The sequence below is a fragment of the Eggerthella lenta DSM 2243 genome (assembly GCF_000024265.1).
Classification (GTDB): Bacteria; Actinomycetota; Coriobacteriia; order Coriobacteriales; family Eggerthellaceae; genus Eggerthella; species Eggerthella lenta.
Window position 1 is genome coordinate 3224535 of record NC_013204.1, and the last position, 45466, is coordinate 3270000.

The 45466-nt window shown below is 63.7% G+C and carries 41 protein-coding genes, 2 tRNA genes, 2 rRNA genes and 1 pseudogene (2 of these 46 only partly in view); 12 read left to right on the plus strand and 34 right to left on the minus strand.

From position 1 onward, the window contains the following. Positions 1-712, plus strand: the final stretch of a protein-coding gene (locus tag ELEN_RS13920; RefSeq protein ID WP_009609331.1) for a helix-turn-helix transcriptional regulator. Its footprint begins 770 nt before the window's first position; 712 of the gene's 1482 nt are visible here — the last part of the coding sequence; its start codon lies off the left edge, out of view; the stop codon is at positions 710-712. 198 nt (positions 713-910) lie between these two features. On the opposite strand, the gene ELEN_RS13925 is transcribed toward ELEN_RS13920, so the two are convergent. The 3 genes from ELEN_RS13925 to ELEN_RS13935 form a co-directional block, all read right to left on the minus strand. Beyond that, entirely contained in the window at positions 911-2224 is a 1314-nt protein-coding gene (locus ELEN_RS13925; RefSeq protein ID WP_015761406.1) for a bifunctional folylpolyglutamate synthase/dihydrofolate synthase, read from the minus strand. 338 nt (positions 2225-2562) lie between these two features. After that, positions 2563-4056, minus strand: coding sequence for an NADPH-dependent glutamate synthase (gene gltA, locus ELEN_RS13930; RefSeq protein ID WP_015761407.1), 1494 nt, complete (start codon positions 4054-4056; stop codon positions 2563-2565). A 1-nt stretch (position 4057) separates the two neighbouring features. Then, positions 4058-4939: a sulfide/dihydroorotate dehydrogenase-like FAD/NAD-binding protein gene (locus tag ELEN_RS13935; protein WP_015761408.1), complete on the minus strand. Its 882-nt coding sequence runs from the start codon at positions 4937-4939 to the stop codon at positions 4058-4060. A 285-nt stretch (positions 4940-5224) separates the two neighbouring features. On the opposite strand from ELEN_RS13935, the gene ELEN_RS13940 reads away from it, so the two are divergent. Then, positions 5225-6148, plus strand: coding sequence for a magnesium transporter CorA family protein (locus ELEN_RS13940; protein WP_009306895.1), 924 nt, complete (start codon positions 5225-5227; stop codon positions 6146-6148). A 404-nt stretch (positions 6149-6552) separates the two neighbouring features. On the opposite strand, the gene ELEN_RS13945 is transcribed toward ELEN_RS13940, so the two are convergent. From ELEN_RS13945 to ELEN_RS13955, 3 genes are all read right to left on the minus strand, one after another. Continuing rightward, positions 6553-7188, minus strand: a complete 636-nt coding sequence (locus ELEN_RS13945) for a uracil-DNA glycosylase (RefSeq protein ID WP_009306896.1) — start codon at positions 7186-7188, stop codon at positions 6553-6555. Between the two features lie 14 nt (positions 7189-7202). After that, entirely contained in the window at positions 7203-8606 is a 1404-nt protein-coding gene (alr, locus tag ELEN_RS13950) for an alanine racemase (RefSeq protein ID WP_009609368.1), read from the minus strand. A 63-nt stretch (positions 8607-8669) separates the two neighbouring features. Continuing rightward, on the minus strand, positions 8670-10205 hold the full coding sequence (locus ELEN_RS13955; RefSeq protein WP_009306898.1) for a helix-turn-helix domain-containing protein: 1536 nt from the start codon (positions 10203-10205) through the stop codon (positions 8670-8672). A 198-nt stretch (positions 10206-10403) separates the two neighbouring features. Here ELEN_RS13955 and ELEN_RS13960 point away from each other — a divergent pair, with 198 nt between their 5' ends. From ELEN_RS13960 to ELEN_RS13975, 4 genes are all read left to right on the plus strand, one after another. Then, positions 10404-12839 carry a DMSO/selenate family reductase complex A subunit gene (locus ELEN_RS13960; RefSeq protein WP_009306899.1) on the plus strand — a complete coding sequence of 812 codons (2436 nt, stop codon included), beginning with the start codon at positions 10404-10406 and terminating at the stop codon, positions 12837-12839. A gap of 15 nt (positions 12840-12854) precedes the next feature. Further along, entirely contained in the window at positions 12855-13490 is a 636-nt protein-coding gene (locus ELEN_RS13965; protein WP_015761410.1) for a 4Fe-4S dicluster domain-containing protein, read from the plus strand. A gap of 182 nt (positions 13491-13672) precedes the next feature. Continuing rightward, complete coding sequence (locus tag ELEN_RS13970; protein WP_015761411.1) at positions 13673-14296, plus strand: DMSO/selenate family reductase complex B subunit; 624 nt, start codon at positions 13673-13675, stop codon at positions 14294-14296. Beyond that, on the plus strand, positions 14293-15147 hold the full coding sequence (locus ELEN_RS13975) for a dimethyl sulfoxide reductase anchor subunit family protein (RefSeq protein WP_015761412.1): 855 nt from the start codon (positions 14293-14295) through the stop codon (positions 15145-15147). The genes ELEN_RS13970 and ELEN_RS13975 overlap by 4 nt, the downstream gene beginning before the upstream one ends. Positions 15148-15490: 343 nt before the next feature. Here the strand turns inward: ELEN_RS13975 and ELEN_RS13980 are convergent, their stop codons facing one another. Then, a complete protein-coding gene (locus tag ELEN_RS13980; RefSeq protein WP_009306903.1) occupies positions 15491-15970 on the minus strand; it encodes a MogA/MoaB family molybdenum cofactor biosynthesis protein in 480 nt (159 codons plus the stop codon). Between the two features lies 1 nt (position 15971). Then, on the minus strand, positions 15972-17228 hold the full coding sequence (locus ELEN_RS13985) for a molybdopterin molybdotransferase MoeA (protein WP_009306904.1): 1257 nt from the start codon (positions 17226-17228) through the stop codon (positions 15972-15974). Positions 17229-17432: 204 nt separating this feature from the next. Here ELEN_RS13985 and ELEN_RS13990 point away from each other — a divergent pair, with 204 nt between their 5' ends. Then, complete coding sequence (locus ELEN_RS13990; protein WP_009306905.1) at positions 17433-17996, plus strand: gamma carbonic anhydrase family protein; 564 nt, start codon at positions 17433-17435, stop codon at positions 17994-17996. 91 nt (positions 17997-18087) lie between these two features. Here ELEN_RS13990 and eno read toward each other — a convergent pair whose 3' ends face one another. Beyond that, on the minus strand, positions 18088-19380 hold the full coding sequence (gene eno, locus ELEN_RS13995) for a phosphopyruvate hydratase (RefSeq protein WP_009609339.1): 1293 nt from the start codon (positions 19378-19380) through the stop codon (positions 18088-18090). 152 nt (positions 19381-19532) lie between these two features. Then, positions 19533-20939 carry a LuxR family transcriptional regulator gene (locus tag ELEN_RS14000; RefSeq protein ID WP_015761413.1) on the minus strand — a complete coding sequence of 469 codons (1407 nt, stop codon included), beginning with the start codon at positions 20937-20939 and terminating at the stop codon, positions 19533-19535. 331 nt (positions 20940-21270) lie between these two features. On the opposite strand from ELEN_RS14000, the gene ELEN_RS14005 reads away from it, so the two are divergent. After that, positions 21271-23007 carry an FAD-dependent oxidoreductase gene (locus ELEN_RS14005; RefSeq protein ID WP_015761414.1) on the plus strand — a complete coding sequence of 579 codons (1737 nt, stop codon included), beginning with the start codon at positions 21271-21273 and terminating at the stop codon, positions 23005-23007. Between the two features lie 243 nt (positions 23008-23250). Here the strand turns inward: ELEN_RS14005 and ELEN_RS16610 are convergent, their stop codons facing one another. The 17 genes and pseudogenes from ELEN_RS16610 to ELEN_RS14080 all read right to left on the minus strand — a co-directional run bounded on the left by ELEN_RS16610 (position 23251) and on the right by ELEN_RS14080 (position 35681). Next, positions 23251-23808 carry a Panacea domain-containing protein gene (locus tag ELEN_RS16610; RefSeq protein WP_231566130.1) on the minus strand — a complete coding sequence of 186 codons (558 nt, stop codon included), beginning with the start codon at positions 23806-23808 and terminating at the stop codon, positions 23251-23253. Positions 23809-23934: 126 nt separating this feature from the next. Further along, a pseudogene (locus ELEN_RS16615) lies at positions 23935-24261 on the minus strand (type II TA system antitoxin MqsA family protein); the annotation flags it as partial. A gap of 5 nt (positions 24262-24266) precedes the next feature. Further along, positions 24267-24644 carry a type II toxin-antitoxin system MqsR family toxin gene (locus ELEN_RS16010; protein WP_081434217.1) on the minus strand — a complete coding sequence of 126 codons (378 nt, stop codon included), beginning with the start codon at positions 24642-24644 and terminating at the stop codon, positions 24267-24269. 83 nt (positions 24645-24727) lie between these two features. Next, positions 24728-25540, minus strand: a complete 813-nt coding sequence (locus ELEN_RS14015) for an energy-coupling factor transporter transmembrane component T family protein (protein WP_231566109.1) — start codon at positions 25538-25540, stop codon at positions 24728-24730. 102 nt (positions 25541-25642) lie between these two features. Next, the gene (locus ELEN_RS14020; protein WP_015761418.1) at positions 25643-27403 is read right to left on the minus strand and encodes an MFS transporter; all 1761 of its coding nucleotides are present in this window, start codon (positions 27401-27403) and stop codon (positions 25643-25645) included. 167 nt (positions 27404-27570) lie between these two features. Continuing rightward, positions 27571-27936, minus strand: a complete 366-nt coding sequence (locus tag ELEN_RS14025) for a hypothetical protein (protein ID WP_009306911.1) — start codon at positions 27934-27936, stop codon at positions 27571-27573. Positions 27937-27971: 35 nt separating this feature from the next. Next, on the minus strand, positions 27972-28232 hold the full coding sequence (locus tag ELEN_RS14030) for a hypothetical protein (protein WP_009306912.1): 261 nt from the start codon (positions 28230-28232) through the stop codon (positions 27972-27974). Positions 28233-28471: 239 nt separating this feature from the next. After that, the gene (gene rplQ, locus ELEN_RS14035) at positions 28472-29059 is read right to left on the minus strand and encodes a 50S ribosomal protein L17 (protein ID WP_009306913.1); all 588 of its coding nucleotides are present in this window, start codon (positions 29057-29059) and stop codon (positions 28472-28474) included. 12 nt (positions 29060-29071) lie between these two features. Next, positions 29072-30022 (minus strand): DNA-directed RNA polymerase subunit alpha, encoded by a 951-nt coding sequence (locus tag ELEN_RS14040; protein ID WP_009306914.1) that lies wholly within the window; start codon positions 30020-30022, stop codon positions 29072-29074. Between the two features lie 29 nt (positions 30023-30051). Then, the gene (rpsD, locus tag ELEN_RS14045; protein ID WP_015761419.1) at positions 30052-30678 is read right to left on the minus strand and encodes a 30S ribosomal protein S4; all 627 of its coding nucleotides are present in this window, start codon (positions 30676-30678) and stop codon (positions 30052-30054) included. Between the two features lie 19 nt (positions 30679-30697). After that, positions 30698-31096: a 30S ribosomal protein S11 gene (gene rpsK, locus ELEN_RS14050; RefSeq protein WP_009306916.1), complete on the minus strand. Its 399-nt coding sequence runs from the start codon at positions 31094-31096 to the stop codon at positions 30698-30700. 11 nt (positions 31097-31107) lie between these two features. Next, positions 31108-31476 (minus strand): 30S ribosomal protein S13, encoded by a 369-nt coding sequence (rpsM, locus tag ELEN_RS14055; RefSeq protein WP_009306917.1) that lies wholly within the window; start codon positions 31474-31476, stop codon positions 31108-31110. Positions 31477-31498: 22 nt separating this feature from the next. Next, positions 31499-31612 (minus strand): 50S ribosomal protein L36, encoded by a 114-nt coding sequence (rpmJ, locus tag ELEN_RS14060; RefSeq protein ID WP_006363204.1) that lies wholly within the window; start codon positions 31610-31612, stop codon positions 31499-31501. Between the two features lie 156 nt (positions 31613-31768). After that, positions 31769-31987 carry a translation initiation factor IF-1 gene (gene infA / locus ELEN_RS14065; protein ID WP_009306918.1) on the minus strand — a complete coding sequence of 73 codons (219 nt, stop codon included), beginning with the start codon at positions 31985-31987 and terminating at the stop codon, positions 31769-31771. Between the two features lie 287 nt (positions 31988-32274). Next, positions 32275-32862: an ECF transporter S component gene (locus tag ELEN_RS14070; RefSeq protein WP_009306919.1), complete on the minus strand. Its 588-nt coding sequence runs from the start codon at positions 32860-32862 to the stop codon at positions 32275-32277. A 127-nt stretch (positions 32863-32989) separates the two neighbouring features. Continuing rightward, the gene (locus ELEN_RS14075; RefSeq protein WP_009306920.1) at positions 32990-34030 is read right to left on the minus strand and encodes a twin-arginine translocation signal domain-containing protein; all 1041 of its coding nucleotides are present in this window, start codon (positions 34028-34030) and stop codon (positions 32990-32992) included. Between the two features lie 133 nt (positions 34031-34163). Further along, positions 34164-35681, minus strand: coding sequence for a helix-turn-helix transcriptional regulator (locus ELEN_RS14080; RefSeq protein WP_114513304.1), 1518 nt, complete (start codon positions 35679-35681; stop codon positions 34164-34166). A 136-nt stretch (positions 35682-35817) separates the two neighbouring features. Between ELEN_RS14080 and ELEN_RS14085 the strand changes: the two genes are divergently transcribed. Further along, entirely contained in the window at positions 35818-36744 is a 927-nt protein-coding gene (locus tag ELEN_RS14085) for an FAD:protein FMN transferase (protein ID WP_009306922.1), read from the plus strand. 34 nt (positions 36745-36778) lie between these two features. Here ELEN_RS14085 and ELEN_RS14090 read toward each other — a convergent pair. Both ELEN_RS14090 and ELEN_RS14095 read right to left on the minus strand, forming a co-directional pair. Continuing rightward, a tRNA-Gln gene (locus tag ELEN_RS14090) sits at positions 36779-36852 on the minus strand. Between the two features lie 64 nt (positions 36853-36916). Beyond that, positions 36917-36992, minus strand: a tRNA-Lys gene (locus ELEN_RS14095). A 206-nt stretch (positions 36993-37198) separates the two neighbouring features. Between ELEN_RS14095 and ELEN_RS14100 the strand changes: the two genes are divergently transcribed. Both ELEN_RS14100 and ELEN_RS14105 read left to right on the plus strand, forming a co-directional pair. Further along, positions 37199-37645, plus strand: a complete 447-nt coding sequence (locus ELEN_RS14100) for a universal stress protein (RefSeq protein ID WP_009306923.1) — start codon at positions 37199-37201, stop codon at positions 37643-37645. Positions 37646-37703: 58 nt separating this feature from the next. Continuing rightward, entirely contained in the window at positions 37704-38912 is a 1209-nt protein-coding gene (locus ELEN_RS14105; protein ID WP_227110008.1) for an MFS transporter, read from the plus strand. Positions 38913-38977: 65 nt separating this feature from the next. Here ELEN_RS14105 and ELEN_RS14110 read toward each other — a convergent pair whose 3' ends face one another. Next, positions 38978-40393, minus strand: a complete 1416-nt coding sequence (locus ELEN_RS14110; protein WP_015761422.1) for a response regulator transcription factor — start codon at positions 40391-40393, stop codon at positions 38978-38980. Between the two features lie 218 nt (positions 40394-40611). On the opposite strand from ELEN_RS14110, the gene ELEN_RS14115 reads away from it, so the two are divergent. Continuing rightward, positions 40612-42360, plus strand: coding sequence for an FAD-binding protein (locus ELEN_RS14115; protein WP_015761423.1), 1749 nt, complete (start codon positions 40612-40614; stop codon positions 42358-42360). A gap of 112 nt (positions 42361-42472) precedes the next feature. Here ELEN_RS14115 and ELEN_RS14120 read toward each other — a convergent pair whose 3' ends face one another. From ELEN_RS14120 to ELEN_RS14135, 4 genes are all read right to left on the minus strand, one after another. Next, the gene (locus ELEN_RS14120; RefSeq protein WP_009306925.1) at positions 42473-43078 is read right to left on the minus strand and encodes an HD domain-containing protein; all 606 of its coding nucleotides are present in this window, start codon (positions 43076-43078) and stop codon (positions 42473-42475) included. A 93-nt stretch (positions 43079-43171) separates the two neighbouring features. Continuing rightward, positions 43172-44041, minus strand: a complete 870-nt coding sequence (locus ELEN_RS14125) for an arsenic efflux protein (protein WP_015761424.1) — start codon at positions 44039-44041, stop codon at positions 43172-43174. Between the two features lie 150 nt (positions 44042-44191). Next, positions 44192-44306 (minus strand): 5S ribosomal RNA (rrf, locus tag ELEN_RS14130). A 120-nt stretch (positions 44307-44426) separates the two neighbouring features. Next, a 23S ribosomal RNA gene (locus ELEN_RS14135) occupies positions 44427-45466 on the minus strand; it runs 1931 nt beyond the window's last position.

Here is a 45466-nt window from a genome sequence, read left to right on the forward strand (position 1 = left end):
CCTCTGGCGCATCGAGATCATGCTGGTGGCCGCGGGCATGCTGATCCTGTCGGTGTTCCCCGGGCACTTCACGGGGCTGGCCATCGCCACCGTCAACATCGCCGACACGCTCATGCTGGGCGTGCTGTGGATCACGCTGCAGGACGTGGCGCGCCACACCACCACCGACGTGTACGCCGTGTACGGGTTCGCCTGGGCGTCGCGCGTGCTGTCGCGCGACGCGGGCCGCGTGCTGATCATGGTGCTGGGCGCGATGGGGGCCTCGTCGTACGCGGTGACCGCCGTCATCGGCATCGTGGTGTTCGCGCTGGCCGCCAGCATGGCGCTGCTGCTGTCGGACGGCATTTTGAAGCTGCGGCCGCTGTTCACCGAAGACGTGGCGGCTCCCGCCCGGCGAAGCGCGGTGAGCGCGGCGCGCGAGGCGAGGCGAGCGGAGATGGAAGGGGCGGGAGCCTCGACGCCGGCCCCCGCGGCGATGCCGAGCGCGCAGGCCCAGCCGGACCCGCAGGAGTGGTTCCGCGACGCGTTCGACCTCTCGGAGCGCGAGACGGAAGTGGCGCTGCTCATCGCCCAGGGACGCAGCAAGTCCTACATCGCCGAGGCGCTGTGCCTGTCGGAGAACACGGTGCGCACGCACGCCAAGAACGTCTACACGAAGCTCGACGTGCATTCGAAGCAGGAATTGATCGACCTGCTGCAGAATAGGGAATAGAGGCCTATCCTCTTCCCTAGCGCGGCGGAAGCTTCGGCATGCGCGCGTCTTGCTCCGCGCCGATCGCATGCCGCTTCCTTGCCGAATCGGCGCAACGTGCGGTCGCTAGACCGCAGACGCCCTTTCGCGCCATGGGGAAGGGCTGTCCCAACGCACGCATTCCGACCCCCCCCCCCGCAGCGCCCGGGCAGAAGACGTCTACCCCTCCAGCTGCTCTTTCAGCGCGCCTACCGAGTACAGGCTGCCGAACGCGCAGATGAGGCCGTCGGCCCCCGCCAGCTCGCGCGCCTTCGCCAGCGCGTCGGCCATGTCGCGCGCGACGAGAGGCCGCATGTGCGCCGAGCACCCCAGCACGTCCTGCCCCGTCCAGCGGATGGCGCGCGCCAGCCTGTCGGCGGAAAGCGCGCGCGGGTTGTCGGGCGTCACCGCCACGAACCCCCCGACGAGCGGCATCACGGTTTCCAGCATGGCCGGGTAGTCCTTGTCCTCCAGCACCCCCATGATGAACACAGGCTTGCGACCGGGGAACACGTCGGCCAGCGAATCCACGAGCGCGCGGGCGCCCTGGGGATTGTGCCCGCCGTCCACGACGACGGTCGGCTCGCCCTCCCCCGCGCGCACGATCTCGAAGCGCCCCGGCCAGGCGGCGCCTGCGACGCCCTGACGCACCGCGTCGTCGTCGACGGCCCATCCGCGCGTGCGCAGCGCTTCGGTCACCTCGATGGCCAGCGCCGCGTTCGCCGGCTGGTACGATCCCAGCAGCTTCGTGCGCAGGTCGGCGAAGCGCCCGTACGAGAACGAGCGCGCGGGCGCGCCGGAAGCGCCCCAATCCACCGGGCCCACGTTCAAGCACGCGAAATCGGGCACGGTGAGCGTATCGCCCGCCGCCGCGACCGCCTGCTCGACCACGGCCATCGCTTCGGCGTCCTGCGGCCACGACACCACGGCGGACCCCGGCTTCACGATGCCGGCCTTCTCGCCCGCAATGGCGGCCAGCGTGGTGCCGAGCAGCTTCGTGTGGTCGAGGCCGATGCGCGCGATGACGGCCGCCTCGGGCGCGTCGATGGCGTTCGTCGAATCGAGGCGCCCGCCGAGGCCCACTTCGAGCACCACGATATCGCAGCCTCGGCGCACGAAGTGCACGAGCGCCACCGCCGTCATCAGCTCGAACTCGGTGGGATGGTCGGCCATAGCCTCGGCCTGCCCCTTCACGAGCAGCGTCGCCTCGGTCAGCTCGTCGAGCGTGATGTTGGCGCCATCCACGCGGATGCGCTCTTCGAACGTGATGAGGTACGGGCTGGTGAACAGCCCCGTGCGCAGCTCCGCTGCCTGGAGGATGGAGGCCAGGTACGCGCAGGTCGAGCCCTTCCCGTTCGTGCCCGCCACGTGGACGAACTTGAGACGATCCTGCGGCCGGCCCAGCCGGTCGAGCAGCTCGCGAATGCGGTCGAGCCCCAGCCGCGACTCCAACCAGCGCGGCTCGTTGATGTAGGCGATAGGATCGAACGACATAGGGACCTCCTGATGAGATGGGGATCGAGGCGAATGTTTCACGTGAAACATTCGTTCGCGCACAAGCGCGAAACGCGCGGGAGCGAAGCGACCCGTGCCTCGCGCGCAGCGCGAGAACAACCGCGCGGGTGGTCGGGCGGGAGCGAAGCGACCCGCCCATGCGCCCGCAGGGCGCATAATGGGCGCGCGGGTTGGCGCAGTAAGTCAGCGAGGGGCGCTGTGGTGCCCGAGATCGTGGGGAGGGCGAGGGCGAAGCGTACTTCGGTACGCGAGTCCTCGGCCTCGCCGCGAGATCGGGTGCCACAGCGCCCCGCAGCGTCGGCGGGTTCCGAAGGCCGTCAGGCCTTCGGAACCAGATACTCCGCAATGCCCGCCGCCGCGCGCTTGCCGGCGCCCATGGCGAGGATGACGGTTGCCGCGCCGATGACGGCGTCGCCGCCGGCGAACACGCCCGGCTTCGACGTGGCTCCTGTGCGCTCGTCGGCCACGATCAGGCTGCGCGGCGTCACCTCGAGCCCCGGGGTGGTCTTCGCGATCAGCGGGTTGGTCTTCGAGCCCGCCGCAACCACCAGCATGTCGATGTCGATGACGAACTCGCTGCCTTCGACCGCCGTCGGACGGCGCCGCCCGCTCGCATCGGGCTCGCCCAACTCCATGCGGACACACTCGACGCCCGACGCCCAGCCGTTCTCGTCGCCCAGGATGCGCGTCGGGTTCGTCAACAGCTGGAAGTGAATGCCCTCCTGCTCGGCATGGTGCACTTCCTCGGCACGCGCCGGCATCTCGTCGCGGCCGCGGCGGTACACCACGGTCACGTCGGCGCCCAGGCGCTTCGCCGTGCGCGCGGCGTCCATGGCCACGTTGCCGCCGCCCACCACCACGCACTTCTTGCCGGCGTACACCGGCGTCTCGTACTCGGGGAACAGATACGCCTTCATGAGGTTCACGCGGGTCAGCAGCTCGCTTGCCACCGACACGCCGTTGAGGCCCTCGCCCTCGATGCCCAGGTAGCTGGGCAGGCCCGCGCCCGTGCCCACGAACACGGCGTCGAAGCCGCGGTCCTCCATGAGCTCATCGATGTCGTAGAGCTTGCCCACCAGCGCGTTCACCTCGAACGACACGCCCTTGTCGCCCAGCTTCGACACCTCGCGCTGCACGAGGTCCTTCGGCAGGCGGAACTCGGGGATGCCGTAGGTCAGCACGCCGCCCACCTTGTGTAGCGCCTCGAACACGGTGATGTCGCACCCGCGCTTCGCCAGCTCGCCTGCGCAGGTCAGCGATGCCGGGCCCGAGCCGATGACCGCGACGCGCTTGCCGGCCAAGTCCTTCAACACGGCGCCTTCCGCGCTGCGCCAAATGCCGCAGGCAACCTCGTCGCCCGCGGCGCATTCGTCGCGAAGCCCGTCCATGGCCGCAGCCGCCTCTTCGGGATGCTCGAACGCCCAGTCGGACGTGAAGCGCTCCAAGCGCCCGATGGCCACAGGCTCGCCGTTCCTGCCGCGCGTGCACACGCCCTCGCACTGCGTCTCCTGCGGGCACACGCGGCCGCAGATGGCGGGCAGCGAGTTCGCGCTTTTCACGATGGCGTACGCGCAGGCGAAGTTGCCCTCGGCCACCTGCGCGATGAACTGCGGGATGGGAACGCCCACGGGGCATCCGCTCACGCACGGCGTGTTCGGGCACTGGATGCAGCGGCGCGCCTCGGCCATTGCCTCCTCTTCGGAGTAGCCCAGCGCCACCTCCTCGAACGTCTGCGCACGCTCGACGGGATCGAGCTCCGGCATGGGGACGCGCGTCTTCTGCTTGTTGGCTTCGTAGTTCATCCGCGCCATGCTAGGCCCCCTTCCGCTCGGTCGAATGTCCCAAATGGGGACTGTCCCCATTTGGGACACTGGTGCAATCGCGGCCTTCGCGCGCCGCGCTCTCGAAGCTGCGGTACATGACGCCGCGGCGCATGGCGTCGTCGAAATCCACCAGATGGCCGTCGAAGTCGGGCCCGTCCACGCATGCGTGCAGGTACTCGTCGCCCACCTTCACGCGGCAGCCGCCGCACATGCCCGTGCCGTCGATCATGAGCGGGTTCATGCTGACATACGTTTTGATGCCGTAGGGCTTCGTGGTGGCGGCCACGAACTTCATCATGATGACGGGCCCCACAGCCAGAACGAGGTCGTAGTCCGCGCCCTCGTCGATGCGCTGCTGCAGCGCCTGCGTCACCAGGCCCTTGTTTCCGTTCGAACCATCGTCGGTCATGATGATCTGGCGCGTGGAATGCCGGTCGATCTCGTCTTCCAGCAGCACGAGGTCCTTGTTGCGGAAGCCGGTGATAACATCCACCTCGCAGCCATGGTCGTACAGCCACTTGGCCTGAGGAAACGCGATGGCTGTTCCCAAACCGCCGCCGATGACGCACGCGCGCTTCGCGCCTTCCAGCTCGGTGGGGTTGCCCAACGGCCCGGCGAAGTCCTGCAGCGCGTCGCCCGCTTTCATCTGGGCGAGGCGTATCGTGGTGGCGCCAACCGCCTGGAAGATGATCGTAATCGTGCCCGCCTCCGGGTCGCAGTCGTTCATGGTCAACGGGATGCGCTCGCCCTGCTCGTCGATGCGCAGCATGATGAACTGACCCGGCTTGATCTTCTTCGCGATCTCGGGCGCGCGCACCACCATGCGCGTCACCTCGGGATTGAGCGCCTCTACCTGTTCGATGGGATACACGTCACTGCCCTTCTCGTCTCAGATACAAAAGCAGCACCGAAAGCGGTGCCGTCTCGTAGATGTGGCCGTCAGTATAGCAAAGGCGCTGCCGCACCTATGTTACGAGCATGTTTCCACCCGGCCAGTGGAGGAAATCGCGCCGGAAGGGTTTCTCAATGTTCTGGCGTGCGTCAACAATCCCCCAACGGAGCAACCGGAGAGCATGCAGGGAGGCTCCTGCATGGTAAGCTGGGGAATCGTCCGGTCCGCGGGCAAGACGCCCGGGGTTTCGTTTGGGAGAACGCGATGGCTCACCTCTACTTTCTGCACAACCGCCTGCAAGCCGCCCCGGCAGGCACGCCCATCGACGCCGATCAGCCGGTGGTCGAAGTGCTCAACTCGCTGGAAATTGGCGAGGCCTGCTTCCTCAGCTCCGAGACGCGGGAGTCGCTGCGCTCCATATACACGGTCGAGAACACCTACCTCGATGTGTTCCCCCACTGCCTCATCGGATCGTTCGCCGTGCCCAACAAGAACCACATCCTGTTCGACCCGCTCTGCTTCGCGTTCTACTTCGACGCCACGCATCTGGTGTTCCTCGACGACGGCACCACCTGCGCGCGCGTTCTCGAGGAAATCGCCTCGCAAGGCGTTTTGAAGCAGCCCACCGTCGGTCACTGCCTGTTCGAGTTCATGAAGATGCTCATGAAGAACGACCTCTCCTTCCTGGCCGATCTGGAGGATCGCATGGAGGACGTGGAGGAGTCCATCATCGATCGCGGCAAGAACGCCAACAGCCGCACCATGCTGACGTTCCGGCGCAAGCTGCTGCGCATCGACACGTACTACCAGCAGCTGGTGGACATGGCCAGCGGCATAGCCGAAAACGAGAACGGGCTGCTCAGCAAGGAGGAAAGCCGCCTATTCCTGGTAGCGGAACGTCAGGCCGAACGCCTGTTGAAGCGCTCGCTCACCCTCAAGGAGTACAGCTTGCAGTTGCGCGAACTGTACCAGACGCAAATCGACCTGCAGCAGAACAACACGATGCAGTTCTTCACGGTTATCACCACGTTGTTCGCGCCGCTGACGCTGCTGACCAGCTGGTTCGGCATGAATTTCACGAACATGCCCGGCCTTGACTGGCGCTGGGGCTACGAAGCCATCATCGCCGTATCGGTAATCATCGTCGTGATCGAAATCATCATCTTCAAGCGCAAGAAGTGGCTGTAGTGCCTCACCCCCTCCCGCGCATCCAACGAAGGCCCAGATGGCAAAAAAGCATCGAATTCGGAAGTTGCCGCCTGGGATCGACTGCGAGCCGACCGTGCTCCGGATAACCACCCCGCATAATGCCTGATTGCGAAGAGCACTTCTTCTGGTGCCGCGCACGGCGCTTGCTCAAGGCTTGCGATGCATTCCGAATTCGATGCTTTTTTGCCATTTCGGCCTCGATCCGCTGCACGAGCGCCAAAGGGGCAATCTCGAACCGAAGGGGGCTGCGCACTAAGCCAGCCGCTAACGAAAGAAATCAGCTGTTTTTTCGTTACGCTGCGAAAAGGCCCCGCTATCGAAAGAAACCTTTCGTTAACGGGGCTGTATGAGGCAAGGGGACGGACGGCGCTTGCGTCGAGCCGTTACAGCAGCGGCGGTTGCTCGACGTGCGGGGGTTCGGCGGCTTTGGCGGCGGCCTCCGCGGCCCGTTCGGCTTCGCTTGCGCGCAACAGCTCGCCCAGCGTGGCGAAGTCGTTCTCCAGCGCCTCGCGCTTGGAACCGTCGTACAGCGCGGCCGCCGGGTGGAAGATGGGGAACACCTTGAACTTGCCGGCGCGCTGCACGGTGCCGTGCAGGCGCGTGATGCCGATATCCGTCTTCAGGATGAACTTCGTGGAGAAGTTCCCCAGCGTCACCAGGAACTCGGGATCGATGGTGCGCGTCTGCTCGCGCAGGTACGGCGTGCACAGCTCGATCTCCTCGGGACGCGGGTCGCGGTTTCCGGGCGGGCGGCACTTCAGCACGTTCGCGATGAACACGTCCTCGCGGACGAGCCCGGCGACGGCCAGCAGCTCGTTGAGGTACTTGCCCGCCGCGCCCACGAAGGGCTCGCCTTGCAGGTCTTCGTTCTTGCCCGGCGCCTCGCCGATGATCATGACGCGTGCTTCGGGATTGCCCACGCCGAACACCGTCTGCGTGCGGCCGTCGGCCAAGGGGCACTTGCGGCACCCTTCCACCTGCGCGCGTATCTCGTCGAGCGGAATATGCGGCTTGGTCATGCGAATCCCCTTTCCTACACGTACACGCGCGGCATGCGCAAGCTGAACCCGCAGGCCAGCTCGTAGTTGATGGTGCCCAGCGTGTTCGCCATGTCGTCGAGGGTGATCACGGAATCGCCCTCGCGTCCCACCAGCAGCACCTCGTCGCCAATCATCGGATCGAGCCGGCGCCGGCTGCCGTACACCCGCAGATCCACCTCGAACATGCACTGGTCCATGCAGATGTTGCCCACCTGATGGCAGCGCTGCCCCTTGAGGATCACGTCGGTGCGCCCCGACAGGCCGCGACGCAGGCCGTCGGCGTACCCCACGGGCACGGTGCATATCTTCACGCTGCCGGGACTGCGGTAGTTCATGCCGTAGCTCACGCCCTCGCTCATGGGCACGGTGCGCACGTCGGTGATGCGCGCGTGCACGCTCATGGCGGGGTGCAGGTCGATCATCGGGCGCGTGACGCCCGACGGATGCAGGCCGTACATGGCTATGCCCAGGCGCACCATGTCGAACTGCACGTCAGGATAGCGGATGGCCGCGGCCGAGTTCGCCGCATGCACGATGCCGGGGTTGACGCCTGCCGTGCGCAGCGCCGTGACGGCCTCGATGAACCGCTTCACCTGGATCTGGAAGTCCAACGTCTCCGCGGAGTCGGCCGTGGCGAAGTGCGTGAACGTGCCCACGAGGTCGAGCGCGCGATGGAAGCTCACCTGCCCCATGAACTCGACCACTTCGTCGTGGCGCACGCCGATGCGGTTCATACCCGTGTTCACCGCCAGGTGGTACGGAGCGCGCACGCCGTACGCGTCGGCGGCCTCGGCGTACTGGATGGCGAACTCGGAGGTATAGACGCTCGGCATGACCTTGTAAGCCAGAAGCAGCGGGATGGCCGTCTCGGGCGGCTGCGAAAGAACGAGGATGGGCGCGTTTACCAGCGCCTCGCGCAGCTCGATGGCTTCGTTCACCGTGGCCACGCCCAGGTAGTCGGCGCCGGAGTTGAGCGCGGTCTTGGCACAGCGCACCGCGCCGTGACCGTATCCGTCGGCCTTCACCACGGCCATGAGGCGCACGCCGTTGTCGATGCGCTGCTTGACGGCGCTCGTGTTATGACGGATGGCGTTGAGGTCGATCTCGGTCCACGACCAGCGGCGGTCGACGTCGGGAATGAGGCGCAGCTTGTCGGGGTCGAATTGGGCCGGCTCGCCGTCGGGCCGCGCGTGGTCGCGCGCGTACTGGAACGCGCCCTCCGCTCCGCTGCTGAACGCCGCCGTGGCCGCCTCGTACGCGCCCTTGTTGGCCGCGTTGCCCGCCGGAGGCTGCTCGCCTACGTATCGCGGCGTACCCATCGCCGCGCTCGCCGACACGAAGCCGTTGGGCCTGCGTTGCGAGAAACCGGTGAACCCGTTGGGAAGATCCTGTGCCATGCTCTACGCCTTTCAGTCGATCGGGCATCAGTATAGCACTTGGGATCGTGGCGAAGCCCGCCCTCATTCATGCAGCATGTCCAACAGCTCTTGACGACGGTGGATGTCGAGCTTCGTGTAAATGTGCTTCGCGTGCGTGCGCACGGTGTTCTCGCTGATGACCAGGCGCTCGGCGATGGCGGCCATGCTGTTCCCGCGCGCGATAAGCTCCATGACCTCCGTTTCGCGCGTCGACAACCCGTGCGCCTCCTGCAGCATGAGACATTGCTTCGACGTGCGATCGCGGATGACGCCCGCGTCTTCGGATGCCGAAGGGCGATTCCGTCGGCGCTTTGCCGCAGGTTTCGCCGCCTTCTGCTGCCGCGGCTCCTCCGGCGCGCCGACCGCCAGGAACTCGATGGGATCGGCCGTCACCGTGCCCTTCGCCGCCAGCGATTTGAACAGCGTGCCCGTGGCCGCCAGCAGCGTGAGGCCCAGCACGTAGCTCGATACCATGGCCACGATGAACAACCACTCGCGACCGCCGATCCACATGAAGTCGCTCACCCAGCCCAGCAAGAAGCCGGCGCTCTGCATGATGTAGGCCACGCCGCCGAAGAACCCGTAGATGAACACCGGGTTGATGCCGCGGTCGCGCGAGATCTGCGCGCACTGCATCATCATGAGCATCTGCACTAGCGAGAACACCATGTACGTAAGCGCCGCGAACAGGTTGAGATAGGTCGCACCCAAAAACGGCAGCAGCAAGAACCCCGTGATGATGAGCGGATACACCACACGGAACACCGAGGTCAGCCCGAACCGGAAGCTCATGCGGTACCACAGCACCAACAGCACCACCGCCGACACCAACGAGCCCAGCATCGACGCGCTGTTCACCACTGCGCCGATATCCTCGTGCAGAAGCGCGATGCCGCGGATGACGCCGCTGGCGAACGCGAGCGACCCCACGCACAGCGCACTGCGCCAATAGTCGGCCACCACCTGCCGATACACGCGCGGATGCTGCTGCGGCACGTCCTCGAACATAGGCTGGTCCACGTGCATCTCGCGCACCGAAAGCGCGATGCAAAGGCCGCACAAGGGCACGAACACGAGCGGTATGAGGAAAGCCGTCAGCGCGATGGGCACGAGGTACAGCGCAAAGTAGATGAGCGGCGCGATGGCCGTGCCCACGATGAGCCGCAAGTTGCCCTCGGCCGACGGCAGCGACGCGAAGTAGCGCTGCCATAGCATGAACATGCCCGCGCACCCGATGCCCAGCAACACGCCACCGGCGAACACCAGCGGGAGCGTGGCCGCCTGCACGTACATGGCCGCGATAAGGCAGGCCGACCCGGCGAACACCAACAGCGCGCTCAGCGACACCAGCATCACACGCGCGCCGCGCGGAAAGTAGTACGATCCGAGCATGCTGGCTACGAACGCGCCGCCGAACGCGAGCGCCTGGGCTAGGAAGAACGTGAGGGTGATCTCCGCCGTCTGGAATTCGAGCGGCAGAAACGGGAAGACACCGCCCCAAATGGACGTGGCGTTCACCGTGAGAAAACATGCGTAGCCCCAACTGGACACATGCATGCGCGATGAGCTTTGCTCCACGACCCCTCCTATCCCAGCTTGCACGACGCTTCGCATGGTAGCATAGCCGTCGGCTCCGAAACGGGGGATTCAGAGAATAGTGATGACTCCTACCTGGGGTTTTGTTCTTAAATCACATGACGAGTGTGATTCCCCCGCCAGCTGTTTCCGGTACTTTGGAACAGGCGAGAGGAACAATCGAAGCAAGAGGAGGGAACCATGACCATGAACGAATCGAGCGTATCGCGCCGCACGTTCGTCAAGGGATCGCTGGCCGGCCTGGCGCTTGCCGGCGCTGCCGGATCGACCGCGCTGTACGGCTGCGCGCCGAAGGACGAGAAGGGCGCCGCAAGCGAGGGCGCGGGCGCATCGACCGACCAGATCTCGTGGAGCCAGTGCAACGTCAACTGCGGCGGCAACTGCGTCTTCCAGTGGCACTCCCAGGACGGCAAGATCGTCTACATGGAGTCCGACAACACCGGCGACGTCGATCTGCAGGCACGCGCCTGCCTGCGCGGCCGCTCCATGCGTCGCTGGATCAACAGCCCCGACCGCCTGACGAAGCCCATGAAGCGCGTCGGCAAGCGTGGCGAGGGCAAGTTCGAGGAGATCAGCTGGGACGAGGCCATCGACACCATCGCCAGCGAGCTGAAGCGCGTCATCGACACGTACGGCAACGACGCCATCTACGTGAACTACGCCACCGGCATGTACTCCACCACCGGCAAGCAGCCGGGCCTGCGCCTGCTGGGCCTGCTGGGCGGCTACATCAACCAGGCGTACGACTACTCCACCCACATGCTGCAGGTGGCGCTGCCCTTCATGTACGGCAGCAAGTGCAGCCCGTACGACAACGTGCACGCTTCCTCGTTCTCCGAGGCCGAGCGCGCCTCCGACCTTGTGGTGATGTTCGGCAACAGCCCGGCGGAAACCCGCATGGGCGGCGCGAACGCCGTGTGGGACTTCGCGAAGGTGCGCGAGTCCGTCACCGGCCGCGGCGGCAAGATCGTCAACATCGACTACCGCATGAACGAGTCGTGCTCGGGACACCCGGACGAGTGGCTGCCCATCCGTCCCGGCACCGACGCCGCGCTGGCGTCCGCCATCGCGCACGAGTGGATCGCGAACGACCAGGTGGACAAGGGCTTCCTGGACGAGTACTGCGTCGGCTACGACGAGGACACCATGCCCGAGAGCGCCAAGGGCCAGAACAAGTCCTACAAGGACTACATCATGGGCACCGGCTACGACATGGTAGAGAAGACCGCCGAGTGGGCCGCCCCCATCACCGGCATCCCGGCCGAGCGCATCAAGCAGCTGGCAGCCGACATCGCCGCCGCCGAGGCGCCGTTCATCTGCCAAGGCTGGGGCCCGCAGCGCCACACGAACGGCGAGGACACGTCGCGCGCCATCTGCATGCTGCCCGTGCTCATCGGCAAGATCGGCCTGCCCGGCACGAACACCGGCCAGCGCGAGGCCGAACCGCCCACCTATCTCGTGGGAAGCCTGCCGTTCGAGAACCCCATCAAGACGGCCATCCCGGTGTACCAGTGGATCAACGCCGTGGACCACGGCAAGGAGATGACGGCCACCAACGCCGGCATCGTGGGCGCCGACAAGCTGAACAACGACATCAAGTTCCTGTGGAACTACGCGGGCAACTGCATCACGAACCAGCACGGCGACATCAACTACACGCACGACGTTTTGGCAGACGAGAGCAAGCTGGAGTTCATCCTGGTGTGGGACACCGTGATGACCGACTCCGCCAAGTACGCCGACATTCTGCTGCCCGACGCCATGCGCTCCGAGCAGCTGAACATGCAGACGCAGGGCTACTCCGAATACTACACCGCCGTCGTCGTGGGCGGGCCCGCGCAGGAAGCGCCGGGCGAGTGCCGCTCCAGCTACGACGTATGCGCCGACATCGCCGACAAGTTCGGCAAGAAGGACGCGTTCACCGAGGGCAAGACGCAGGAAGACTGGATCAAGGAGCTCTACGAGGCCGGCGCGAAAGCCGACGGCAACATGCCCACCTGGGACGAGATCAAGGCCCAAGGCGTGTACAAGCGTCCGCTGGAGCCGGCCATCGGCCTGGTGGACTTCCGCACCGACCCGGTGAAGAACCCGCTGTCCACGCCGTCGGGCAAGATCGAGATCTACTCCGAGCAGCTGGCCGAGATCGCCGCCACGTGGGAGCTCGAAGAGGGCGACGTCATCAACCCCATCCCCGTGTTCACGCCCGGCTTCCAGGGCTACGGCTCGGTGACCGACGAGTACCCGCTGTACTGCACGGGCTTCCATCACAAGAGCCGCACCCACTCCTCCTTCGGCTTCATCCCCGAGCTGGAGCAGGTGGCGCGCCAGCAGCTGTGGATCAACCCCGCCGACGCCGAGTCGCGCGGCATCGCCAGCGGCGACACGGTGGCCGTGAAGAGCCCCGCCGGCGAGATCCGCATCGAGGCTTTGGTCACGTCGCGCATCATCCCGGGCACCATCGGCATCCCGCAGGGCGCGTGGCACAAGGCCGACATGAACGGCGACCGCGTGGACGAGGGCGCGTGCGTCAACACGCTGACCACGTACCGCCCGACGCCGCTTGCCAAGGGCAACGGCCCGGCGCACTCCATCATCGCCCAGATCACGAAAGCCTAACGGGGGGAGGACCACATGACTCAGTACGGATTTTTCTTCGACAGCACGCGCTGCACGGGTTGCCGCACCTGCGAGATGGCGTGCAAGGACTACAAGGACCTGTCCGCCACCATCGCATTCCGCAAGGTGTACGACTACGAGGGCGGCGCCTGGAGCGACGTGGGCGACGGCACCTTCACGTCCGACGCGTTCGCCTACCACGTGTCGCTGGGCTGCCAGCACTGCGCGATGCCGGCCTGCATGGCCAAGTGCCCGCAGGGTGCCATCGAGAAGGATACCAAGACGGGCCTGGTGCACATCAACCAGGAAAAATGCACGGGCGTGGGCGCCTGCGTGGAGACGTGCCCCTACAACGTGCCCATCGTGGACAAGGCCCTGGGCAAGGGCGTGAAATGCGACGGCTGCGCCGACCGCGTGGCCGAGGGCAAGAGCCCCATCTGCGTGGAGGCCTGCCCGTTGCGCGCGCTGGAGTTCGGCGACATCGAGGAGCTGAGGGCGAAGCACGAAGGAACGGTGGCAGGCATTGCGCCGATGCCGTCGCCCGACGAGACGACGCCCTCCATCGCAATCCTGCCGTGCCCGGCGGCGAAGGAGCCCGGCGACACCACTGGCGCCATCGCCAATGAGAAGGAAGTGACGGGCGTGGCCTAACCGGCATCCGCCACTCGAAGGGGCGCCGCAGGGGCGCCCCTTCGCATCTTCGAACGAAGGCCCCCTTCCCCAGGACGGGGCTTCCCCGCGCACGGCGCCGCCCGAACGGGCTCCGGGGAATCGACGGGCCTTCGTGGTAGAATCGTCTTCGTCTTCCATCGTTTCCGACCGAAAGCGGCATTATGCCACGGGGCTTCTTTTACGACAATACGCGCTGCACCGGGTGCAGAACCTGCGTCATAGCGTGCAAGGACTACCATGACCACGGACCGGACATGGCCTTCCGCATGGTCATCGACTACGAAGGCGGCTCCTGGCAACCCGATGTCGACGGGACGTTCTCGCAGGACGCGTTCGCCTACCACGTGTCCATCTCGTGCAACCACTGCAACAACCCCGTGTGCACCCGCGTATGCCCCACCGGCGCCATGCATAAAGACGAGCTCGGGCTGGTCTGGCCCGATGCCACCAAGTGCATCGGCTGCGGCTACTGCACCATGGCCTGCCCCTACCACGCACCGCATATCGACGCGCGCCTGAAACGCAGCAGCAAGTGCGACGGCTGCCGCGACCGCCTCGTCGACGGCGAGCAGCCTGTCTGCGTGGAAGCCTGCCCGCTGCGCGCGCTGGAGTTCGGGCTGACGTCCGAGCTGACCGACCGCCACCCCGACGCAGTGCGCTCCATCCTGCCGCTGCCGGACGAATCGGCCACGCGCCCCAACCTCCTCATCCTGCCGTCGCCTGCGGCCGAACGAGCCGAAAAGCAGGGAGGCAGCATCGTGAACCGAACGGAGCTTCATCTATGACCAGCGGATTCGACGCCTTCTCGCTGGGCCTGTTCACCTCGCTCGCACCGGCGGGCGTCGTTGCGTTCCTGGCACTCGCGCTCGTGCGGCTCTGGTCGCGCGACCGCACGGCCTCAGTGCGCATCGACCGTATGATCGCGCTGCCGTTCAGCGTGGTTCTGATCGGGTTCATCGCCTCGGCCACGCACCTCGGAACGCCCGCGAACGCGCTGCACGTGTTCTCGGGCGTCGGCCGCTCGCCGCTGTCCAACGAGGTTCTGAGCGCTGTCGCGTTCCTGTTCCTGGTAGGTTCGTACTGGATGATGGCGTTCAAGGAGCGCTTTCCCGATGCCGTGGCGAAGCCATGGCTGGCGTTGGCCTGTCTGGCAGGAATCGCGCTTATCGCGTGCACGTCCATGGCGTACAACGTGGACACGGTTCCTACCTGGGATACCGCATTCACGCCGGCGAACCTCGTGTTGGCAGCGTTGCTGGCAGGCCCTGTGTTGGGGCTCCTGTTCCTGGAGCTGGCGCAGGTGCGGCCGCGCGCGCTCGAGCGCGCGCTCGTCGTACTGGCGGCGCCCGCGCTCGTGGCGGGGACCGTCGTGCTCGCACTGCACCAGGAGAGCCTTCCCGCCATCGCGAACAACGAGTTCGCAGCCAGCACGCTCGCGCCTTCCTATCCTGCTGTCATCGGCGCGCATCTCATCGTAGGCGCGATCGCACTCGCAATAGCCGGCCTGTCGATGAAGCGCGTCCAATCCCGCCGCACGACACTCGCACTGAGAGCCACCGCCAGCCTGCTCGCGCTCGCAGCCGTCTTCGTCACCCGCATCGTGTTCTACCACCTGCACATGACCGTGGGATTCTGATCGAACAGTTCTCCCGTGTGGCAACACAGCGGTCGTTCGCCGACTTCCCTGATTTTGGCAAAAATTTCGAGGTAAGAAGATGTTAGCCAAGGAATACTTGCACTATAGGATGCCTTGCCCAGCTCGTTTCGACAATAATCCCAGGTCATGTTTTTCCATACAGCCTGAACCGTAGAGTTAGATGCAGATGACATCTTCCTACCTCGAAATTTTTGCCAAAATCCGACTCGCTACCGATACTATCGCTGCCCGCGCAAACAAAAACCGACTCCCCTGCGTACGAAGAAACCCTTACGATAGGAAAGTTCAGTCGCATACGTCAAACACCGCGGGGAAGCGGTTCCTAATGCCCGCCGCCGGCCATCATCTTCACGGCGTGCGGCAGGGCTTTCACCACGCCGTCCCAGTTCTCGCGGGCAGCCTTCTCGCTGCCGGGCAGGTTGATCACCAGGTGACGGCCGCGCTGCATGCACAGCGCGCGGGACAGCATGGCGTACGGCGTGATGGCCAGCGAATGCGCGCGCATGGCTTCGGCTATGCCGGGCACGTTGCGATCGCACGCGTCCATCGTGGCCTCGGGCGTCACGTCGCGCAGCGAGAGCCCGCTGCCTCCGCAGGTCAGCACCACGTCCACGTCCTGCTCGTCGCAGGCGCGCACAATGGCCGACGCGATGAACGGTCGCTCGTCGGGCACCACCACGTGGCTCTTGCACTCCCAACCGTTTTCGGCGATCAGCGTCTCCAGCGCTGCGCCGGCCGTATCCTCCTTCATGCCGCGCGTATCCGAGCACGTGATAATGGCGAAGGTGATGTTCTGTTCCATCTTACAAACTCACTTCCTCGGAAACGTCGAGCAGGACGCACTGCACAAGCGAGCCGGCAGTGCGAGAGTCGAGGCCTTCCGGCAGGATGGCCATGCAGTTGCTGCGCTGGATGACTCCGAACAGGCCCGAGCTCTGGTTCTTGGCGGGCGCCACCACGTATTCGCCCTCATCGTTCTTGTACAGCGTGCCGCGCAGGAAGATGCGGCGCGGGTCCTTCTTCTTCACGTCGCGCGATAGCTTCGCCATCACCGACGGGCGCTCGAAATGCGCATACCCTTGCATCTTGCGCAGCGCGGGGCGGATGATCATCTCGAAGCCCACGTACGCCGCCGCCGGGTTGCCGGGCAGGCCGAACACGGGCGTACCGCGCACGATGCCGAACGTCTGGGCCTTGCCGGGACGAATGTTCACCGTGGTCATCAGCAGCTCGCCCAACTCGGACACCACGGGCTTGATGAAGTCGAAGTCGCCGTTCGACGCCCCGCCGCTGGTCACGACGAAGTCGTACGCGTCCGCCGCCGCGGACACCGCCGCCGCAAGCGCCTCCTTCGTATCCTCCACGATGGGCAGGATGACGGGTACCGCACCCGCTGCTTGCGCGCAGGCGGCAAGCGCGTAGCTGTTCGAGTTGCGGATCTTGCCGGGCGTGGGCACGACTGTGGGATCCACCAGCTCGGAGCCGATGGAGATGACGGCCACGCGCGGACGCCGATGCGTCGGCACCTCCACGATGCCGCATCCCGCGAGGAACCCGACGCCGGCCGAGCCGATGACCTCGCCCTTCGACACCACCGTCTCGCCCGCCTTCGCCTCTTCCCCGGCCTCGCGCACGTTGGAGCGCACGGCGGTGGGGGCGGAGAACGCCACGCGGCTGCCGGGCTTGCCGTCGCCGGTCACCACGTCGACGATCTCGTATTTCACCACGGAGTCTGCGTCGTCGGGCATGGGCGCGCCGGTCATGATGCGCACGCACTGCCCGGCCTCGATAGAGCCTTCAAACACGTCGCCCGCCGCGATCTCGGCCACGACGTCCAGTTCGACCGGCGCTTCCTGCGACGCCTCGGCAAGCTCGGCGGCCCGAACCGCGAACCCGTCCATCGCCGAATGGGCGAACGGCGAGATGTCGATATCGCTCTTCAAATCGGCGGCGGCCACGCGGCCGACCGCTTCCAACACGGGCACGGTTTCCACCGGCAGGGGCGCCGCATGGGACAACACGAGCGCACGGGCCTCTTCAAGTGAGATCATTTCTGGCATGGTTGCACATCCTTTTCCTTCGTGCGGCTCATTATAGCGCTTGCAGTATAGTGTTGCGCAGGAAGTTTGGCAGCATCGGCAGTCGTACGCGGGCTTCAAGGGGGGGGGGCGCTCCACCCAATCGCCATGATCTGACGATAGCCCCTCGCCCCCAGGTTCGCGATAATGGAAGGACACCGAACCCTCGCACACAAGGAGACGCCCATGACCTCAGAAGAAACGCCCCTGTACCACCGCGTGAAAGCCCATCCCACCGCCCGCATCGCGCCGTCGGCTGGCATCGTGGGCGACGTGACCATCGGCCGCGACGCCAGCGTGTTCGCCGGCGTGCAGATCCGCGGCGACGACGCGCCCGTCGTCATCGGCGACGAGTCCAACTTGCAGGAGAACACGGTCGTCCACGTGGATTTCGACGTGCCCTGCATCGTGGGGCCGCATTGCACCGTAGGCCACGGCACCATCCTGCACGGGTGCGAGCTGGGCGAAAACGTGCTGGTGGGCATGGGCTCCATCGTGATGAACCGCGCGAAGATCGGCGCGAACAGCCTGATCGGGGCAGGATCGCTGGTGACAGAGGGCAAGGAGTTCCCGCCGGGCAGCCTCATCATGGGCACGCCGGCGCGCGTGAAGCGCGCGCTGACCGACGAGGAGATTGCGTCCATGTGCACCTTCCCCGCCGACGACTACGTGCGCCAAAGCGGCGAAATGCTGGAGCAGGGAGTGCTGGAGCACCCCGCCCCCGACATGGACATGCACCGGGGAGCGTAGGGCAAAGCCTTTTCCCGCTCATGAAGAAGGGCTGCCCAAAGGCAGCCCTTCTCGTTTCGCGAAGCTAAAGAGCCGTCAAGCTCTCGCACCGTTAGCGGTTGATATTGTAAAAGGCGTTCATGCCGGCGTACTGGGCGGCGGTGTCCAACTCTTCCTCGATGCGGAGCAGCTGGTTGTACTTCGCCACGCGGTCGCTGCGGCAGGGCGCGCCCGTCTTGATCTGGCCGGTGTTGCAAGCGACGGCCAGATCGGCGATGGTGGTGTCCTCGGTCTCGCCGGAGCGGTGGCTCATGACGCATGCATAGCCGGCCTGCTTCGCCATCTCAATGGCCTCCAGCGTCTCGGTCAGGCTGCCGATCTGGTTCACCTTGATGAGGATGGCGTTCGCGCAGCCCAGCTCGATACCCTTGGCCAGGCGCTTGGAGTTGGTGACGAACAGGTCGTCGCCCACCAGCTGCACGCGGTCGCCGATGCGGTCGGTCAGCTCTTTCCAGCCGTCCCAATCCTCTTCGGCCATACCGTCCTCGATGGAGACGATGGGGTACTTGTTCACGAGCGCTTCCCAATAGTCCACCATCTCGGCGCTGGTCAGCTCGCGGCCCTCGCCCGCCAGCACGTACTTCTTCTTATCGGCGTCGTAGAACTCGGTGGATGCCGGGTCCATGGCGAACATGATGTCCACGCCGGGCTTGTAACCGGCAGCTTCGCACGCCTTCGTCACGTACTCGAGCGGCTCTTCGTTCGTCTTGAAGTTGGGGGCGAAGCCACCCTCGTCACCCACGCCGCCGCCGAGGCCCGCGTCATGCAGCACCTTCTTCAGCGTGTGGTAGATCTCGGCGCACCAGCGCAGCGCCTCGGCAAACGTGCTCGCGCCCACCGGCATGATCATGAACTCCTGGAAGTCCACGTTGTTGTCAGCATGCACGCCGCCGTTGAGGATGTTCATCATGGGCGTGGGCAGCAGGTGCGCGTTCGCGCCGCCGACGTACTTGTACAGCGGCAGCTCAGCCGACTCAGCAGCAGCCTTGGCGCAGGCCAGCGACGCGCCGAGGATGGCGTTCGCGCCCAAGGCACCCTTGTTGTCGGTGCCGTCCACCTGCAGCATGATGTCGTCGATGAAGCGCTGATCGTCGGCCTCGATGCCGATGAGCGCCTCGGCGATCTCCTCGTTCACGTGGGCGACAGCATCCAGTGTGCCCTTGCCGAGATAGCGGCCCTTGTCGCAGTCGCGCAGCTCGACGGCCTCGAACGCGCCCGTCGAAGCGCCCGACGGCACCGCGGCACGGCCGAACGCGCCGTCTTCCAGCACCACTTCAACTTCCACGGTCGGGTTGCCGCGCGAGTCCAGAATCTCGCGACCGAACACATCGATGATGACGCTCATGCATGCCTCCTAGTAGGTTTTCCCGCTTTGCCGCATCGCCACGGCAAAGATGCACTTCGCGGTAATCATAGCACGTCGGAAGCGCAGCGTTCGTCCCTTTGGCCGTTTTCCCGCCATTGTCGACAAGCGGTCGAGAGGGCGAAACGCGAGCCCTACCCCAACGCTATATCGTCGCCATCGTCCACAAGATGTTCACGCTCGGCTACGATTCGATCGATGAGTTCTTGTTGAGAGTGCACATCCAACTTGCGATAGATGGCGCGTACGTGGGTTTTCACCGTATCGGGCGACACGGTGAGTTCTTCGCAGATGGCACGCCGCGTCTTCCCCTGAGCAAGCAGCAGCATCACCTCGGTCTCTCGCTGCGTCACCGCACGCTCGGTAGCCACGAACCGCACGATCCCTGCGAGATCGCCAGCTTCAAGACCGCCTTCGCCCGGCAGCACCGTGCCCCAACCGTACTTCAAATTGCGACCGCTCGACAGGAACAGCGCACAGGCGAACAGGAAGCACGCGGCGAAGCTGGCGAGGATAGCCGCTTCCCCGTAGGGACGTCCGCCCAACACCACGTAAGCCACCGCGCCGCCCACGAGAACGCCGGAAAACAGCGCCGCACCCGGACAGCTGGCAACCCACGTGGCTGGAAGCCCCATGTTCTTCATGAGGCAGGCGCCCAAGCTCCACAGCACCAAATCGAGGTAGCAGAACCCGGCGACCAACGTCACGAAACCCAGCTGCGGCAACCCTGGCGCCATCGCAGCCAGCAAGAACCCCACAGCTACGAACGAAAACGCCACCTTGTAGATGAACCGGTTGAAATCGAGCCTCAGGAACACGAGCGTGGCGAACAACAGCACCACAGCTGCGAGCTGCCCGATCGCCATATGCGAGGAGCCGGAAGCAGGGACACCGAACAGGAACAGGCTGGCGTAGAACACGCCGGCGGCGATGCCCTGCACCGCCGAGGTGGCCACGAACTTGGCAGGAAACGGCAGGGGCACGTCGCGTCCATGCTGGAAATAACGCACTCGCGGAAAGCCGTGCACGACACGGCGCAGAAGCAGAAACGCCGCGAACGGTAACGCGAGCGCGACGCCGTACAGCACAAGCGGCGCTTGAGTCGCTTCGGCCAAGCAGGAGAAGCACGCCGTCATCAGCACGAGGGCCGCCAGCGTTCCCAACATGCCCTGATACAGCGTCTGCTGCGTGCCTATCCATCCGAACACGCGATCGATCTCCACGCGGAACAGAGCAGCCCCGACGCCTGTCAGCGCGCTCATCACCGCATACAAAGCGGCATCGGCGGCACCGGGCAGCGACCGGTCGAGCGCCCACACCAAGTGAAGCGCCGCCGCAAGCGTCATGATCGAAGCGATCGCCACCAACCACGACGGACTGTCCGGCACGCTGCGCGTGCGTTTGAACCAGATGGCAATCACCGCACTTGCCATGGCCATCCCCAGCAGCGAACCCGCCCATGCCGGCATAGCCACCATCGCTCCGCCGCCCAACGGCATCGTCACCTCGGGACCCATGCAGCACGCAACCATCCAAACCATATAGCATGCGCTCGTCAGCGCAATGCGCCCTCGACCCGCCGCAGACTGAAGCACGCCCGCGACGACGCCGCGCCGTTCGCTCGGTGCGTTAAAAAGATTGCGAACATGTTCGTTCGGCATATCCCTCCCCTTTTCTCCCTAAAACCAGGATACCGCGTCGCACCTCACCCCTCGGGGTGAAAACCCGCGATGCGGCTTTTTTCCCTGCGGCGGGCGACGAAAGCGCTGTCCGGCGCATGATACGGTACGGTCATCGCCCGGTGCGGAGGGCACGGGCAGGCGGCATCGGTATTGCGCGGGCCGCCGATCGTCAAGGGAGGAAGGGATCGACATGACGCAGGAAAGCATTCCCAGCATGGATCGACGCAGTTTCTTGAAAGGAGCCTTCGCCACAAGCGCCGTGGCTACCGCCGCCGTCGCTGGCGTAGGTACGCTAGCAGGATGCGCCGCGCAACCGAAGGAGGGCACGGCGGGCGCCTCCAAAGCCAGCGCGAAGGGCACGGCAGGTACGTACGAATTCGAAACCGCACCCGAGCCTATCGCCGACAGCGATATCAAAGAGACGGTCGATGCCGACGTCGTAATCGTCGGCGCGGGCTTCTCAGGCCTATGTTGCGCGTTGTCTGCCGCGGAGAACGGCTTGAACGTCGTGATGCTCGAGCGCATGGATCATGTGGTGGGACGCGGCGGTTCCATCTACGCCATGAACTCAAAGCTGACGAAGGAGAAGGGCTACGAGTGCTCAGTGGAAGAGATCGCTCGACGCTACAAGCGCATGATGGGATACCACTCCTACCGGGTGGATGGCCGCAAGTGGATGCTGCACTTCAACCGTTCAGGAGAAGCCATGGACTGGCTCATCGACCGCATGACCACGGCAAGCTCCGTGGGCGGCAGCGACCTCACCCCTGTCATGGAGCACTGGTACGAGGACCCGGAGGAGATCAACGGCGAATTCCCCGGTACGCACGAATTTTTGGACGGCCCGAACGGCAAAGGTCCCGACGACAACCCGCAACAGGACGTATGCGACAACATGGCGGCGTACTGCGCAAAGGAAGGCGTAGACATCCGCTACCAGACCGAGGCGAAGCAGCTGGTGAAGGACGGCGACAAGGTCGTGGGCGTCGTGGCGAAAACCGGCGACGGCTACACCCGCTTCAATGCCAAGAAAGGCGTAGTCATGGCTACGGGCGACTTCGGCCAAGACAAGGACATGCTGGAAAAGTTCATCCCCTGGGCAGCGCACCAAACAGACTTCGGCGGCATCTGGGACGGCTCAGGCCACAAGATGGCGTACTGGGCCGGCGCGGCCGTGGACAAGAACGAGACGCCCACGCCCATGATCTTCTGCTTCCAATGGCGCTCCATCACCCGCCAGGTGCGCGCGTTCCAAGGCCTCATGGTGAACTCCGACGGCCGCCGCTACGATAACGAGGACAACGTTATATCGCACGGAGCCCTAGCGTTAACCCACGAGAAGGGCCACTACGCATATGCCATCTGGGACGATGATTATGCGAACGAGCCGCAGTGGCAGAACCACCGCTACGTGGACGGCCCCAAAGTGTTCGAGACGCCCGACGACGTGCGCGCCTACTGGCAGACCACCATCGACGGTCCTGGAACCATCAACATGAACGGCTCGGGCGACATCGAGGTGAAGATGATCAAAGCCGACACCATCGAGAAGCTGGTAGAGGAGTTGGGTCTGCCGAAGGAGGAGACGCTCAAAACCATTGAGGCTTACAACGGATACTGCGACAAGGGAGTCGACGAAGAGTTCGGCAAGCGCAAAGAATTGCTGCTCCCTGTCAAGAACGGCCCGTTCTACGGAATCAAATGCACGCCTTGGTTCCTCACAACTACCGGCGGCATCCGCTGCAACGACGACATGCAGGTGATGGACGAGGACAACGAGGTCATCGAGGGTCTGTACTGCCTCGGATCCACCGTCGGCGACATGTACTGCAACTGCTACTCCACGCACTTCCCCGGCCATAACCTGGGCGGCACGTGCCTCACCTTCGGCTACGTTACCGGCCGCAAGCTGGCTGGCGCCGAATAGCTTCGCCTTTTCCCGTCGCAGCCCGGACGCCCTCCCTCCGCGTCCGGGCTGCACGTTGTTTCGGCGCGTTAGGACCGGAAGACGGCGCCCCCCATCGAAGCCGCCGGACGTCTCTACGCCGTCAAGCCTCCTGAGCTCCGGGCAGGCACGCGCGGATGAGCGATGCGATCAGACAACCACGCATACCGTGAAAATTCCCCGATCTTCAACATGACGCCCTCCCTCTTCAACGCGCTAGCCCGATCACGAAGCCCAGAGAAGGTGCGCGGCGTACCCGTACGAGATGATGCCCCCCACCTCCGTCTCGCGCCAGCCTCGCTCGCCATGGGAGAACTCGGATAACGCCGACGTTGAAGCGAAGCCGTTGGCGAACGAGCATACCGCGTCGAGCAGGCTCAGGTCGGATGCAGAAAAACAGGTGGGATCCTCCGCGCGTCCCGCAACGATCACCTGGCCGTCGCCCTGTTCGCGCAATGCGAGCGCCTCGTCGTCGACGAGACCGGCAACCAGCAGCTCGAACCGGTCGGGAACCGGACCGAACGGCGCCTTCGCATAGCGCAGACCCGTGAACCCCTCCCCGCTGTCGCGGTAGGCGGCGAAATCCAGGTAGAACAGCACCTTGTTCAGCTTCGTACGATACAGATCGCGAACATGCCGGGCAAGGTAGACCACGGTCTCGCGCATGCGATCCGAATCGAACGCGCGCATGCCCGTATCCAGCGTCTTTTCCTTCGCGATCTCGTCCAGCACGTTGAGCCGAACCACCGCGTAGTCGACCCGGGAGAGACCGCGCTTCCGCACCGTATCGCACGCTTTGGCGCGCTCTTCGTCAGAAAGCTTACGTGCTCCCCGTTCCAGGCACTTCAGCAAGAAGCGCGGATCGCGCGCGTTGGCTAGCAGCTGCGCATGGGAATCGGAAGCGAGGCTCCCGCTTTCGTATCGTTGCAAGCTCGCAATTCCGATATCGAGAGCAGCGGCAAACACCCGCTGCGAAAACCCGTACTTCTTACGCAAGGCCACGATTTCCTCGGGCTGCATGATGCCCATCTTTTCGCGATACGCTCGATACAGTTTGTCGAAACCTTCATCGACGAGAGGAGCCCATCCGATGGAATTTCCGCATTTCGGACATATCAAATGCTCGATATCCACCTCAACCGTCACGCCTCGGACATCCTCAACATGATGCCGAGTCTCATATGTCGCATCGACCTCTTCCCAGCATTCTTCGCACAACAGCCGTTTCACGGTCATCCGGATCAACTCGCTTTCCTATAGGGATAGACGAGCGGCCATTCAGCCTCATGGAACGAGACGCAGACTGCCTGCACATCGTCCGCTTTAAGATATGCAGTTAGTTTTATATATACTTCGTATTCTTCAAGGTATCTGCCAAACACCCACAGATCACGCGGCCGTCCTTTGTCGTCTTGCAAGGGGCCGCTTGAATAGTCAGCGACTTCAAGATCTCGAACAGCTCGATGCACATCAGCTTCACGATAGCCAATGGCCTTCATAAAAGCACGCGTCTTATTTCTCGGATCTCCAGACCCTACAACACGAAAGCATTCAAAGCGCGCTCGCCGCACCAGCGCCAGCACCGCTTCGATCTTCCAGCGTTCTGCAACCGTCCCCATCGCTCACCCCGCATCACATCATTTGATGTGATCAGTATACCATGAAAACATGCCGAATGACATCAAATGATGCGATTGCACTACTACAGCCACACGGCCAGAACGACGCATGCCAGCAAGCCCACCGCCAGCACGAGGCCGCTGCGCCCCGAGAACGCGCGCGGCGCAAGCGAGGTGCGCTCGACATCAGGGGCGCCGTAGCAGCGCGCGTCCATGGCGACAGCCAGCGAATCGGCACGCCGGAACAACCCGACAAACAGGGGAATCAGCACCGTCTGCCACGCGCGCAGCCGTTCCCACAGGCTGCCCTCGGCAAACGAAGCACCTCGCGCCCATTGGGCGTCGTGCACGCGACCGAACTCCTCGGCCGTCACCGGAATGAACCGCAGCGCCAACGAGAACACCATGGCGATGTCGTCGGTGGGAACGCCCAAACGCTTGAGCGGCCTCAGGAAGAAGCCCAGCGCGTCGGTCAGCTCGGTGGAAGTCGTCGTGTACGTGACCGCAAGGCTGGCCACCACCAGCAGCACGATGCGCACCGCGAAGAAAAGGCCGCGCGCAAGCCCTGCCGGCACCAGCCCGAACGACCCGATCAGCGCCACCGGCTCCCATGCGGCGAGCACTCCCGCCGACACATCGCCCAAGGCCGGCGGAGCCGCGCTCGCAGCCTGCCCCACGTCAAGCGAGAACCCGTTGAACAGCACGGTGAACGCCACGATCACGTACACCGGCACGAGCAAACCGAAGAACCGCCGCGCCGGAATGCGCGACACCTTCGCCACCGTGACGAACAGCAAAGCGCACAGCCCTAAGCCCATCCAAGAACGCACCAAAAACAGCGTGACGGAATACGCCGCTAGCAGCACGATTTTCACGCGTGCGTCACACGCGTGCACAGCAGAGGTTCCGGGGATGTACGAACTGACGTTGATACGCATGCTGGCAGTATGCCACAACGGCGTTTCCCGCGCGACGACCAGGGTGACAATTCCGCGCGATCAGCGCGTCGGCTCCCCCTTCGCCTGCCCGGGCCGCGGCCTGTCTTCCCGGTAGAGCGCAAGCAGCGCCAACCCCACGAGCGAGCAAATCCCCACCAGCAGAAACGCACCGCGAAAGCCTTCGTCGACCGTGCTCTGGAACGTGCTTTCTATGTCGCCTGCCCGATCGTCGATGGCGGCGAGGTACTGTTGCTCCGCCGCGTCGACGGCTTCGGCCGGCATGCCCGCCGAAGCAGCTTCCTGTTCGATCTCGGTTTTTGCCAGCGTCTTCACGTTCGCGACGATCGTGGTCACATCCGACCCCTTCATCAGCTGTTGAAGATCGTCGGGCAACCCAGCGCCATCGCCTCCCTGCGCTTGCCCGCTCGCTAGCTGCGCAATCGATTGCCCGCCCGGCGCATCGGGCAGAACGCCCATGATGCGATCGGGAATGGCCATGCCCGCATGCGCGATGAACGCAACCAGCACGGCAGGCGCGACCGCCGTGCCCACCGAGCGCACCAGCGACAGCGTCGCCAGCGCCGAGTTCGCCTCGCGCTCCTTCGTCTTCGCCAGCATCATGTAGTTGAGCGGCGTTCCAATCGTGAAGCCCATCCCGATGCCGATGGCCACGAGGCTGATGATGAGCGTCGCCATATTCGCGAACTGCGTGGCCACCAGCGCCAGGAACATCGCTCCCGCAGCCGAAGCCGCCAGCCCGAACGCGAGCACCGCCTTCACGCCGAAGCGATCGATGAGCTTGCCCGACACCGGCGCTCCCACCCCGGCGAACGCCGCCAGCACGATGACTACGTAGCCGCCGCTGCCCGAGGGCAGTTTCAGCACGTTCTCGGCGAACTGCGGGATGAAGATGATGCCCATCAGGATGACGCCGGTGATCACCGACAGCACCAACGTGATCACGATGTCGCGGTCGCGGAAGTACGACAGGTTGAGCACCGGGTCGGCCGCGCGGCGCTCGATCAGCACGAACACCGGAAGCAGCACGACGAACGCGAGCAAGAACGGCCACACGTCAGACGAGGTCGCAGATGCTCCCAGATCGAAGAAATCGAGGTTCTTCAGTCCGTACAGCAGCGACAACACCATCGCCACCAGCACTGCAATGCCCCACCCGTCGATGGGCTTCACCTGCTCGGCTCGCGTGTTCGGCAGCACGAACAGCCCCGCCACCACGATGAAGGCGCAGATGGGAACGTTCACGTAGAAGATGAACTGCCAGTTGGCCTGCCCGAACACCGATAGGATCAGGCTGCCGGCCGACGCTCCGAAGATGTTGGCAATGCCGTACACGCCGCCTACCAGACCCAACGCCAGCCCGCGCTTCTCGGGAGGAAACGTCGTGCCGAACTCGGCCGTGGCAACAGGCACGATGCCGCCTCCGCCCACCGCCTGCACGGCGCGCGCGGCTAACAGCATCCAAAAGCTCCCCACGTCCTGCGCCAACCCGCATAGAAGCGACCCGACACCGAACAGCAGGATGCTCGCAAGGTACACGTACTTGCGTCCCGAACGGTCCGCCAGCTTGCCCATCACCGGAATGGCGGCCGCGTAGGCAAGCGTATAGATGGTGATGATCCACACGCCCATCTGCTCGCCGATGCCCAGATCGCTCTGGATGACCGTGCGGGCAGGCGTGACGATGCCGGTATCGAGCGCCCCGATGAACAGGCCCAGCAGATACACGGCCGCAACAAGCGCGAACCCCTTGCCGCGTCCGCGCGAGGCGGACGAAGCAGATGAGGAAGAAGACGGAGCCATGGCACGACCTTTCAAGAGTGAATCAACCGGCAAGAAAAAGCCCGCGGCGCTGGCCACGGGCTTCGGAGGATGCCGGGCGCGCTCGTTTCCAAGTGCGCCCGGGGCGAGGACGAAAGCAGCGTAAGAGCGCTTTCGCCCTCGCCGCTGACGGTCGAGCGCGTGAGCGCCTAGCGGCCTTCGCGAATGTTCTCGACACCCTGCTTTACGTTGTCCTTGGCATCGACGGCGGCATCTTTGATAGCCTCGCCGGCCTTGCCGATGGACTCTTTGACGGACTCCATGAATCCTTCGCCCTTCTCATCCTTGCGCTGCTCGTGCTGCTGCGCGCGCATAGCGGCCGCGGGGTCGCCCGTGCGCTGCGCTTCCTCGTGCTCGCGCTTCGCGGCGGCATCCTCGGCCTTGCGCTCGTTCATGCCGGCCTTGGCCTCGTGGTAGGCATCCTTCATGTTGTTCTTCACGTCGTGGCCCATATCCTTCGCGCCGTTCTTCATATCGACGGACGCGTCGCCCGTCTTGTAAGCCCGATCAACCATGATAGTTCCTTTCAGATAGAGGTATCGTTTTCGTGCTACGCTTCGTCGGCTTCGCCGGTGGTCTTGATAAGCAGCTCTTCCGTCTCGGCTTCGGCGCGATCGAAATCGAACGCCGTAGCCGCCGCCTCCACGGATTCCTTCTCGTTGCCATCGCCGTCGACGGCCTCGACGTACTGCTCGGCCTCGCGCTTCACTTCGTTTTCGATGCGCTCGAGGTCTTCGGCCGCCTCCCGATTGAGCTCGTCGGCATCATCCTTGTCGATGCGGACGTCTTCCTTCGTGGTCGTGCCATCCATGTCGGCTCCTTTCCATTTGCACGGCGCGAAGCACCGCGCTTTGCGTGCTGAGTTCATACCCCGATTGTACTGAGGAAGCCCTGCGCGCACGACCACCGCAGCGCTACGGTACTGAAACGGCTGCGCGACAGCGCATGGATGAGACATTAACCCTGTCCCTTTGTCTCATTTTCATCCTCTGAAAAGCAGAACGGGGACCCGCAGGTCCCCGTTCGGAAAAGCAATCTGAAAAGAAAAGGCTACTTAGCAGCCTCTTCCTCCTTGGCATCGGCCGTCTCGACCTCGGCGGCTTCCGCGTTCTCGGCGGCAGCCTCTTCGGCCTTCTCGGCAACCTCGACGGCGGCTTCCTCGGCCTTGGCCTCGGCGGCCTCCTCCTTCGGAGCCTCCTCCGCAGCCTCGACCTTCTTCGGAGCGGCCTTCTTCGTCGCCTTCTTGGCAGCGGGCTTCGGCTCTTCCTTCTTCTTCACGGGCTCGGTCACGAGCTCCATGATAACCATGGGAGCGTTGTCGCCCTTGCGGTTGCCCAGCTTCATGATGCGGGTGTAGCCGCCCTGGCGGTCGGCGAACATGCCCTGCTCGACCTTCTCGAAGATCTCGCGCACGAGTTCTTTGTCGCCCAGAGCCGCGATGGCCAGACGACGGGAATGCAGGTCGCCCTTCTTGGCCCACGTGATGATCTTATCCACGTTCGGACGGATCTCCTTGGCGCGGGACTCGACCGTCTTGATACGGTCGTTCAGGAACAGGGCGTTCACCAAGCTCTTCTTCATGGCCTTGGTGTGGCTGAAGTCGGTGCCCAGCTTGCGGCCCTTGTAGTTGTGTCGCATGATTCGTATCTCCTATAGCTTCAAATTGAGGTCCATGGAAATGAGCTTGTCCTTCACTTCTTCAATGGACTTCGCACCAAAGTTTCTGATGTTCAGCAGGTCGTTTTCGGAGAACTCAACGAGCTGGCGCACCGAGTGGATTCCGGCACGCTTCAGGCAGTTGTACGAGCGGACGGACAGGTCGAGATCCTCGATCTGCTTGTCCAGCTCGGCGTTGGACTCCTGGCCCTCCGGCGCGAAGATGGACGGGATTTCGCCCTCCTCCTCGTCGACAACGTCGGACAGGCTCAAAAACGCGCCCATGTACTGGTTGATGATGTTGGACGCGCGGCACACGGCCTCGGTGGGCGTGATGCTGCCGTCAGTCTCAACTTCCAGCACGAGCTTGTCGTAGTCGGTGCGCTGACCCACGCGGGTGTCGGTGACGTTGAGCGTGCAGCGGCGAACCGGCGAGAACAGCGAGTCCACATGGATGACCCCGATGGGATCCTCCGTGCGCTTGTTGCGCTCGGCCGACACGTAACCGCGGCCCACGCCGATGCGAACCGTCATGTCCAGCTGACCGCCGTCGGCGACCGTAGCGATGACGTGCTCCGGGTTGACCAGCGTGAACTCGGTGGGAATGTCGAGATCGGCACCCGTCACCGTGCAAGGACCCTCCGCCGACACATGCGCCGTGGCTTCCTCGATATCATCGTTCAGTGCGGAGAACACAAGACCCTTGACATTCAGGACGATATCGGTGATATCCTCGATGACGCCTTCGGCCGTCGTGAACTCATGCTGCACACCCTCGATCTGGATGGCGGTGGCTTTCGCACCATCCAGCGAGGAGAGCAGAACGCGGCGCATGCAGTTGCCCAGCGTGTAGCCGTAGCCACGCTCGAGCGGCTCGACTATGAAACGTGCGACAGTGTCGTTGACTTCTTCCGTTGTTACCGTAGGCCTCATGAACTCTGTCATGTGGGATAAGCCTCCTTACTATGCCGCGATTATTTCGAGTAAAGTTCGACGATGAGCTGCTCGCGAATGTCCAGATCGATTTGATCGCGCTGCGGAAGAGCAAGTACACTACCCTGAAGTTTCTCGATGTCCACCTCGAGCCATGAGGGCACCTGAACACGCTCGTTGGAGATGAGCGCGCTCTTGATGACCAGCAGGTCGGCAGCCTTCGGAGCGACGGCCACGAGGTCGCCCGGCTTGACGCGGAACGACGGGATGTCGACGCGACGGCCGTTCACGGTGATATGGCCGTGACGCACCTGCTGACGAGCCTCGGCGCGAGACTTCGCGAAACCGAGACGGTACACGACGTTGTCGAGACGGCTCTCCAGGATACGCAGCAGGTTCTCGCCCGTCACGCCCTTCTGGCGGTTAGCCATATCGTAGTAATGACGGAACTGCTTCTCCAGGACGCCGTAGATGCGCTTGGTCTTCTGCTTCTCGCGCAGCTGGTTGCGATATTCGCTTTCCTTGATGCGCTTCTTGCCGGCCTCGCCCGGCGCGTAGTTGCGGCGCTCGATCGCGCACTTCTCCGTGTAGCAGCGATCGCCCTTAAGGAAAAGCTTCGCCCCTTCACGACGGCACAGACGGCAGTCCGCTCCAGTATAACGAGCCATAATTCTTAGATCCTTTCAGTTACACGCGACGACGCTTGCGCGGACGGCAACCGTTGTGCGGAATGGGTGTGCAATCCTGGATGCTGGCGATCTCGAGGCCGGCGGCCTGCAGAGAGCGGATGGCCGTTTCGCGACCCGAGCCCGGGCCCTTCACGAACACGGAAACCTTGCGCAGGCCATGCTCCATAGCCGTCTTCGCAGCGGCCTCGGCGGCCATCTGCGCAGCGAACGGCGTGGACTTGCGCGAACCCTTGAAACCGACCGTGCCGGCGGACTGCCAGGAGATCACATTGCCCTGAGGATCAGTGATGCTCACGATCGTGTTGTTGAACGTAGACTTAATATGCGCAGCGCCGACGGCGATGTTCTTACGCTCGGAGCGCTTGATGCGCGTGCGCACGTTTTTCTTAGCTGCCACTTGAGACTACCTCACTTTTTCTTTCCGCCGATTTGCTTACGAGGACCCTTGCGCGTGCGCGCATTCGTGTGCGTGCGCTGTCCGCGAACGGGCAGGCCGCGACGATGACGGAGTCCACGATAGCAGCCGATCTCCATGAGGCGCTTGACGTTCTGGGAAACCTCGCGGTGCAGGTCGCCCTCCACCTTGATGTTCGCCTGAATGTAGTCGCGCAGCTTGGTAAGGTCATCCTCCGTGAGGTCCTTCACGCGGACGCTGGGATCGACGCCGGTTTCAGCGAGGATCTTCTTGGAGGTCGTCAGACCGATGCCGTAGATGTAGGTCAAGCCGACTTCAATGCGCTTGTCGCGAGGAAGGTCGACACCAACAAGACGTGCCATAGGTTATATCTCCTCTTTCTTCCTAGCCCTGACGCTGCTTATGGCGGGGGTTCTCGCAAATGACGAGCACCTTGCCATGGCGTCGGATGATTTTGCACTTGTCGCACATTTTCTTGACCGAAGGACGTACCTTCATAATCATTTCCTTTCGGTTAATGCGTTCTCGTATCTATATGTCACACCCAGCCGCTGGTGATAGCTTTCCTCTTTTTGCTGCTTGCGCAAGGCGCGCAAGCCCCTCTTCGCACACAAATTCTGCACAGGTTGACACGACCTGCACGCTTTTACGGTGCTATTTGAACCGGTACGTGATGCGTCCGCGGTTCAAGTCGTAGACGGACAGCTCGACCGTCACCTTGTCTCCCGGCAGGATCTTGATGTAATGCATACGCATCTTGCCAGAAATATGGGCCAATATCTTGTGCCCGTTTTCGAGCTCCACCCTAAACATAGCGTTTGGCAGCGCTTCGAGGACGGTCCCCTCGAGCTCGATAACATCTTCTTTGGTCAAAAGTGCTCCTTTAAGCATATCGTCGTTAAGCAGCAACCATAGATGATACCAAAAGTATTCGGTTATGTACACGAGAATTTGAGGACGCAGAATTCCAACAAACCTTCTGGTCCGAATGCTACCTGCTTGCCAGGCGTGCGGTCGTGCCGCGCAGCCCGCGTCTCAGAAACGGGGCCGCCAGGTATTCGCGCGAAGCGCAGCCGCCTTGTCGGCTTCGACGCAGATCGTGCGCACTGAGGCGCCCGCGTCTTCGGTATCGTTCTATTCTAGGCTATTACGCCGAAGGGTCAAGAGCGATTTTGGTCGGAGTTGGAAAGGTTGCCTTCCTGTTCCTCCAGCAACGAAGCCAGCTTGCGGTACGATACGATGGCTACGACGGAGTTCGCCAGCGCCTTGACCACGTTGAACGGCAGCAATGCCGGCAACACCAGCGAAGCAACCTGTTCGTAGGTGGCGCCCATGTACAGCGGCGTGACCACGAAGTTCAGGCAAATGGAAACCGCCGAGGACACCACCACGCCGGCAGCGCATCCCAGCACGGCGTGCATCAGGCACGGTTTCCGACGGTACACGGTCCCCACCACAAGGATAAGCGACACGGTGGCCATAATGTTCATGAACGCGCCGAGCGGATCGGTGACGAGGTGCGGTATCCATGACGTCACGGCCACGGCCACGCCGATCCAAGATCCGTACAAGATCGTAGCCAGCAGCGAGACGATGCCCGATGGATCGTACTTCAACCATTCGGCCCCGGGCACCACCGGCAGCTCGACGAAGCTGAGCACCATAGCCATGAGGATGAGCAGCACGATGGCGGCGACTTGCTTCGGCGAACGCTCCTGCCATCCGTAGGGCAAACTCTCCGCGACCATAACACCTCCTTAGTTCGCACATTATACGCTGCGAGCCACTTTGCGACCTTGCGGTCAAGCGACAAAACGAGCCGGCTGGAAAACAACCGGCTCGCTTGGGGACAAATACGATAGGCGAAACGCTCGCCTACGCCGTCTTAGCAGCCGCAACGGCGGTGTCGACGTAGCCGGCGGTATCGACGAGCGTGGCGCCCGAAACCGCGTCCGGGCCCTTCGCCTTCACGTCGGCGATCTTCTGTCCGGCCACAAAGGACTCGATAGCCGACATGGATTCGATCCACGGCGTAGTGGACTGGGCCTTTTCCTTCATGCTGGCGCTGTACATATCGGAGTTCACCGACTTGGACATGAGCGCCTTGCCCTCGGCGTACCCTTCGGCGAAGGCGGCGTCCGAATTGGGCACGGGCACCAGGCCGGCAGACGAAGCGTCGGCGAACTGGAACTCGTCGATGCTCGAAGCAACCAACACGTCCCCCTGCACAAGGGAAACGGCTTCCGCGAACGCCTTGTCACCGTGAGCAGCCGCGGTGGCGCATCCCATCTTGAGGTCGGAACCGTCGCCGGCATACGCACCCGTCGTGGTGATGTCGTCGCTCCCGGCGACCTCGGACACGAGCTTCAGATAGTTGGGCGCGTCCACGAGGGTGGCTCCCGTCACGGCATCGAGGCTCGTCTTCGTCAGATCGGAGGCCTTCTTGCCCACGCAGTACGCCTCTATCGCCTTCATCGACGTCAACCACGGCGTGGTGGACTGGGCTTTCTCCTTCATGCTGGCCGAATAGGCATCGTTGTTCACCGTCTTCGACATGAGCACCTTGCCCTCGGCGTACCCGTCCGCAAATCCAGCGTCGGAGTTCGGCACGGGCGTGATGCCCGCCGAATCAGCAGGCATGAACTGATAGTCATCCACGCTGGCGGCGAGGATGGTACCGTCTTGGGCCGTGGCGACAACCACGCTCGTAAAGCACTTGTCTCCGTGAGCGGCGCCGTAGCCGCGATGCAAGGTCGCAGTTTTGGCAGCGGTGTCGGGCGCGGTTGCAACTGCAGAATCAGCTTTCGCTGCAGCATCGCCGCCTGCGCACGAGCTGAGCGTAGCAGCACCGGCCGCGCCCAATGCGACCACGATGCTTCCCTTAAGAAAATCACGACGCGAGACGTTCGTTTCCATAATGGCCTCCCTTGAATTCCCTCTAGACAACGGGGCAAACCATACGGATCAACACGAAGCAAATCCATCGTCAAAACGCAGGAAATTGCATTCCGTCCGAGATTGCGCTTCTAAACGAAAAGGGGGAGAAGCCCTAAACGCCCTTGTCGGGCCCGTCGCCTTCATCATCGAGCAACTTGAACAGCTCCTCGCGCGACGAGACCCCGAGCTTGCGGTAGATGTTCTTGCGGTGGCTTCGCACCGTGGATTCCGCCACCGTCAACTCATCGGCGACGAAGCTTGACGTGTGGCCGCGACCCAGCAGAAGCAGTATTTCGGCCTCGCGCGCAGTCAGGCGGTACTCGTCGGACAGATCGGCGCAACGACGGTTGTAGCCCTCCTGAGCTCCGAGCGCGTTCGACTCTACGGCATCGATGCCCTCGAGCATAACGCGCCACAATCGCGAGCTGGGAGTGACCATGAGCGCGATCGCCATCACCACGAACAGCACGATCAGCACCTGGTACTGGCATGCAGCTAGCACGCCCGTGTTCATGTTGGCGTCCGACAGCAGGCACACCAGGCACCCGACGATGATCATGATGCCTCCGGCCGGCAGAGCGAGCGAGCGCATGCGACCCGCCATCGCTACCAGCATCGCCGACATCACGAGCGCATAGATGGCGCAGAACGAGAGAGAGCCAACCGCCATCACCGAGCGTTGCAACGGAGGTTCGACGAACGCCGTGGCCGCGAACACCGCGAAGGCCACCAGCGGCAGGAAGAAACGGTACGAGAAGTTGATGAGCGCCTGATCGGTCTTCATGCGAATGAGGGGCACCATGACCGCCACGGCCAGCACGCCCGCCAAAGCCAGCGGAGCGACACCCCAATCCATGGTTCGCACCAGGCTATTGTCAGCCACGAACAGCAACAGCATGGCGAACGGCATAACGGCGAAGAACAGCGCGCGAGCGAGTGGGGTTTTGAAATCACCCGTCCCCTCCACCACCGACACATCGAGGTGCCCGAACACGTCCCGCCAGTTCACCCCTGCCTGCGCCGAACGCTCGTCCTCTCCCTCTGAGCGGAAGAACAACCGCGCGCACCCTACGACGGACAGCGCCGCCGCCACGGTGAGCACCGTCCGGGCAGGCGTCGCGCCCAGCATGGGCAGCAGCGACGCGCTTGCGAACAGGACGCAGCCGGCGACCCACGCCACAACGAGCGCGCGCCTGAACTCGAGCACATGCAGCCGGCTCATCCACACCAGGCACATCACGGCAGCGCCGAAACCCATCATGAGACCGCTGCCCGCTTCCACGACGGAGCCGTCGAGCGCGCCGAAGCTCCACAGGTCAAGCAGGCCGTAGCCGATCGCATAGCACGCCAACGCCAGCAGCATGATAGTGCGGCTCACACGCGCATGCGCCGTTTTCAGCAGGCAGATGAACAAAAACGCGAGCGCCGTGAACATGGCCGCCAGCGACAACGCGGCCGAAAACGACACCGAAGGCAGAAACGACCAGGAAACGGCAACCGACGACGTCATGCCGCGCCACTGCTCCAGCACGGGGAGGAACAACGGCACGCTCATGCAGAATGCGAAAAAGGAAAGCGTGTCAAGCAGGTCGAACCGTTTGATAATGCCTCGTTTTTCGAGTCGTATCATGTTCCTTCTCTCCACCGTCCGCACGTCCCGATCGCCCGCTGCGCCGCTCATGCACACTGCCCTCCCTCAAACGCCCGTAGAAAGTATACTGTCTTAGTAGCGTATTTGCGAATGTAATGTACTTGGAGGCAATGGCATGGTTTCTCGGAATTTCTTCCGCTTCAACACCACGAACATCATCAGCGCAGAAACCGACAACGAGGACATCCTCGACGAAGCGGTGGAATGGTGCGACCGCTACGAGCTGCTGTTCTCGCGCGTAGACCCTGCAAGCGAGCTGTTCCGGCTGAACAGCGCCGAGGGGCGCCCCACCGCGGTGGATGCCGAGCTAGCCGCGTTCATCGAGACGGCGCTGTCGTACTGCCGCGAAGTCGACGGGTTATTCGACGTGACTATGGGAAGCGCCACGCAGCTGTGGAACTTCAAGGATTGCATGATTCCCGCGCGCGATGACGTGGCCGCGGCGCTGCGGCACGTGGATTATCGCGGCGTCATCGTGAACGATGCCGTCGTGACGCTGCGCGACCCGCTGGCCTGCGTCGATTTGGGCGGCATCGCGAAAGGCTACATCGCCGACGGCATCCTCGCGCTGCTGCGCGAACGCGGCGTGGAACACGCGCTGGTCAACCTCGGCGGCAACGTGGCCGTCATGGGCGGCAAGCCCGATGGAGCACCGTGGCGCGTGGGCGTCCGCCGTCCCCTTCCCTCCAGCTCGATGCCGCTGCTTGATTCGTTCGCCGTCCTGGCCCTGCGCGATGGCTCGGCCGTGACAAGCGGCATCTACGAGCGCGCCTTCGAGCAGGACGGGAAACTGTACCACCATATCCTTGACCCGCGCACGGGCTTCCCCGCCGAAACCGACCTGCTGAGCGCCACGGTGGTCGCGCAGAGCTCGCTCGATGCCGACGGGTACACCACCGCGCTTATCATGATGGGAGCCGATCGCGCACTTGCGTTCGCCGAGCAGCATCCGGCGCTCGAAGCCGTGCTAGTCACCACCGAGGGCGATGTGCTGGCCACCTCCGGCATCGGTGATCGCGTACTGTTCGAGCTGCTGGGATAGCAAAACACGGCACGCATGCGAAAAGCGCGCAAAGTGGCTGGGCCACCAGGATTCGAACCTGGATAGCTGGTACCAAAAACCAGAGTCCTGCCGTTGGACGATGGCCCAGTCTGAAACAGAAGCGCCCGCGATGCGGCGCGCTAAGAACAATCGCATGCCGAGCAAACAAAAATGGTGGGCCGTGAGGGAGTCGAACCCGCGACCTTGGGATTAAAAGTCCCCTGCTCTACCAGCTGAGCTAACGGCCCACGTTCGCAGCAATGCGCGAGTACTCATTTTAGCTGGGCGGGCAAGGCGGGTCAATGATTATGTTGACGAACACCAGTCATACATCTAACCGCACGCAATACCGTCTATCCATTGCCACCATACCGTTATTCAAACCGAAACAATTCGTACTACAATCGAAGAGGAACCGAACGCCCACCCCTCTGTAGAAAGGCCGTGATGCCTCATGTGGTGCTCCAAGGTCCTGGTTGCCTACGACGGCTCCGCTCCCTCCGCCAAAGCGCTCCATCTAGCGCGTTCCATCGGCGCGCAGGACGAGAGCGTCGAGCTCGTGTTCGCCCATGTGGTGAAGCTGTACGGCCTGGGCACCGGCGCCGAAACCGTGCTGCTCGACGAGGCGAAGAAGGTGCTGGTCGAAATGGAGCAGCTTGCAGACGAAGTGCCGAACAAGGCGCACGCCCACCTGCTGAAGGGCAGCTCGCCGGCCGATCTCCTGCTGAAATGCGCGCAAGACGAGGGCTGCGACCTCATCGTCATGGGCAGCCGCGGCCAGGGCGGCGTCAAAGGCTTCCTTGGCAGCGTCAGCTACGCCGTGGTGCAGGGATCGCCTATCGCCGTGCTCATCGCGAAGGACGCTCCCGCCGCAGCGACGAAAGCCGGGGCGACCGATTAGCATGCCTGCAATTGCACGAGAAAAGCTCTGGACGAGAGATTTCGTATTCGGAACCGCCGTGAACTTCCTGATCATGGTGAACTACTACGGGCTCATGGTGGTCGTAGCCGACTACGCCATGAAAACCTACGATGCGCCCGCAGCCACCGCCGGCCTCGCGGCCAGTATCTTCGTCATCGGCGCGCTGATAGCCCGCCTCTTCAGCGGGCGCATCATGGATCGCGTCGGTCGCAAGCGCTTGCTTATCATCGGTGCCGTGCTCGAAGTGGCGTTCTCGGCGCTTTACCTTACCGGCCTGGGATTATGGCTGCTGTTCGCGCTGCGCCTGCTGCACGGCATCGCGTTCGGCACGTGTTCCACCGCCATCGGCACCATCGTCACGGCTCTTGTGCCGGACAACCGCAAAGGCGAAGGCGTGGGCTACTATATGCTGTCCGTCACCCTCGGCGCGGCAATCGGGCCGTTTCTGGGCATGTTTCTCACGCAGAACGCCGGATTCCAAACGTTGTTCCTCGTAGCCGCCGCCGTAGCTCTGGCTTGCTTGCTAGCCGCCACGCAGCTGCGCGTGCCGAAAAACCCTGTATCGGCCGAAACCGTGGCCCGGAAGGCGAGCGACATCGCCCGCGACGAACGCATCGAGCAGGCGGGCGGGTTCCGCGTGCCTCGTCCGAGCCTGACGAACTACCTGGAATCCAGCGTGATCCCCATCGGCGCCGTATGCGCGCTGCTGTTCTTCTGCTATTCCAGCCTGCTTGCGTTCCTCACGCCGTTCGCGGCCGAAAACGGGCTCGAAACGCCCGCGAGCTTCTTCTTCGTCGTGTACGCCATCGCCACGTTCGTCACACGGCCGTTCACCGGCAAGCTGTTCGACCGCAAAGGCGACCGCGTGGTCATGGTGCCCGCGTTCATCGCCTTCATCGTCGGCATGGGACTGCTGGCCACCGTCTACCAGCCGACGGCCATGCTGATCGCGGCAGCGTTGCTGGGCTTCGGCGTAGGGACGGTTCAGGCAAGCGGCCTGGCTCTGGCGGTGCGCCTCGCCCCCGACGATCGACTAAGTCTGGCGAACTCCACATTCTACATCCTGCTGGACATCGGCGTTGGCGTAGGCCCGCTGCTTTTGGGCATCGTACAGCCACTGTGGGGCTATCGCGGCCTGTTCGAGGCCATGTCGCTAGTCGCCATCGTGGCGCTGGCAGCCTACCTGCTAGTGAGCCGCAAAAAGGGCGCCATGCGCCACAAGCTTGAGGAAGCGGAGAAACGGTAAACAGCCGGCATGCCGCTCAAAGAGGCAAAGGAAAGGCTTGACGACCCGCTCTGACCCATGCTCCGCTATCGATCGTCGGCCTCCTCCACCAGATCGATGAGCTCCTGCTGCGAATGAACCCCCAGCTTGCCGTAGATGTTCGCCACGTGCGTCTTCACCGTGTTGCGCGACAGCACGAGCCTCTCCTGGATGAACGGCCCGTTGCGCCCGTGCGCCAGCAGCTCGAGCAGCTCGGTCTCGCGCGGCGTCAGCCGGTACCGCGCGGCCACGGCGGCGCTTTTCTCCGGCAGCCCCACCGAGGCCGCCGCCGCGACGGGCTCAACCGACTGCACGCCATCGATGGTTGCCTGGAAGCCGAACGGCTTGAGCACCGTGAAGTTCATCGCCACGAACAGGAACAGCACCACCGCGATGCCCACCGACACCGTCAGCGGGTCGGGAGTGGCGTTCACCGCATGCCCCACCGTCGCGCCGCACAGCAGGCCCGCCGACGAGGCCGCGCGTCCCCACGCGAACACGGCCAGCGCGTTCACCTTGTTGCGCGCGCCGATGGAGGCCAGCACGAACCACATGAGCGCATCGAAGCACTCGCTGCCCGCGTACAGCAGCCCGTTCGCGAACGCCATGTCGCCGGGCGCGCGGCCCACGAGCACCACCACCGCGAGGAATCCGCCCACCACGAACAGCGCTGCGGCCTGGTACAACACATCCGCTTTCGGCACCTTCGGCAGCAGGGCCATGACCAAGAGGATGGCGATGGGCATCAAGCCGAAGAACGTCTGCTGGGGATTACCGTCGATCGAGCCGAACGTCAACGCGAACCCGTACGCGATGCGGAAGATGAAGATGGCCACGAACAGCCCGTGCGCGAACGGCACGAACGACGCAGGCTGCGTGATGGACGTCTCCGCCGGCGGCACCGCCTCGCGGATGACGGCGAGCATGTCGAGCGCCAGCGGGCGGCACGCGGCGTACATGATGAACGGCAGCAGGAACAGCGTGGCCATGCTCACCGTCGCGTCGGCGCCCATGTACGGAAGTCGCAGCAGGTAGCTTGCCACCAGGGCCGACGCGATGCACAGCATGCACGAGCGTTTGTCGAGCTTGCACAGCGAGATGCCCATGAGCACCACCACCCAGCGCGACCCGACCGAGCGCACGCACGCACCCGCCAGCAGCAGGGGAGCCGATTGCTGCGCGATGCCCAGCACGATGAGCGCGAACCCCGCCGAGTACAGCACGAACGAGCCCGCCGTCAGGGTGGTCTCGTTGATGGACGAGGGCTTCTTGAGCGCCCACACCGCCAGCGCCACGAGCGTTACCACGCCCACGAGCGACGACGCGTCGCGCGCCTCGGACATGACGCCGATGTACTGCGGATACAGCGCCGCGTTGGTCAGCCATGTGCCGAACAGCTCGGCGATCAACGCGACGAGACAGCGAACCCACGTCGCGTTGATGGTGTTCCGTACCTCGATCATACGCCTCCCCCGGCCGTCGCCCGCTTCCCCGATGCAGGCAAGCCTACCGCACTTCACCCTCGCCTGACAAGGGGAAACCACCGTTCTGGTACCACGGGGGTGAGAGAAGCGGACGCGACGAATGCGCGAACTTGGTCCCCTGACGGTGAGGACAGCGCCCGCGCGGCGCGGCATGATGGCCCCAGGGTTCACCAATCGTTTCTCAGGAGGGAACAATCATGAAGAACATCGCAGAACAGGGTCTTTCGCGTCGAAGCTTCCTGACGGGCGCCGCAGCCACGGGCGCGCTCGCCGCGTTCGGCTTGGCCGGATGCGCCCCGCAAGCCAAAGCCGAGACGTCCGGCGACGCGACGAAAGCCGATGCCGCCGAAACCAAGGCCGACGCGTCCGCCCAAACCGACTGGCTGGGCAGCGCGCCCGACATCGCTGCCGGCGACATTAAGGAGACGAAGCAGACCGACCTGCTGATCATCGGCGCGGGCAACGGCGGCATGGCCGCAGCCGCCACGGCCGCCGACCTGGGACTCGACTTCATGCTGTGCGAGAAGTCCGGTTCTATCCAGCGCAGCCGCCACTGGTTCGGCGCCATCAACACGAAGTACACCGAGACCGCCGGCGCGCACGTGGACGAAGGCCGCCTGCTCAACGAGTTCTCGCGCTACGCCTCGGGCCAGTGCGACCAGCGCGTCATCCGCGTGTGGATCAAGGAGAGCGCCAGCGTGGTCGACTGGATCGACCCCATCCTCACGCAGGCCGGCATGACGTGCGCCTTCGACAACGACATCGACCACGAGACCGGCGGCACGAGCTTCGCCCTGTTCCCGATGGAGCACTACTACTCGGGCAAGGACGCCGCCGGCGAAGCGCTCGAGCGCAACAAGGTGCTGCTGTCTTACATCAACGACAAGGGCTACGACGTCACCTACAACCACAAGCTGGTGAAGCTGGTGCAGGACGACGCCGGCAAGGTGACGGGTGCCATCTTCGAGGCCGACGGCGGATACGTCCAGGTGGACGCCGCGAAGGGCGTGCTGCTCACCACGGGCGGCTACACGAGCAACGCCGAGATGCTGCGCGCGTGCAACCCGATGGTCGACCGCTGCGTCACGCTGCAGTACGGCTCGCCGAACAACGTGGGCGAGGGAATCAAGGCCGGCATGTGGGCGGGCGCGCAAAAGGACAGCATCGGCGCGCCGATGATCTTCGATCGCGGCACCGTGAAACCGGGGGAGAACGCGGGCATCATCAGCAGCCCCGGCGAGACGGCTACGTTCGTGGGCACCGACAAGCAGTTCAACCTCGGCTCGCAGCCGCTCATGAAAGTCACCCGCGACGGCAAGCGCTTCGTGAACGAGTCCACTCCCTACGACTTCTGCTGCTTCGCAGCGGCCGAGCACGAGGGTGGCGTATTCTGCCAGGTGTTCGACTCGAACCTTAAGGAAGACGTCAAACGCTTCAACACCATCGGCTGCTCGCGGCAAACCCAGCAGCTGCTGGCCAAAGAAGCCGATACCCCGCTCGACGAGATCTACGCCGATCAGCTCGAGAAAGGCACCATGGTGAAGGCCGACACCATCGAGGAGCTGGCAGTGAAGCTGGGCTTTTCAGGCGAGGCGAAGGACGCCTTCCTGGCCGAGGTGGAGAAGTACAACGGCTTCTACGACGCTCAGGAAGACCCCGATTTCGGCAAGGAGGCCTACCGTCTGTCCGAGCTGCGCACGGCGCCGTTCTACGGCATCTGGTACGGCGGCTCGCTGCTGACCACCGTGGACGGTCTGCGCATCAACGAGGACATGCAGGTGCTGAACGCCGAGAGCCAGCCCATCGAGGGTCTCTACGCCGCGGGCGACTGCTCAGGCAGCATCTTCGGGAACAACTACCCCGAGTACATCGTGGGCTGCGCCTGCGGACGCACCATCACGTTCGCACGCCACGCCGTCCGCCACATGGTCGGCGATCTGTCCTAGCACATCCTGCGGCTCGAACTTCCCTCCCTTTCGAGCCCTTCCATTAGCGAGGCCCCAGCGCATGCGCTGGGGCCTCGCTCTCGATAGCCGATGGCAGGTGCCCTGTTGGAAGCTACCCCTCGGCAGGCTGGAACGTATCTTTATCGGGCGCGAAGGACTGCATGGCCTCAATGGTGCGGGCGAACAGCTCGTCCAGCTCCCAGCCCAGCATTTCGGCGCCGGAGCGGATGACGTCGCGGCTGACACCGGCGGCGAAGCGCTTGTCCTTGAACTTCTTCTTCAGCGACTTCACTTCGAAATCCATGACGCTCTTCGAGGGGCGCATCACTACCGCCGCGCCGATGAGACCGGTCAGTTCTTCGGAGGCGAACAGGATCTTCTCCATCTGCAGCTCGGGCTTCGGCAGCTCCGGGTTGAAGTCGGAGGTGTGGCTCTGGATGGCGCGGATGAGCTCGGGCGAGCCGCCAGCGGCTTCGATGAGCGGCGCCGCGTAGATGGTGTGCAGCTCGGGCTCGTCGTCGTGCTCTTCCCAGTCGAGATCGTGCAGCAGCCCGACGATACCCCAGAACTCCTCGTTCTCAGGATCGAACTCGCGCGCGAAATAACGCATGGTCTGCTCAACCGTCTCGCCGTGCTCGATGTGGAACGGATCCTTGTTGTGCTCCTGCAAAAGCGCGAACGCTTCGTCGCGCGTCAGGCCGGCCTCGAGTGTCGCCATGATGCTCTCCTTCTCGTCTTCGATTGGATGCTCTTCGCTATGCTACCCCATAGGGCGCGCGAAGTCAGCATGGCAATCCGTTCGAACGCACGCCTAGAACACGATGCCGAGCGCGTTCGCCAACAAACCCCAGATGACGCCCATCGCGTACAGCGCCACGATGATGGCGATATTCTCTTTCAGATGGCGGTTCGTGCGAACCAACACCAGCAGGCCCACGCCCGCCGACACGAGCAAACCGGCCAACATGGCGCCCGAGCCCAGCACGCCTTCCACGTACAGCTGCGCGATGACGATGCTGGCCGCGCAGTTCGGCACGAGACCAACCAACGCCGAGCCGAACACCGACAGCGCCGGGTTCGCGCCGAGGAACTCGGCCAGCACGTCCTCGCCCACTACGGCAAGCAGGCCGTTCAGCGCTAGCGTGATGAGGAAGATGAACAGGGTCACCTGCAACGTATGTTTGAGCGCGCTTCTCAGGATTCCGCCTTCGCCGTCGTGGCAATGGCAATGCTCCTGCTCACATAAGTCGTGAATATGCAGCGGCATGTCGATGCGGCGCGCGATGCGAAGGCCGGCATCCACGAGGAAGCCCATGATCATGCCGATGATGATCTTCGCGCCGATGATTTTGAAAATGACGTCGGGCGGCACCTGCTCGGCGATGAAGATGGGCAGCATCTCGTCCGACGTAGAGAGGAACACCGCGAACAGCGTTCCCAACGTGATGACGCGCCCAGCCCACAGCGTCGCGGCAGCCGCGGAGAAGCCGCACTGGGGCACTACGCCAACGACGGCACCGATGAACGGCCCTGCCGCGCCGGCGCGCTGAATGGCAGCCTCGGCCTTCCCACCCGTCTTATGCTCAAGCCACTCCATGGCCAGATACGTGACGAACAGAAACGGAATGATGTAAAGCGTGTCCTTGATCGCGTCTGCCAGCACGTCAAACGCTATATGCATGATTTCTTCCATAACAACGTATTGTAATCCAATCAAGGTTCTGTAACAGCATCGTCGCCGAACGGTCACCAAGAGACCCACGCCCCCGGAACGCGCGGAGGCCCCGCCTCCCGAGGGGGGCGGGGCCTCCGCATGCCGAAACGCCCTCCGCGAGCGCGACGCCCTATCCTCCCACAGCCTGACGCTGCAGTACTTTCGGCGATGGCGGGCTTAACTTCCGGGTTCGGAATGGGACCGGGTGATCCCCGCCTCCATGGTCGCGCTCGCGCAGGGCGTTCCCGCGCGGGCCTCATATGGCCCCGCCCGGCGGCCGCGGGACCTCCGCGCCACCCTGGCGGTTGCACAGCGCTCGTGACTTCACGGTCGCGAAACCGAGAATGTGTTTGCGAAGAAGAGCTCGGGCTATTAGTACCGCTCGGCTGAGGCGCTCGCACGCCTTGCACCTGCGGCCTATCGACCAGGTGTTCTGCCTGGGCCCTTACCGGAAAGAGGACTCATCTTGGAGACGGCTTCCCACTTAGATGCTTTCAGCGGTTATCCGTGCCGGACGTAGCTAGGCAGCCGTGCCGTTGGTCGACAACTGCTGCACCAGAGGTCCGTCCACCCCGGTCCTCTCGTACTAGGGGCAGACCTCCTCAATCCTCTTGCGCCTGCGGAGGATAGGGACCGAACTGTCTCACGACGTTCTGAACCCAGCTCGCGTACCGCTTTAAATGGCGAACAGCCATACCCTTGGGACCGACTTCAGCCCCAGGATGCGATGAGCCGACATCGAGGTGCCAAACCTTGCCGTCGATGTGGACTCTTGGGCAAGATCAGCCTGTTATCCCCGGAGTACCTTTTATCCGTTGAGCGACGGCCATTCCACTCTGTGCCGCCGGATCACTAGAACCGACTTTCGTCTCTGCTCGGCTTGTGGGCCTCGCAGTCAAGCCCGCTTGTACTCTTGCGCTCTGCGAACGGTTGCCGACCGTTCTGAGCGGACCTTTGCGCGCCTCCGTTACGTTTTGGGAGGCGACCGCCCCAGTCAAACTACCCGCCTGACACGGTCCCCCCGCCGGATCACGGCCGGGGGTTAGATCGCCGACGCGACGAGGGCAGTATTCCAAGGTCGGCTCCGCCCGGGCTGGCGCCCGGGCTTCGCAGCCTCCTGCCTATCCTCTACGCGCCGAGCCAACGATCAATGTCAAGCTGCAGTAAAGGTTCACGGGGTCTTTCCGTCCTTCCGCAGGTAATTCGCATCTTCACGAATAATACAATTTCACCGGGTCCATGGTTGAGACAGCGCCCAAATCGTTACGCCATTCGTGCAGGTCGGAACTTACCCGACAAGGAATTTCGCTACCTTAGGACCGTTATAGTTACGGCCGCCGTTTACTGGGGCTTGGCTTCAGAGCTTCGCCTTGCGGCTGACCCATCCGCGTA

What these genes read in the sequence shown, in the direction of transcription:
- ELEN_RS13925 (WP_015761406.1), bottom strand. Translation starts at nt 2,224, where the DNA reads ATGTCGTTCGATCCTATCGCCTACATCAACGAGCCGCGCTGGTTGGAG.
- gltA (WP_015761407.1), bottom strand. Translation starts at nt 4,056, where the DNA reads ATGGCGCGGATGAACTACGAAGCCAACAAGCAGAAGACGCGCGTCCCC.
- ELEN_RS13940 (WP_009306895.1), top strand. Translation starts at nt 5,225, where the DNA reads ATGGCTCACCTCTACTTTCTGCACAACCGCCTGCAAGCCGCCCCGGCA.
- ELEN_RS13945 (WP_009306896.1), bottom strand. Translation starts at nt 7,188, where the DNA reads ATGACCAAGCCGCATATTCCGCTCGACGAGATACGCGCGCAGGTGGAA.
- alr (WP_009609368.1), bottom strand. Translation starts at nt 8,606, where the DNA reads ATGGCACAGGATCTTCCCAACGGGTTCACCGGTTTCTCGCAACGCAGG.
- ELEN_RS13960 (WP_009306899.1), top strand. Translation starts at nt 10,404, where the DNA reads ATGACCATGAACGAATCGAGCGTATCGCGCCGCACGTTCGTCAAGGGA.
- ELEN_RS13965 (WP_015761410.1), top strand. Translation starts at nt 12,855, where the DNA reads ATGACTCAGTACGGATTTTTCTTCGACAGCACGCGCTGCACGGGTTGC.
- ELEN_RS13970 (WP_015761411.1), top strand. Translation starts at nt 13,673, where the DNA reads ATGCCACGGGGCTTCTTTTACGACAATACGCGCTGCACCGGGTGCAGA.
- ELEN_RS13975 (WP_015761412.1), top strand. Translation starts at nt 14,293, where the DNA reads ATGACCAGCGGATTCGACGCCTTCTCGCTGGGCCTGTTCACCTCGCTC.
- ELEN_RS13980 (WP_009306903.1), bottom strand. Translation starts at nt 15,970, where the DNA reads ATGGAACAGAACATCACCTTCGCCATTATCACGTGCTCGGATACGCGC.
- ELEN_RS13985 (WP_009306904.1), bottom strand. Translation starts at nt 17,228, where the DNA reads ATGCCAGAAATGATCTCACTTGAAGAGGCCCGTGCGCTCGTGTTGTCC.
- ELEN_RS13990 (WP_009306905.1), top strand. Translation starts at nt 17,433, where the DNA reads ATGACCTCAGAAGAAACGCCCCTGTACCACCGCGTGAAAGCCCATCCC.
- eno (WP_009609339.1), bottom strand. Translation starts at nt 19,380, where the DNA reads ATGAGCGTCATCATCGATGTGTTCGGTCGCGAGATTCTGGACTCGCGC.
- ELEN_RS14000 (WP_015761413.1), bottom strand. Translation starts at nt 20,939, where the DNA reads ATGGTTTGGATGGTTGCGTGCTGCATGGGTCCCGAGGTGACGATGCCG.
- ELEN_RS14005 (WP_015761414.1), top strand. Translation starts at nt 21,271, where the DNA reads ATGACGCAGGAAAGCATTCCCAGCATGGATCGACGCAGTTTCTTGAAA.
- ELEN_RS16010 (WP_081434217.1), bottom strand. Translation starts at nt 24,644, where the DNA reads ATGGGGACGGTTGCAGAACGCTGGAAGATCGAAGCGGTGCTGGCGCTG.
- ELEN_RS14020 (WP_015761418.1), bottom strand. Translation starts at nt 27,403, where the DNA reads ATGGCTCCGTCTTCTTCCTCATCTGCTTCGTCCGCCTCGCGCGGACGC.
- ELEN_RS14025 (WP_009306911.1), bottom strand. Translation starts at nt 27,936, where the DNA reads ATGGTTGATCGGGCTTACAAGACGGGCGACGCGTCCGTCGATATGAAG.
- ELEN_RS14030 (WP_009306912.1), bottom strand. Translation starts at nt 28,232, where the DNA reads ATGGATGGCACGACCACGAAGGAAGACGTCCGCATCGACAAGGATGAT.
- rplQ (WP_009306913.1), bottom strand. Translation starts at nt 29,059, where the DNA reads ATGCGACACAACTACAAGGGCCGCAAGCTGGGCACCGACTTCAGCCAC.
- ELEN_RS14040 (WP_009306914.1), bottom strand. Translation starts at nt 30,022, where the DNA reads ATGACAGAGTTCATGAGGCCTACGGTAACAACGGAAGAAGTCAACGAC.
- rpsD (WP_015761419.1), bottom strand. Translation starts at nt 30,678, where the DNA reads ATGGCTCGTTATACTGGAGCGGACTGCCGTCTGTGCCGTCGTGAAGGG.
- rpsM (WP_009306917.1), bottom strand. Translation starts at nt 31,476, where the DNA reads ATGGCACGTCTTGTTGGTGTCGACCTTCCTCGCGACAAGCGCATTGAA.
- rpmJ (WP_006363204.1), bottom strand. Translation starts at nt 31,612, where the DNA reads ATGAAGGTACGTCCTTCGGTCAAGAAAATGTGCGACAAGTGCAAAATC.
- ELEN_RS14070 (WP_009306919.1), bottom strand. Translation starts at nt 32,862, where the DNA reads ATGGTCGCGGAGAGTTTGCCCTACGGATGGCAGGAGCGTTCGCCGAAG.
- ELEN_RS14075 (WP_009306920.1), bottom strand. Translation starts at nt 34,030, where the DNA reads ATGGAAACGAACGTCTCGCGTCGTGATTTTCTTAAGGGAAGCATCGTG.
- ELEN_RS14080 (WP_114513304.1), bottom strand. Translation starts at nt 35,681, where the DNA reads ATGATACGACTCGAAAAACGAGGCATTATCAAACGGTTCGACCTGCTT.
- ELEN_RS14085 (WP_009306922.1), top strand. Translation starts at nt 35,818, where the DNA reads ATGGTTTCTCGGAATTTCTTCCGCTTCAACACCACGAACATCATCAGC.
- ELEN_RS14100 (WP_009306923.1), top strand. Translation starts at nt 37,199, where the DNA reads ATGTGGTGCTCCAAGGTCCTGGTTGCCTACGACGGCTCCGCTCCCTCC.
- ELEN_RS14110 (WP_015761422.1), bottom strand. Translation starts at nt 40,393, where the DNA reads ATGATCGAGGTACGGAACACCATCAACGCGACGTGGGTTCGCTGTCTC.
- ELEN_RS14115 (WP_015761423.1), top strand. Translation starts at nt 40,612, where the DNA reads ATGAAGAACATCGCAGAACAGGGTCTTTCGCGTCGAAGCTTCCTGACG.
- ELEN_RS14120 (WP_009306925.1), bottom strand. Translation starts at nt 43,078, where the DNA reads ATGGCGACACTCGAGGCCGGCCTGACGCGCGACGAAGCGTTCGCGCTT.
- ELEN_RS14125 (WP_015761424.1), bottom strand. Translation starts at nt 44,041, where the DNA reads ATGCATATAGCGTTTGACGTGCTGGCAGACGCGATCAAGGACACGCTT.